This window comes from Oceanospirillum beijerinckii DSM 7166 (assembly GCF_000422425.1).
Classification (GTDB): domain Bacteria; phylum Pseudomonadota; class Gammaproteobacteria; order Pseudomonadales; family Halomonadaceae; genus Oceanospirillum; species Oceanospirillum beijerinckii.
In genome coordinates, this window is record NZ_AULT01000022.1 from 57,672 (window position 1) to 104,794 (window position 47,123).

Annotated in this window: 38 protein-coding genes (1 of these 38 only partly in view); 21 read left to right on the plus strand and 17 right to left on the minus strand. The window is 47.9% G+C overall.

Annotation, left to right across the window (positions count from 1 at the left end; genetic code table 11):
* Nucleotides 1-237 carry the 5' portion of a MaoC family dehydratase gene (locus tag H579_RS0107695; protein WP_028300195.1) on the minus strand. Its footprint begins 198 nt before the window's first position, so the window shows 237 of its 435 coding nt (coding positions 1-237); its start codon is at nucleotides 235-237; the stop codon falls past the left edge of the window.
* Nucleotides 238-421: 184 nt separating this feature from the next.
* On the opposite strand from H579_RS0107695, the gene H579_RS0107700 reads away from it, so the two are divergent.
* Nucleotides 422-1,813 carry a malonyl-CoA decarboxylase gene (locus tag H579_RS0107700; RefSeq protein WP_028300196.1) on the plus strand — a complete coding sequence of 464 codons (1,392 nt, stop codon included), beginning with the start codon at nucleotides 422-424 and terminating at the stop codon, nucleotides 1,811-1,813.
* 163 nt (nucleotides 1,814-1,976) lie between these two features.
* Here the strand turns inward: H579_RS0107700 and H579_RS0107705 are convergent, their stop codons facing one another.
* Nucleotides 1,977-2,906, minus strand: a complete 930-nt coding sequence (locus H579_RS0107705) for a LysR family transcriptional regulator (protein ID WP_028300197.1) — start codon at nucleotides 2,904-2,906, stop codon at nucleotides 1,977-1,979.
* Between the two features lie 205 nt (nucleotides 2,907-3,111).
* Between H579_RS0107705 and H579_RS27740 the strand changes: the two genes are divergently transcribed.
* A complete protein-coding gene (locus H579_RS27740) occupies nucleotides 3,112-3,564 on the plus strand; it encodes an acyl-CoA thioesterase (RefSeq protein WP_051227418.1) in 453 nt (150 codons plus the stop codon).
* A 117-nt stretch (nucleotides 3,565-3,681) separates the two neighbouring features.
* On the plus strand, nucleotides 3,682-4,140 hold the full coding sequence (locus tag H579_RS0107715) for a MaoC family dehydratase (RefSeq protein ID WP_028300198.1): 459 nt from the start codon (nucleotides 3,682-3,684) through the stop codon (nucleotides 4,138-4,140).
* Nucleotides 4,141-4,457: 317 nt separating this feature from the next.
* On the opposite strand, the gene H579_RS0107720 is transcribed toward H579_RS0107715, so the two are convergent.
* Complete coding sequence (locus H579_RS0107720; RefSeq protein WP_342662781.1) at nucleotides 4,458-6,278, minus strand: ABC transporter ATP-binding protein; 1,821 nt, start codon at nucleotides 6,276-6,278, stop codon at nucleotides 4,458-4,460.
* 178 nt (nucleotides 6,279-6,456) lie between these two features.
* Here H579_RS0107720 and plsB point away from each other — a divergent pair, with 178 nt between their 5' ends.
* A complete protein-coding gene (gene plsB / locus H579_RS24740) occupies nucleotides 6,457-9,105 on the plus strand; it encodes a glycerol-3-phosphate 1-O-acyltransferase PlsB (RefSeq protein ID WP_051227419.1) in 2,649 nt (882 codons plus the stop codon).
* 96 nt (nucleotides 9,106-9,201) lie between these two features.
* The gene (gvpU, locus tag H579_RS0107730; RefSeq protein WP_028300200.1) at nucleotides 9,202-9,660 is read left to right on the plus strand and encodes a gas vesicle accessory protein GvpU; all 459 of its coding nucleotides are present in this window, start codon (nucleotides 9,202-9,204) and stop codon (nucleotides 9,658-9,660) included.
* A gap of 127 nt (nucleotides 9,661-9,787) precedes the next feature.
* On the opposite strand, the gene H579_RS0107735 is transcribed toward gvpU, so the two are convergent.
* The 9 genes from H579_RS0107735 to H579_RS0107775 form a co-directional block, all read right to left on the minus strand.
* Nucleotides 9,788-10,606, minus strand: coding sequence for a class I SAM-dependent methyltransferase (locus tag H579_RS0107735; protein WP_028300201.1), 819 nt, complete (start codon nucleotides 10,604-10,606; stop codon nucleotides 9,788-9,790).
* 3 nt (nucleotides 10,607-10,609) lie between these two features.
* A complete protein-coding gene (locus tag H579_RS0107740) occupies nucleotides 10,610-11,407 on the minus strand; it encodes an undecaprenyl-diphosphate phosphatase (protein WP_028300202.1) in 798 nt (265 codons plus the stop codon).
* A 210-nt stretch (nucleotides 11,408-11,617) separates the two neighbouring features.
* A complete protein-coding gene (tsaB, locus tag H579_RS24745; protein ID WP_245583229.1) occupies nucleotides 11,618-12,391 on the minus strand; it encodes a tRNA (adenosine(37)-N6)-threonylcarbamoyltransferase complex dimerization subunit type 1 TsaB in 774 nt (257 codons plus the stop codon).
* A gap of 44 nt (nucleotides 12,392-12,435) precedes the next feature.
* Nucleotides 12,436-13,428 carry an alpha-L-glutamate ligase-like protein gene (locus H579_RS0107750; protein WP_245583230.1) on the minus strand — a complete coding sequence of 331 codons (993 nt, stop codon included), beginning with the start codon at nucleotides 13,426-13,428 and terminating at the stop codon, nucleotides 12,436-12,438.
* Complete coding sequence (locus H579_RS0107755) at nucleotides 13,425-14,939, minus strand: inactive transglutaminase family protein (RefSeq protein WP_028300204.1); 1,515 nt, start codon at nucleotides 14,937-14,939, stop codon at nucleotides 13,425-13,427. The genes H579_RS0107750 and H579_RS0107755 overlap by 4 nt, the downstream gene beginning before the upstream one ends.
* Nucleotides 14,939-15,751 carry an ATP-dependent zinc protease family protein gene (locus H579_RS24750; RefSeq protein WP_051227420.1) on the minus strand — a complete coding sequence of 271 codons (813 nt, stop codon included), beginning with the start codon at nucleotides 15,749-15,751 and terminating at the stop codon, nucleotides 14,939-14,941. Before H579_RS24750 ends, H579_RS0107755 begins: the two co-directional genes overlap by 1 nt.
* A 355-nt stretch (nucleotides 15,752-16,106) precedes the next feature.
* On the minus strand, nucleotides 16,107-17,744 hold the full coding sequence (locus H579_RS0107765) for a methyl-accepting chemotaxis protein (protein ID WP_036565690.1): 1,638 nt from the start codon (nucleotides 17,742-17,744) through the stop codon (nucleotides 16,107-16,109).
* 210 nt (nucleotides 17,745-17,954) lie between these two features.
* On the minus strand, nucleotides 17,955-18,113 hold the full coding sequence (locus H579_RS29075) for a hypothetical protein (RefSeq protein WP_157834572.1): 159 nt from the start codon (nucleotides 18,111-18,113) through the stop codon (nucleotides 17,955-17,957).
* On the minus strand, nucleotides 18,103-18,657 hold the full coding sequence (locus H579_RS0107775; protein WP_157834573.1) for a hypothetical protein: 555 nt from the start codon (nucleotides 18,655-18,657) through the stop codon (nucleotides 18,103-18,105). Before H579_RS0107775 ends, H579_RS29075 begins: the two co-directional genes overlap by 11 nt.
* A 734-nt stretch (nucleotides 18,658-19,391) precedes the next feature.
* Between H579_RS0107775 and H579_RS0107780 the strand changes: the two genes are divergently transcribed.
* From H579_RS0107780 to H579_RS27745, 14 genes are all read left to right on the plus strand, one after another.
* Complete coding sequence (locus tag H579_RS0107780) at nucleotides 19,392-21,344, plus strand: TonB-dependent receptor domain-containing protein (protein WP_028300207.1); 1,953 nt, start codon at nucleotides 19,392-19,394, stop codon at nucleotides 21,342-21,344.
* A gap of 463 nt (nucleotides 21,345-21,807) precedes the next feature.
* Nucleotides 21,808-22,446, plus strand: a complete 639-nt coding sequence (locus tag H579_RS0107790; RefSeq protein ID WP_028300208.1) for a hypothetical protein — start codon at nucleotides 21,808-21,810, stop codon at nucleotides 22,444-22,446.
* A gap of 11 nt (nucleotides 22,447-22,457) precedes the next feature.
* Nucleotides 22,458-24,938 (plus strand): PAS domain-containing hybrid sensor histidine kinase/response regulator, encoded by a 2,481-nt coding sequence (locus H579_RS24755; RefSeq protein WP_051227421.1) that lies wholly within the window; start codon nucleotides 22,458-22,460, stop codon nucleotides 24,936-24,938.
* A 191-nt stretch (nucleotides 24,939-25,129) separates the two neighbouring features.
* Nucleotides 25,130-25,768 carry a PepSY-associated TM helix domain-containing protein gene (locus H579_RS0107800; protein WP_051227422.1) on the plus strand — a complete coding sequence of 213 codons (639 nt, stop codon included), beginning with the start codon at nucleotides 25,130-25,132 and terminating at the stop codon, nucleotides 25,766-25,768.
* Nucleotides 25,768-26,385: a DUF2271 domain-containing protein gene (locus tag H579_RS24760; RefSeq protein ID WP_102049304.1), complete on the plus strand. Its 618-nt coding sequence runs from the start codon at nucleotides 25,768-25,770 to the stop codon at nucleotides 26,383-26,385. Before H579_RS0107800 ends, H579_RS24760 begins: the two co-directional genes overlap by 1 nt.
* A gap of 114 nt (nucleotides 26,386-26,499) precedes the next feature.
* On the plus strand, nucleotides 26,500-27,357 hold the full coding sequence (locus H579_RS0107810) for a DUF4198 domain-containing protein (protein ID WP_051227423.1): 858 nt from the start codon (nucleotides 26,500-26,502) through the stop codon (nucleotides 27,355-27,357).
* Nucleotides 27,358-27,456: 99 nt separating this feature from the next.
* Nucleotides 27,457-27,753 carry a hypothetical protein gene (locus tag H579_RS0107815; protein WP_036565738.1) on the plus strand — a complete coding sequence of 99 codons (297 nt, stop codon included), beginning with the start codon at nucleotides 27,457-27,459 and terminating at the stop codon, nucleotides 27,751-27,753.
* Nucleotides 27,754-27,755: 2 nt separating this feature from the next.
* Nucleotides 27,756-28,283 carry a DUF6162 family protein gene (locus H579_RS0107820; RefSeq protein ID WP_028300213.1) on the plus strand — a complete coding sequence of 176 codons (528 nt, stop codon included), beginning with the start codon at nucleotides 27,756-27,758 and terminating at the stop codon, nucleotides 28,281-28,283.
* Between the two features lie 116 nt (nucleotides 28,284-28,399).
* Nucleotides 28,400-29,335, plus strand: coding sequence for a metal ABC transporter solute-binding protein, Zn/Mn family (locus H579_RS0107825; protein ID WP_028300214.1), 936 nt, complete (start codon nucleotides 28,400-28,402; stop codon nucleotides 29,333-29,335).
* Between the two features lie 3 nt (nucleotides 29,336-29,338).
* Nucleotides 29,339-30,157 carry a metal ABC transporter ATP-binding protein gene (locus tag H579_RS24765; protein WP_051227424.1) on the plus strand — a complete coding sequence of 273 codons (819 nt, stop codon included), beginning with the start codon at nucleotides 29,339-29,341 and terminating at the stop codon, nucleotides 30,155-30,157.
* Nucleotides 30,154-31,056, plus strand: coding sequence for a metal ABC transporter permease (locus tag H579_RS0107835; protein ID WP_051227425.1), 903 nt, complete (start codon nucleotides 30,154-30,156; stop codon nucleotides 31,054-31,056). Before H579_RS24765 ends, H579_RS0107835 begins: the two co-directional genes overlap by 4 nt.
* A gap of 32 nt (nucleotides 31,057-31,088) precedes the next feature.
* Nucleotides 31,089-31,829: a TroA family protein gene (locus H579_RS0107840; protein WP_028300216.1), complete on the plus strand. Its 741-nt coding sequence runs from the start codon at nucleotides 31,089-31,091 to the stop codon at nucleotides 31,827-31,829.
* A gap of 11 nt (nucleotides 31,830-31,840) precedes the next feature.
* Complete coding sequence (locus tag H579_RS29080) at nucleotides 31,841-32,032, plus strand: hypothetical protein (RefSeq protein ID WP_157834574.1); 192 nt, start codon at nucleotides 31,841-31,843, stop codon at nucleotides 32,030-32,032.
* A 144-nt stretch (nucleotides 32,033-32,176) separates the two neighbouring features.
* Nucleotides 32,177-33,385 carry a hybrid sensor histidine kinase/response regulator gene (locus H579_RS27745; protein ID WP_051227426.1) on the plus strand — a complete coding sequence of 403 codons (1,209 nt, stop codon included), beginning with the start codon at nucleotides 32,177-32,179 and terminating at the stop codon, nucleotides 33,383-33,385.
* 137 nt (nucleotides 33,386-33,522) lie between these two features.
* Here the strand turns inward: H579_RS27745 and H579_RS0107850 are convergent, their stop codons facing one another.
* From H579_RS0107850 to H579_RS27750, 5 genes are all read right to left on the minus strand, one after another.
* The gene (locus H579_RS0107850; RefSeq protein WP_036565694.1) at nucleotides 33,523-34,419 is read right to left on the minus strand and encodes a PhzF family phenazine biosynthesis protein; all 897 of its coding nucleotides are present in this window, start codon (nucleotides 34,417-34,419) and stop codon (nucleotides 33,523-33,525) included.
* 165 nt (nucleotides 34,420-34,584) lie between these two features.
* Nucleotides 34,585-35,325, minus strand: a complete 741-nt coding sequence (locus H579_RS29085) for a type 2 periplasmic-binding domain-containing protein (RefSeq protein ID WP_157834575.1) — start codon at nucleotides 35,323-35,325, stop codon at nucleotides 34,585-34,587.
* Nucleotides 35,326-35,404: 79 nt separating this feature from the next.
* The gene (locus H579_RS24775) at nucleotides 35,405-35,845 is read right to left on the minus strand and encodes a response regulator (protein ID WP_051227427.1); all 441 of its coding nucleotides are present in this window, start codon (nucleotides 35,843-35,845) and stop codon (nucleotides 35,405-35,407) included.
* A 95-nt stretch (nucleotides 35,846-35,940) separates the two neighbouring features.
* Nucleotides 35,941-36,987: an HD-GYP domain-containing protein gene (locus tag H579_RS0107865; protein ID WP_028300219.1), complete on the minus strand. Its 1,047-nt coding sequence runs from the start codon at nucleotides 36,985-36,987 to the stop codon at nucleotides 35,941-35,943.
* Between the two features lies 1 nt (nucleotide 36,988).
* On the minus strand, nucleotides 36,989-40,594 hold the full coding sequence (locus H579_RS27750) for a hybrid sensor histidine kinase/response regulator (RefSeq protein ID WP_084624017.1): 3,606 nt from the start codon (nucleotides 40,592-40,594) through the stop codon (nucleotides 36,989-36,991).
* Nucleotides 40,595-40,957: 363 nt separating this feature from the next.
* Here H579_RS27750 and H579_RS27755 point away from each other — a divergent pair, with 363 nt between their 5' ends.
* Together H579_RS27755 and H579_RS0107880 are read left to right on the plus strand one after the other, a co-directional pair.
* The gene (locus H579_RS27755) at nucleotides 40,958-45,748 is read left to right on the plus strand and encodes a response regulator (RefSeq protein WP_028300220.1); all 4,791 of its coding nucleotides are present in this window, start codon (nucleotides 40,958-40,960) and stop codon (nucleotides 45,746-45,748) included.
* 11 nt (nucleotides 45,749-45,759) lie between these two features.
* Nucleotides 45,760-46,929 carry a response regulator gene (locus H579_RS0107880; protein WP_028300221.1) on the plus strand — a complete coding sequence of 390 codons (1,170 nt, stop codon included), beginning with the start codon at nucleotides 45,760-45,762 and terminating at the stop codon, nucleotides 46,927-46,929.
* Nucleotides 46,930-47,123 lie beyond the last annotated feature (194 nt).

A 47,123-nucleotide genomic window follows, 5' to 3' on the forward strand; every position in this document is an offset into this window, starting at 1 on the left:
AGGCCCTGAAAGCCTTGTACCCAGCACCGCTGAGATCAAACCAGCACTGAACATACCGTGGACAATTCTCTGCTCGAACATGGTCTGTTCAGCGTACTCAGCATTGATATGAACAGGGTTATCATCACCTGTAATACCCGCAAAAAGCACCACATCAGCCTCGGTAATCGTCTTGGCATAGCTGGCCTTCATACCCTCCTTAAGATCTTCCAGATATAGACCATGCAGTTCAGTCATCATCTCTTGTGACATTGTCTTCTCCTGACATTTTTGTTGATAGAAACAATAGTATTTGCCAAAGACTACACACAAACCCTCTTAAAACCAAGTATAAACCCTTGGTTTTTTAAAAAAGGTTTGCTAACCTGCACAGCAACAAAGGGTTGAACTCCTGTACTCAAAGCGCTGAATGAGGTGAAACATGCAGGCAAAAGAAAGCAGCATCCTGGAAAAAACCATTCTCAAACTTCTGCCTCTTTGGCGTGACTCGAACGAGGGGCGCCGATCCCGGGATCAACTGGAATTGTCAGAGGATTTAACCGCAGCGGATGAACAGGTGCTTAAACAGTGGATCGATGCCTGCCTGTCGGATGAAGGTGGCGAGGTTGCCGCGCGGGCAAAAGCAGCGGCCTTAGGTAATGGCTTTCTGTCGCTCAGTGATAAAGGCCGTATGCGTTTTTTAAAGCTGCTATCGGAGCATTATGGCACCAATGAGCAACAGCTCAGTGAACTGATTCAACAGTGGCAGACCACCTCAGGCAATGAACGAAACCAGCTTGAAAGCTCATTAAGAGCGGCACTTGAGCCCGTACGGATGAAGTTACTGACTCAATTCAGTGAATTACCACAGGGAGTAAAGTTTCTCGTGGATATGCGAGCCGAACTGTTGGCACTAAAAAAAGACGCCCCTGAACTCACACCTTTGGAGCAGGATCTAAAGCGTCTGCTAACTTCCTGGTTTGATATTGGCTTATTGCAGTTAGAGCAAATCACCTGGCATTCCAGTGCCGAAATACTGGAAAAACTGATCGCCTATGAGGCCGTACACGCCATTCGTAGCTGGGATGACCTGAAGAACCGATTGGATTCGGATCGAAGATGTTTTGCTTTTTTCCACCCGAGCATGCCCAACGAACCTCTGATTTTTGTTGAAGTAGCCTTGGTCAACGGTCTGTCCGATAACGTGCAGCATCTATTGGATATCTCCGCACCGGTAGAGGATATCAAACAAGCAGACACGGCTATTTTTTACTCTATTTCCAATGCTCAGAAGGGGCTGGCGGGTATTAGCTTTGGCAACTTTCTGATTAAGCGCGTAGTAAAGCTGCTACAAGCCGAGTTTCCTCAGCTCCAACAGTTTTCCACGCTATCTCCTATCCCAGGCTTATGTCGCTGGATACAAAAAGATCCTGATCTCTTGGCTGAGCTGAGCTGGCTGGAAAAGCTACAAAGCCAACAAATCAGTGATGCCCAGATCACTCCGGCACAAAAAGAACAGCTCATGACCATTGCAGCCTATTACCTCTCATCTGTCAGACAGCAAAACAAACATGGCAGGGCCGGTAGTGCTAAAGATCCTGTCGCTCACTTTCACCTGAGTAATGGTGCCCAGCTGGAGCGCCTGAACTGGATGGCGGATAGCTCTGTTAACGGCTTAAAGCAATCCGGCGGACTGATGGTGAACTATCTCTACAAACTGGAAAAGATCGAAAGTAACAGTCGCAAATACAGTGAGCAGGGCACGATCAACATATCCGGCAAAGTGCGCAAGCTGTTAAAAGCCCCGGCGCTGAAGCTCAAAGAAGCCAGCTAGTCCAGTAAAGAGCAACTCAAATTTCTCTATCGGAAGGGTATCCCCCTATAGCGTAGACTCGGCATTAGCGTAGGCTCGGCATCTCTTTTTGAACGGGGATCGATCACGTCTGCCATTCCCGTTGTATGACTGGCTTATCGTCAGATCACTTGATCTGCACATTTCACTCACTCTGTATTATCCGTTTAGGGTGGCTGTAAATCGTTTGGTAAACAAAACCCCGAAACCATTTATGCAGCGGATCGTGGTGCATACGGGCGTGCCAAAACATAGAGATATCAATAGCAGGGATCTGAAAGGGTGCGTCCAGCACTGAAAAACGGTCCAGATCCACATAGCGGCGAATAAAGTTTGCCGGTAGTAAAATCATAAAGTCGGTTCTGGCGATAATTTCCAGGGCCGCAAAGAAGTGAGGCACCCGTACGGCAATCTTCCGAGCCATACCTTGCTTTGCTAATAGCTCGTCAATATCACTATTGCCGCTGCCGGTAGGACTGATCATGGCATGATCCTGCTGAAGGTAATCCTCCAACGAAATGTAGTGTTCATGAGGATGTCCACGACGTACCAGCACCTGAAAGTGGTCATGGGCAACCACACGCTGGAAGATATCTGCAGGAGGCTCAGTCGCCCCACCAATAATCAGGTCGACTTTGTTATCTTCCAGCTCCGTTAACAGATTAGAACGCCAGTCCAGGGCTGAGAGTTGCACATTGGGTGCCGCTTTATTCAACAAAGGCACCAGACGGGGAAGAATACTATGGCTGCCGTAGTCTGTTGTTGCCAGGCGTATACTGCCTTGATAAGTAGCGGGGTCAAAGGCATCTGGAATCAACAGTTCACTGACACCTTCCAATAACTTATTTAGCTGTGGCTGCAGCCGTTCTGCTTTTGTTGTCAGGGCAAGGTGTTTGCCGGACTTTACCAATAATGGGTCATCAAACATCTGGCGTAGTTTTGCCAGAGTACGGCTCACCGCCGATTGGGTCAGGTTGAGTTTTTCTGCAGTCTGGGTGACATGCTTTTCTTCTAACAGTACCTGTAGTGTCACCAAGGCATTGAGATCAAATTTTCTTAAGGTCTTGATATTCATCCGTTACCCCAAATATCAGTAGATGGCTATCAGTCCTGCTTCCACGATGCCGTATAGTACGCTTACAAAGTTAATGATTAATAATCATGACAGTCATTTCAACAATGAATTTAACTTATGCGTAAAAAGAGTCAACAATAGTTTCAATTCTGGTTCCACTGCATTTGAAAGCCAGATTGTTGTTTGAAGAATATCGGAGAAAACCATGTCTCAGAATGGTGATGCACTGTATCAGAAAGAGTTTGAAGTTCGTTGGTCCGATTGCGATGCCAACCAACATATGCGCCACAGTGCTTATGCCGATCTATGTGCACACACCAGGGTCGGTTTTATGAATCAGATCGGCATGACTGCCGAATGGTTAAAAGAGCAGGGGTTAGGCCCTGTTCTATTTAAAGAAGAAACCGAGTATTTCCGTGAGCTGTTTATGGGTGAGCAGGTCACAGTAACACTGGAGCCTGGAGAGCCCACCGGTTCACAGAAGTCCATCCAGGTTGTTAATAAGGTCTATCGTCAAAACGGTGAGATTGCCGCTGTACATAAAGCAGTTTTTGGTTGGTTTGATAGCGAAAAGCGCAAAGTAGTCGAACTGCCCGAGCGTATCCGTCAAGTCTGTCTGCTGGAGTTTCAGGCCTTGCCGTCCGGTAATGATACTTAAGCATTCAGAACACAGGGCTGAAGAGTGTCCGAAGTAGTGACAGTATCTGAGGCCAGCATTAAGCGGCAGGAACAGCAGCCAAGATATAACATCAGACATGCCTGACAGGAGAGATAAGTGGAGCGATATTTAGATGATTTTATTCAGGGCGAGGTAATCACAGGCCCTGGATTCACACTGAGTGAAGGTCAGGTTCTGGATTTTGCCCTGACCTATGATCCGCAACCGTTTCATATTGATGCCCAGGCCGCAGCTGAAAGCCCCTATGGCGGGGTTATCGCCAGTGGTTTTCAGACACTGTCGCTGTGTTTTCGTATGATCATACAGTCTGGAGTGTTTAAAGCGGTCAGTATGGGGGGCCCGGGTATTGATGAATTGCGCTTTTTAGCACCGGTTCGCCCTGGAGACACGATCACACCAAGTGCGGAAATTATTGAGGTAAAACCTTCCCGCTCTAAGCCGGATCGTGGTGTACTGCGCATTCAGTTCAGAGGTTATAACCAACACAGAGATGAAGTGATCAGTTTTATTGTCATTATGATAGGACGCCGACGTCCAGAGCAGAGTGAGAAATAACCATGATTTCTCTTCCCATACAGGGAATGGCACATCAAAAGCTTTTAGCGATGGACAACAGCTATTCAGGCAATCAGTGAAATTAAGCTTTGCATAGAACCGATTTGGGTGACATAGCCCGGCAATTGCTGTCATTCGACCCTGTTCATTTTTGAACAGGGGTTTTTTTCGTCATTTGATTGTTAAAAATGACGGTGATATTCATTAACAGGTTTATTGCATCACCTACCTTTCAGCCAGTTCCTGGGAAGTCGATAATCCTGTTTCAGATGCCCTATGATGGCCTCAATCGCTTTTTAGCTTTTGTTTTGAGTCTGCTAGTGGGTTTGATGCTCACCATAAAGTTTGTGATAAATGCCACCTTGCTCAAGCAGCTCATCATGACTGCCCTGCTCCATAATACAGCCATCATCAAACACATAAACCTTATCGGCTTGTTTCACCGCACTCAGTCGATGCGCAATAATCAGTGTTGTGAGCCCCTGCAGGAACTGCTCCAAAGCACGATGCAGTTTCGCCTCGGTCTCTGTATCCAGAGCTGATGTGGCCTCATCCAGGATCACCACCTTAGGTTCTGCCAATATCATACGAGCAATAGCCAAACGTTGACGCTGACCACCGGATAAACGTAAACCTTTCTGCCCCACCAGAGTAGCTAACTGCTCATCCAGCTCTTCAACAAAGTCTTTTAGCTGAGCAATCTCCAACGCTTGCCAAAGCTGTTCATCATCAAAGGTTAGCCCCAAAGTCAGATTATCTCTGATCGAACCATTAAACAGGGCTGGATGCTGCAGTACTGTTGCGACAGAATCACGTACCTGTTGTAAACCGATCTGCTCTATCGGTACTCCACTAAAACTGATCTGCCCCTGTTCCATGGGATAGAGACCCAAAATCGCCTGAACCACGGTAGATTTACCACCGCCACCGGCACCTACCAAAGCCACTTTTTCGCCAGGCTGCACCGTTAGACTCACGCCTTTAAGTACCGCTTCATTATCACCATAGCGAAGATGAAGATCTTTAATCTCAATACTGGCGGTCTCGGCAGCTGCGAAAGGATTAGTCTGGCACGGATAAACCGGCTCCTGTTGCAGGGATAACAGGTTATTTAACCGCCCCGTTGCCGCCTTGGCCGCAAACCAGGAGTATTGAATTCCCAACACTTCCTGTACTGGCCCCATCATAAACCACAGGTAGCCAAATACCGCCAGCATCTGTCCCACGGTCAGATCAGAGAACAGCACCATAAGCATCGCCAGAGCGCGAAACAGATCAAAACCGAATAGAAATACCAGAAAACTTAAACGACTGGTGGCATCGCTTTTCCACTCAAAATTAGCGGAATGATCTTTAACCGCCTCTGCTTTACCCACCAAACGCTGAATATAATGACCTTCCCGGTTACTGGTTCTTAGCTGCTGGATCACGTCAAGCGTTTCTGATAGTGCCAATTGGAAGGCTTCAAAAGCCGAGTTCTGGCTTTTCTTCAGTTGCTTGACATGTTTGCCCAAGCGCATGGTGACCCAGATCACCAGAGGATTAAGCAGCAAAATAAACAGCGCCATCTGCCAGTGCATCCACAATAGAATGACAGCTGCACCTATCAACGATAATACTGCCACAATAAAACGACTGACCGATGAGCTGATAAAGCGGTCAATCGTATCAACATCCGTCACAAGATGAGACGCCACCGCACCGCTACCGAGCGTTTCATACTCCGCCATAGAGATACGCTGTAAATGCTGCAGTAAACGTCGGCGCAACATAAACACCACATCTTTTGAGATCAGGGTAAATTCCCGGGTTTGCCAGACGTTTAACACCAAAGCGACCAGACGCATCGCAATCGTGGCAACCAACACCAGAGAGATATACAACACAGGACCGTGCCAATCACTGGGAAATAACCCATTGGACCAAGCGATCAGCTGCCCCGGCTGATCCAGTAAAACTTCATCGACCAACAAAGGAATCAATAGGGGCACAGGCACACTGACCACCGTTGCAATAATCGCGATCAGATTGGCCAGGATCAGCTCTTTTTTATGCTGCTTCACCACCTGCCATAAACTGGCAGGGCTGATCTCCGCCATTTCACGTTCAGCTTTATCCGGTAAGGGTTGGTATTTCAAAAGTGATCTCCGTAACGCCGAAATAATTCGGTATAGGCAGCCTCTGCACACCATAGATGAGAGAAGCCTTTAACTCTTTTAACACGTATACTAACGGGCTTAATGACATTGTAATGACCAGGCGGTTTTGCCTGCTCTAGCCGGCTCTTCAGTAAAAATATTCAGGAAGCTATACGAGATGATGCGCCCAGCCAGTTCTGTTGAATCTGATAATACATTACTCAACCGACTGCAAAATGTTGCCTTACGTGCCTTACAAGCACTATTGATACTATTTATCCGCATTCGTTTCCACGGCAAACAACCCGACGGTTTTCAACTGGATATTGCTAAGCCGACAAGCAGCAGTCAATCTGCAGAGCCCCCCCAAGCCTCAACCCGTATTTGCTATGTGCTATCCAGCAAAAGCCTGACTGAGCGTCTGCTGCTGTCCTACATCAGTCGTAAGTTTACTCTACCTCATTCTGAACAACCCCTCATCTTTACAAATGATCAGACGGGCCACGACGCTTACTATGAGAGCGCCAGCTATCTCGCCCTGCATCGTGGTTATTATCGCCAGCTTGGACTATTGGGTTCATCCGGCTTACCCCTGCATTCACTCTCACCACGTCTCGTTAGAATTATGGCGCACCTGCTTGATCATCCTGAGCAGGATGTCCAACTGGTTCCCGTATCGATCTTCCTGGGCCGCTCTCCTGGAAAAAGTCAAAACAAACGTAACCTTTTTAATGACCAGCGAGGCTGGCTGCGCCAGGCAATAAAACGGTTCAGTGATATCGTCTTCCATGGTCGTCATACACTGGTCCATTTTGCTGAACCCGTTTCCCTTCAGGAACTGATTAGCACCAGCGAACAAGTCACGTTAAATCAACACTGCCGCAAAGCGGCTCGTCTGTTACGGGTACACTTTCGCCAGATACGCCAAGGCATTCTTGGACCAGAGTTAACCGAACGTAAGCAACTGATCCATCAACTGGTTGACAGTGATGCAGTACGTTTGGCTATTCATCAGGCCGTCGAACAGAAGCAACTGAGTAAACATAAAGCTCAGGCCAATGCCCTGCGTTATGCTGATGAGATTGTGGCTAATGTTTCCTTTAGTACACAAAAGCTGTTTGATGTTTTGCTGAGCTGGCTGTGGAACCGCCTGTATGACGGTGTTGATATCCATAATATTGAGCAGGTGCAGGAAACCGCTAAACACAGTACGCTTGTTTATGTCCCTTGCCATCGCAGCCATATGGACTATCTACTGCTCTCTTATGCGTTATTCCATAACGGTCTGACACCCCCACATGTCGCGGCTGGTATTAATCTGAATATGCCATTGGTGGGCTCGCTATTGCGTCGCGGCGGTGCTTTTTTCCTGCGCAGAAGCTTTAAAGATAACCCGCTATACGCTGCGGTATTTTCCGAATACCTGGCCTATCTGCTCAATAAGGGTTACGCCACGGAATATTTTGTCGAGGGTGGTCGCAGTCGTACCGGTCGTACGTTAACCCCCAAACCAGGCATGATCTCCATGACCATTCGCGGCTATCTGCGCAACCCTCATCGCCAGATTAAACTGGTGCCTGTGTATATCGGTTATGAGAAAGTCGTTGAAGCGGGCACCTATCTGGGCGAGTTGCGCGGTAAAGAGAAAAAAGGTGAACCTCTGTTTGATCTGCTGCGTTCGCTAAAAACCCTGAAACAGCACTTCGGCAAGGTCAGCCTGTCATTTGGCCAGCCTATTGATCTGACCAATAGCCTCAATCATCATGTGCCAGGGTGGCGTGATTCTACGACAGGGCCGCGCCCTGAATGGTTACCGGAAGCCGTCCACCAAGTGGCTCAACAAGTCGCGGTTGGCATTAACCAAGCGGCTACCCTGAACGGTGCCAATCTAAGTGCACTGGCTCTGCTAACCTCAAGCCGCCTCACTCTGGAAGAAAGCACACTGCTGGAGTTTTTACAGCTTTGTCGCCAGCTGCATAATGACAATGTCGGATCGTCTCAAACGACCGCACAGCCGCCAGGCTCTTTGCCTTTATCAGCACCTTTATGTCAACAAGATGCAACTCAGCTGCTGGCAGAAGCAGAAAAGCTGCAATTGGTCACCCGTTTACCCCACAGCTATGGTGATCTGTTGCAACTGAATGATACCCAGGCTGTGCTGATGACCTGGTATCGCAACAATGTGTTGCATCTGTTTGCCCTGCCATCTCTGATCGCCTTCTGCTTTAACCAGCAACGGCAACTCAATAAAGTGACCCTGATAGAGCAGGTCAATCGTTTATACCCTTTGGTGCAGAAAGAGCTGTTCCTGCCCTGGCCAATGGAGCAACTACCTGCAGAGATTGAACGCCTGTGCCAATGGCTAATGGCGCAAAAACTCATACAAGTATCCGCAGACAACGACGAGCAACTTGAAATAAATGAGAATGATCAAGGCAAGCAAACTCTGTTAAAGATGTTAGCCAAACCCATTCAACCAACTCTGGAACGAGGCTATCTGATCATTGCTCTCTTACTGCACCATGACTCAGGGTATTTTGATCAACAACAACTGGAGCAGGAAAGTCAGATACTGGCTCAACGCCTTTCGATTCTGCATGGCCTGAATGCACCAGAGTATTTCCACAAACCTTTGTTCCAGCAACTGACTCAGGTTCTACTCTCTCTCGGTTACCTCTCTCTGAGCCAAGACAACAAAATCTGTTTCAACTCTCAACTTCTCAGTTTAGCGAATAAATGCCGCGATCTATTTGACCCCGCCATTCGACACAGTATTCAGCAGCTGACAGACAAAAAAAGAGAAGAAATCCACAAAACTATCGAATAACCCTATGATTACGATATTTTTTTTCACAAAAGCTGTGTTAGGATCAAGCCTACATATTCTTTTACTACAGAGCAGGGTTTATTCAGGAGAATTCTGATGAGCAACTCAACGGATCAAATGATTGCAACGAACAAAGACTGGTTTCTGGAAAGCCTGGTCACCACAGTAAACAACACAGGCCTTGAGATCGGTATCACCCTGCAAATGGATGGTTTCTTAGTATCTGGCTTCCTGGTAAACGGCGGCAAATACTTCGAAGGTTTCTCTGATGAATTCATCTCAGAAACAGCGGCCCATTTTGGTGACAATGAAGCACTGAGCACCATTCAGCAGGCTTTTAATACTTATGCAGGCATGTATGCACCCAAAGAGGGTGAAGAAGCGGCTGCCGATAAAGCCAATTATATCCACCTGCAGGATGCCCGTTTCTTTAACAATACCGGCGCCCCTATCCCAAATAACCGTGGTATGTGGTGGCGTGGTCGTCTGTCTGAGGTTAACGGCTTTATCCTGGGCACACTGAATGCCCAGAGCCCGGAAGAAGAACAAGAATAACCTCTTGTTCATGGCCGATAAAAAAGGAGCACTCAGTGCTCCTTTTTTATTGCCTGGATAAGCCTAAATACCATTATTCAGACACCAAATCACTGATGCTTTACACCCTGTCTAAGCTCCCCCTAAATCAGCCCTCTCCCAGACGCTTTTTAGTATAGATATCATAACGACTGGATTTGCCTTCCAGTACATAACTTGGCTCAGGGCCAGCAATAATTGGAGCTTTCCGCGGACGCTTAACTACCACACGATGAGTCGCGATCTCCAACGCTTTTGCCAGTAGCTGATCATCATCGGTATCCATCCCCACCAATTGATGAAAGAGCTTCATCTCTTTTTTGATCTCAGCACTTTTTTCCCGTGCCGGAAACATGGGGTCAACATAGACAACTTGAGGGTTAAAGCCCGTTTCCTCAACTACCCTGGCCAGATTCTCAATGGAGTTGCCCGGCTCCAGACGCATATGCTGGGTCACCTCAACCGCATCAGAATCCTCTGCGGCCCGATCCAGACCATCCTGTAATAGTGCTGCAACCACAGGATGGCGTTCCAGCAGTAACATCTCACAGCCTAATCCAGCCAACACAAAGGCATCCCCACCCAAACCGGCCGTCACATCAACAACAGAAGGTTTAACGCCTGATTTCATGCCGACCGCTTTAGCGATCATCTGCCCTTTACCACCACCAAACTGGCGTCGATGGGCAGACTTACCGGAAACAAAGTTAACCTGAATCGGCTTAGGGGCTTTTTTTCCGGTTTCACCCAGGCTCAGGCCATTTGAGCCCACGATCAAAACTAAGTCTCCAGTCGTCCGAGGAAGCTCGGAGCAGAGTTTCAGATCAAGATGCTCAGGTAAACATCCTTTTAGTTGCTCAAACCAGAACTCTTGCAGGGATTGGTAGTCAGCGCTTTCCGCCCACAACCAAAGAGGTATTGTTGTCATCAGTTACACCACAAACACAATCAGTGCGATACCTAATACCATACGGTACAGTACAAACGGCAACATGCCGACCCGATCCAATAAACGCAAAAAAAGATGAATACAGGCCAGCGCCGAGACAAAAGCAATAACACCACCAACCAATGTATGGCTAATTTGAGCCTCAGAGCCCACCTGATAGAGTTCCACAGTCTTTAGCAGGCCTGCAGCCAGAATTAAAGGAATGGATAACAGAAAGCTAAAACGAGCGGCTGCTTGTCGGGTCAGCCCCAGCAGCAAACCCGCTGTAATCGTAATACCTGAACGTGAAGTTCCTGGTATCAAAGCCAGCGCCTGAGCCAAACCGATCCATACGGCATCACGCATTCCCATTTCACCCTCACCACGGCTCTGTCGACCAGCTTTATCACTCCACCATAGCAATACACCAAATACCAGCGTCGTAATCGCAATAACCAGTGCAGACCTCAGGTGCAGTTCAATCAGATCCCCTAACAGGATACCGGCCAGGCCTGCAGGAATCGTTGCTACGATAACGGCCCAGGCCATATAGCTTGCCTGACTATGCTGCCGTAGGAAAACACTACGGCACCAGGCCAGAATCATCTGACGCAGATCTTGCTGGAAATAGAGCATTACAGCCATCAAAGTACCGACATGCACAGCTACATCAAAGGCTAACCCCTGATCCTGCCAGCCAAACACAATTGAAGGTAAAATCAGATGAGCTGAGCTGGAGATCGGCAAAAACTCCGTCAGCCCCTGAATCAACGCCAGAAAAGTAACCTGCAACCAATCCATTCTGTTCCCCTGATCATCATCGAAGATGAACTATCAATGATGACTATTATCAATCCACTGCCCAGACAATCATGTTGAAAAACATGGCAGCCGTGCCGAAAAACTGAGAAGAAACCATAAATGTTGTCAAAAAAACGTGAAGCCCCTATATCTCTCAGACCTGCCACATGATGTCTGACAACATCTCTCCCCTGCCTGGAATAAAGGTCGTTAAGTATTACCCTGCTCAGACTTACCGTGTGGACCTTCACCCTTTTTAAACGCCACGTTATCACGCAGATAAACCGGGATCGCCTCTTCTGCGGCCACACGAACACCCTGCAGCCAGTACAGCTCTGCCAAACGGGCAATATCTCCGGCTCGCGGCAACAGATCAGCGTTAGTCTGCTGCAATTGGCTTTGAATAATCGGTGAGAATTGATCAAACAGCTGCCAACCGGACCCCACGCCAACCCAGTCCGCATCCTGCAACTCTTTGGGTAAATGTTGCAGATCCACTCGATCCGGCGCGCACACCGCAGGCTCAGACAGACAGGTAAAACCATCGCCGTTCCAGTGATAAGCCGCCCAGTACACCTCACCCATACGAGCATCCAGCGCAGAAACGATATGACGGGAATAGGTCTCACGGTATTGGGTAAAAGCCATGGTTTCCAGCGTGGTCACAGGTACAACGGGCAGGTCAGCACCAAACGCCAGGCCCTGAACTACACCGGTCGCAATACGCAAGCCAGTAAAAGAGCCTGGGCCATTTGCAAAAGCAATTGCATCCAGCTGTTTTAACGACACACCGGCATTGGCCAGTATCTCCTGCACCATAGGTAGCAGCAGCTGAGTGTGTTTACGAGGAAGCAGTCTGAAATCTTCGACCACTTCATCATTCAGTTTTAAAGCCACGGAACAGGCTTCAGTGGAAGTATCCAGAGACAGGATGCGCGCCATAATCGCTAGTACCCAATAATTAAAAGAGCTGATTATACGCATGTCGTCAGCAGGAAGAAATCATCCTGTCAGGAACAGAAAGACCTTTAGAAACAAGCCTCGCGCAGAAAGTGCTGCTGACTGAAAGAGACCCGCTCCTGAAGAGAGAGCACGGTGAGCTGTCCTGAGTCCAACTGTTGCTCGATATATTTTAAACGGGGTAGCAGACCGCAGGCATTGGCGATCTGAATCGCTAAGCCGGGACGGGCATTCAGTTCCAGAATCATAGGTCCCCGTGTTTTATCCAACACAATATCGGTCCCGACATAACCCAGCCGGGTCATCTCCCAGGCACTGGAGGCCAGTTGCAATAACTCTGTCCAGTTATCCACCTGTAAAGTGCTTAAATCCGCTTGAGTATCGGGGTGATGCCGAATGGGATGGTCAAACTGTACAGCATTAACGGCACGGCCTGATGCAATATCCAACCCAACCCCAACGGCACCCTGGTGCAGATTGGCTTTGCCATCTGAAGCCGCTGTCGAACAGCGCATCATCGCCATCACAGGAAAGCCATGAAAAACCACCACGCGGATATCAGGCACCCCTTCGTAACTGAATTTCAGCAGACGGTCATCAAACTCAATCAGGCTCTCAATCAACGCCACATCGTTTTTGCCACCCAGAGAAAACAACCCCGCCAGAATATTACTGACATGGCGTTCAAGATCAGCACTGGAGACTTCAGCCCCGGACGGCTTGAAAAAACGCCCGTCATCCTGATGGGTAATCACCATAATGCCCTTGCCGCCTGAACCCTGAGCGGGCTTAATCACAAAACCAGACGCCCGAGGTATCAGCTTCTTTAACTGGCGCACTTCAGCCTGATTGTGAATCACTCCAATCAATTCAGGTACCTTGGCCCCGGCCTGAAGAGCAATCTGCTTTGTTTTTAGCTTATTATCCACCAGGGGGTAGAGCCTGCGATCATTATAACGACCGATATAACTGTGATTGCGCTGATTCATACCCAGCACGCCCTTTTGGGAGAGCTTTGAGGGCATTCGCAACCACTGCAACCAGTTGGCTTGTAACATCATCGCACCTCCGCCAGAGGGCGAAAGCGGCGCAGTTCCGTTAAGCGATAACCGGTGTAGTTCCCCAGGAGTAAAATAATCGCCAGAATCACTAACTGCAGCCCGACAAAATTAAAGGTCAAATGCGACACCAGTTCATGGGTCATCGCCAGATAGACCAGTACAGCCGTCAGTAGGGAGCCACCGCCCTGAACCAACACCTCTTTCGGGCCTTCTTCCTCCCATAGCACCGACATACGTTCAATGGTCCAGGACAAGATAATCATCGGGAAGAAGGTAATGCTTAAACCTTCAACCAAACCTACACGATACGCGATCACCGCCAATACTGAGATCATCAGTATCACCGCAATAATGACTGCCGATATCCTAGCCACCAGCAGCAGATTCAAGTGCGACAGATAGCTGCGAATCAACAAGCCCGTGCCCACAATCACCAGAAAGCCGACAATGCCAGTGAGCAGCTGCGTTTGCACAAAAGCCACCGCAATCAGCACCGGCATAAAGGTGCCCGAAGTTTTTATGCCCACGATAATGCGCAGAAACACCACAATCAGCGCGCCTACCGGTATCAGCATGATGGTTTTAAACATCGCCTGCTCTTCTACCGGCAGGCTGTGTATTGAGAAGTTAAGCAGATCTTCAGCCTGCACCTTTTCCCAGGTCGCCTGACTGGCGGGAATATCCTGCTCCAGCATTGAGAAAGAAATATCAGAGTGACGTCCACCCACCACATCCAGTAACGCCTGATAACTTTTCCCCCAAACCAGGAGTCTGTTATTCTGCCCGGCTTTACCGGTCACAGGGTCAAAGAGTAACCAGCGCCCGGTCTGCTCGGACCAAAGCTCAACCATAGGAGTCATGGACTGTCGTCGACGGCCGTCTTTTAATGCCAGTACGGGTACCACCCTGGCTGTCACGCCCTGCATCGCCAGCAGCGCGACCAAAGCCTGTTCACGTCGGATAGAATTGAGCAACAAAGCCGCATTCTGATTACTTTGATCATTAAACTGCATCACCAAAGCGCGGGCCAGAGTGACGGTATCCGCTGAGCGGCGATGGGCTTCTTCCAGTAAGGCGAGGGCCGCCGTTTGTCGCTGAGGCTCAAAGACCACAGGCTGTAACGGCGCATCAGGTGGGAGAGTATTAATTGCGGCCTGAGGATCTACCAGGAAACGGGCCTTATAGTAGATCAACTGCTCTTCACTGGCGCTGCGTATACTCCATTGCGCTGACCGTTCACCATCCTCCTCAACCATGGCAAAACCATAACCCTGGGAAGCGGTTGATTCATCGATCAATGTAAAACCAGCCTGAGTATCCGGGGCCTGCATCACCACATTGACCGGATCACCCTGAGCTATAAACTTAATACGCGCCTCAACAACCCACTGCTCGCGGGTTTCTTCGGGTGTCCAGGGCACACTATACACATCATGTCGGTAAATGCTGAGTCCAATTCCCACAACCAATAGCAGTAAAATCAGCAGATAAAATGGAATCCGGCGCGTCATCAGTTCATGTCTCCAGAATGATTCGTAGAGAGCTTTTGAGAGTGCTTTTGAGAGAGCTCAGCCGAACTGTCCACTGCCGGTTTTGCGCTATTGCGCTTAGCGCTGTTTTCGGTGCGTGCTTTACCCTGAATATAAGATCGTCCCACATCAATCAGCGCAATATCTTTGAAAAACTCGCGGCCCATCAACAACGGATAACGCATGTTGCGCCGGTCTGAGAGTGTAAACTCAACCTTCTGCCTTAACTTACCCACCTGAATCCACAGCTCAACAACAGCTCGCTTCTCGGGGGTTTCAGAGGAAGCTTGCTGGATCTGAGCCCAACGTAATATCGGCGCCTCCACAGTAAAGGACTGCTTGCGGGTCGTTAAATCAAAACGAATCCACTTCTCGCCATTGCGCTCAAATTGCACTTGATTAACAGCACTAATGGAAGAAGTCGTCGCTCCGGTGTCGATACGAGCTTTAAGGTGTTGATCTATGTTATCGATCCAAACCCATTCCCGACTGCCCAGAATCACCTTATCACGGTCCTGACTCAGCTTTTCTGCCACCATGGACCGAGGCATTTCTTCAGCCTGAGCCATAAGTTGAGTCTGTTGCAGCTGGGTTAACTGACTCAGCACTTCAGCATTATGCTTTTGTACTTTAGCGATCTGACGCTGCAGTTTCTCCAACTCCAGACGCAGGGCATGGGTTTCCTCCTTATTCTGGCGTACAGAAAGCATCAGAGGCTCGACATGAGTCGTTAAATCAGAGCGAAACTGCCTGAGTTCAGTTAATGTTTCCTGCTGATGACGTACCTGGGACATACATCCGGCAAGCCATAGAGAGGTCAGTAAAATAATCCACCGGCTAATCAAAAAAGCCACCTTGATTGTCTATCTGCTGAAAAAGCCGTCATTTTAGCTGGAGAGATAGCGAGTAAACATATTTAAATGTTAAGAAATGCAGTATTTTTTTAATCAAAACAATTGGTTATAGATATATAAAAATAGTTCTTTTGCTTTATTTACAGAAATATCCTGCTTAAACAAGGTGTTAACAGAAAGAAGAAGGAACAGAAAGAAGGGGAAATAGAATGAGCACAGAAGCTTCACCAGCCAGGCCAGTGAAGCTATCAAGGGATTTATATCGTACTCAATAGACTCAACAGGTCTTTTAGCCTTAAACCCTGAACTGACAAACCAGACCGTGCAGACTATCCGACTGCTGCGCCAGTTCGTGGCTGGCTTGGTTCACCTGCTCCGTTGCCGAAGCCGAACCGTTGGATATATCGACAATATTGACAACGCTTTGATTGATCTCTTCCGCTACAATCGACTGCTGTTCAGCGGCACTGGCGATCATATCATTCATTTCACGGATCGCTTCAACCGCTGTCATGATGCTTTCCATCGCCTGGCCCGCGGCCGTCGCTTTCAGCTCTGTTTCCTCAGTAAAGGCCAGACTGGAGGCCATCACATCCACCACTTGCTGGGCAGCCCCTTGCAGGGTTTCCACCACCTGCTGAATCTCATCGGTACTCTCCTGTGTACGCTGGGCCAGCCCTCTCACCTCATCGGCCACAACCGCAAAACCTCGTCCATGCTCACCGGCACGGGCCGCTTCAATCGCAGCGTTTAGCGCTAACAGATTCGTTTGCTCTGCCACTGAGCGAATCACATCCAGTACCGAGCCAATATTCTCACTGTCGCTGCGCAGCTGCTGGATAACATCGGAAGAGCTGCGAATATGGCCGGTCAAACTATGAATGGCACTGATGGCTGTCTGAGCCTGATTCTTACCTTCAATCGCCTGTTGATCCGCACGGTTGGCCGCCTGAGCGGCTTCTCCGGCACTCTGTGCCACCTGATGCACAGTAGCAGACATCTCATGAATCGCACTGGCAACCTGATCGGTTTCCTTCGCCTGATGCTCAATGGTTCGACTGCTTTCTTTGGTAATTGATGACAGCTCTTCTGCGGCGGCGGAAACCGCCTCTGAAGCCTGCCCGGCTTTGATAATCACTAAATGAATGCGATTAACAAAGGTATTAAACGCCTGCGTTAACTCACTGATTTCATCTTTACCATTCACATCCAGTCGAGCAGTTAGATCGCCCTCTCCCTGACTGATCGACTGCATCGCCTGTACTGTTGCCCGCAGAGGCTGAGTAATACTGCGCGCCAGCAACCAAACAACCACAGCCATTACCATCATCAGAGCCGCAGATATCAGAATAATCTTTTGTGCCTGTTGCCAGTAAACCGCTTCGATATCATCAATATAGACCCCCGTTGCAATCGACCAGCCCCACTTTTTATACGCCAGAATATAGGCCATCTTAGGGACGTGCTGTGAATTACCCGGGCGGGTCCAGTAGTAACGGGAAGCGCTTTCCCCTTTCTGGGCCAGATCCTGTGTCATATTGCCCAAAAAGTAAGTGCCCTGAATATCCTGAGTGCCCGCAGCATTCTGTCCCACCAGAGAGGCTTTGAATGGGTGCATCAGATAGTTTCCCTGCAGGTCCATCAACCAGAAATAATCATCCAGGCCAAACCTCAGATCCGCAACACGTTTCAATGCCCGTTGCTGAGCCTCTTCCAGTGACAACTCTCCAACCTGAACCTGCTGATTCAGACTATCAAACAGCGAGGCCACAGACAGTGTCAGGTTTCTTAATTCAGCCACTTTCTGCTGCTCCATATTTTGTCGCTCCTGTTGCAACAAAATCACAATAAGCAGCGCCATACTGGCCACTGATAATAGAAGAATAAACCCGATACGCTGCTGAATACGAAATCTACGAAAAACGTGTTGCATATAGCCCTCATTAGTTAGCTAATTCACTTATGACTCCCTGGGCGATTAGCATTATTGTGGGGGCCCTGGGGTAAGAGGCCCTGATAATCAAGGCCTTACTCGATGGCGGGCTATTTAATAGATTTATTTGACCTACATCAATTAAATATTTCTTATATTATGTTTTGAAATGTAACTTCTGTAATGAATTGAAAGACTGCCATAAGAAATTTAAGACCAATGTAGAATTGGCCACTGCTTTTCCTGTGCAATCTGGGCCAAGCTCGCTTCCGGCGAAACCACAAAAGCCTCATCCGCCCATTGCAACAAGGGCAGATCATTGGCCGAATCAGAATAGTGGCCGCTAATATCAAGCGGCCTAAGTTTCATGCTCCAGCATTTTAAAGTCTTCACGCACCTGATCCATACCCCATTCGTTATTCAGGATATCAATAAACTCTTTCAGCACATGTTTATCTGCAGCCAATAAGAAGCTTTTAGTAAAGCGGATATCAGAGCTCTCTAACCACTTATTTTTTACTAATACCCAGAGATAATGCATCGCCTCTCGTGCGACACTTGTACGAATACATCCCAGAGTTGCAGGCTGACAGTTATAGAACTCACACTTCTTCAGTGACATCTCTATATATTCCCGCCAGTAGGTTCTGAATTTCAGACTATTTTTGGCATTTTTCTCACACACGTCGGCCAGCTGTTTCAATGCCTGAGGGCACCCCTGTCGACCAATTTCAGCTAAGCAGCCTTCATAGTCAGTCAACTCAATTTTAGGAACTTTTGCGTTAATGTTAGGGATAGTCACTCTTTGCAAAGACTCGCAAAGAATCATTTCCTGAAAAAAATCCGGTTTCGAATGAGTATTCAGGCCTTCTTCGCCAGTAATGCGCTGAATAACCTCAGTAGCCTCATTCACACTTAAGACATAGACTAGCTTACGATCTAAAACATGGCACTCGACATTAGAAAGCTTATGTTTGATCTGATGGATGACTAAGGTCGGGTTTCTCACTAATACGACATATTCTAATTCAAAACTCGAATCAAGCTTATTGTTTAGGCGTCTGATAGCTGATTGAGGTCGATATTCAGTACTGTGAAGAGCGATAGAACCGGGTGCTTTGCGGCAGGATAAAATGCAAATGTAGCCTGTACTCATGGCAGTGTGACCCTTGATCAAGTCAAAAATACCGTGCATTTTCTGGTAAATGCCCTGTGCCGTATCCCTACGAATACTCTTCCATTAGTTTGTTATTTTGCCTGGTGAGCAGCGGTAGAATGAAGCAACACATAAGCTCTCAGACATGCCTTACAACGTCATCTTTTTCATAATCCATCCCTAAAGTTAGCAGATGGATACTCCTTATGTTGTCGCGTTAACATAAAAACACACAAAAATATCAAAGTCTGATAACAACACCAGGTTTTGAGTTAGCCTGAGGGATAGCGTCCTTATTTCTTAGTACATTAGAATCCAGCAAAAAGCCTGGTTACTAGACAGCCCCGTCAAATTCCTCTCTTGCCGGGTGAACATACCTGTCGTGCGGCACCAATAGACAAACGTAAAGAGTGTAAATTTCTTTCCCTCAAATGAGAGTTATTCGCAAAATAAACACCGCCATTGAGAATCATTATCAGCAAGGTGTATTAATGAACAACAAGCCGTCACTTAAAAAACTTCCTCTTGTCATTGCAATTGGATTAGCCAGCTCCAGCGCCTGGGCCGAAAAACAGGATATCGCCAACAACACAACTGAAGTTTGGGCTACGCAAGTCTCCAGCACCTCCACTTTCCTGGGTGATGATGATATCGAGCTAAAACAAGCGGACCATTTAAGTGACCTGCTGCGCAGCCTGCCAGGCGTTGAAGTGGGCGGTACTCACTCTGTTAACCAGAAAATAACCATTCGAGGCCTGGATGATACCGACCTGGATATCACTATTGATGGCGTCAGCCAGAACGCCTATATGTATCACCATGCCGGTAATATTCTGATTAACCCGGATATCCTAAAAGCGGCTGATATTCAGGTGGGCGCTAACTCTGTGCTGACAGGAGCACTCGGCGGCGGTGTGGCTTTTGAAACGAAAGATGCCAAGGATCTGCTGGCACCGGGTGATCACTTTGGTGGTCGTATTCAAGGTCATGTGGCGTCTAATAAATATGCGGGCTACTCTCTGACCAGTTACGGCCGTGTCGGCAGCAATATCGATCTGTTGGCTTATATCTATCAGGTTGATCGAGATAACCCTGAAGATGGCAAAGGCCGTGAAAACCTGGGTAGTGACGGAGAGATCACTAACGGCTTGTTTAAAGTAGGCTTCGATATTGATAATAGCAATCGCCTGGAGTTCAGCTACGATCAGTACAATGATGAAGGTGACTACCCTTATCGTCCTGATATGGGTGTGGCGACTAATGTCGCGATTACCGGTGACAAACTGTATCCAACCACTTATGACCGTAAAACCTTTCGTGTAGGTTATGAGTTAGATAAAGGTGATGATCTCTTCCTGAGTGCATCCGTGTACCATAATGATCTGGAACTGGAGCGTAAGGAAAATGCCGATGAATATCAGATAAAGGCAGGTACTACCATCAATACAGGTGCCAAACTTCTGGCTGAAAGCCTGTTGGATATGGCTGGTTATAGCCACAATCTGCGCTACGGTGCCGAAATTAATAAGCAAGAAACTGAGATGAAAAAAGATGGCGCAGACAAAGGCGGTGAAGATGCCACCAGTATTGCGCTGTACCTGGAGGATGAGATTGCCATCACTGATAGCTTCCGCTTCATACCGGGTATTCGTCACAATCACTATGATCTGAATGCCACTGCTCGCGATAACACCTATAGCAAAACCACTTGGAGTGTCGCGACGGAAGTAGATGTCACCGATGAACTGACATTCCATTTATCCAATACCACCCTTTTCCAGGGACCCAATCTGGAAGAGGCTTTTTACGCGGATAGTGTTAACGAAGTCAATACGAACCTTAAACCAGAAACCGGGACTAATACTGAAATTGGTTTGCGTTATAAAACCAATCACCTGGCAGGCCTGGATCAGCTGAAAGTCGGCTTTACTGCCTTTAACAGTGATATCGAAGATCGCATCGCCTGGCAACGTGCCAACAACACCTGGGTAAACGTTGATCAGGTTACGTTGCGCGGCTTCGAAGCCAGTGTAAAAGCGGACAAAGGTGACCTGGGAGTACTGTTAGCTTACTCCAAGAGCAACAGTGAAGAGGAAGCAACAGGTATGCCTTTTGCTGATGAAGCTGGTGACAGCATTAGCTTAACGGTAGATTACACGTTACCAGCGCTTAATCTGGAACTGGAGTGGGACAGCCAGGTCGTACTGAAAGAAGAGAATTACGATAAGTCCGGCTATGACGTGCATAGTATCTCTGCACGCTGGACACCGGACACAGTAAAAGGTCTTGCTATCACTGCGGGTATCGAAAACCTGTTTGATACCTACTACGTATCCCATGTTTCTCGTATTGGCGAAAGTAATCACCCTAGCTTTGGTCAGTTACTTCTGGATGATGCTGAGCCGGGCCGTAACTTTAAACTGACAGCGGCTTATAGCTTCTAAGTACCAGCACAGTACCAGCACAAAAAATTTTCGATATCCCTTTTCCTCTCCGACCACTGATCGGAGAGGAAGGAAATATTCTACGTACTAACCCAAACCAAGGTACTTTGATATAGATCTGATATTGATCTGAGCACCTTAATAACAGGCTTTAAGAGCCGAACAGAAATTTCATTTGAGTGCTTATTTTATACCTCTTAAAACAACACTTTCTATAATAATATCGCTTACTTCAATCGCATATGCTGATGCCAAGGCATCAGCTTTTTTTATTGCCTTTACTTTTAATCATCCAAATACCGACATAAAAGTATTTATGCCTCGATACCCTTATCCTTTTGAGACACAGCGTGGATAAGACAGAAATATTTTCTATACAGTATTGGCAAAAGCCCCCCGATGTCCTCATACTCAAACAACTCATGGTGTTCTTTGGTCATATAACCTTATGGGTTTCAGGTATATGCAGCGCAAGAAACAATCAGGCAAACACAAGTTGGCACACGCCGTATTGGCTGCAATCAGACTGATCTGTTTATTATTGATATTGCTGAGCTCATCACTGGCAAAAGCAACAGATTTTGGCTTTACCCCTGGTCATGTCTACGGTATTTGGCTGAACATCAATCAGGCACTCATCGCATTCTTACAGCACTCATCTTTGAACAGTGAACAAACCGCCTTAATTACCGCGCTGCAACCCGATGAATTTACAGGTAAACAACCCAAAGATGTTTATCAACAGGTTGAACAAGTAAAGCGACACTTAGAGTCTATATTTGAACGCCCTGCTATCTCTTACCGCCCCGCCTGGATTGATCATTACCATACCCTGCAAAATACCCACCCTGATAGCTCAATTCACCCCAGTAGCGTCTTTATTCTATCGTCTCAACTCCTGAGAGTACTGGTCGCTGAGTATATTAATGCCACCCAATCCCGGCAGCCGATCAGTGCGTTTTATATGGATAGAGAGATAAGCAATCAATCTCCTAGTGATGTGTTTGCCCAGGTTGACCTGTTTAAACGCCGCTTACTGCAATATCAGCAATTCCTCGCTAAGGAAAAGCACTCTGAACGTGTTTATTCAGAAGGCCAATAAGGATTAGAGCGATGTTTACCTCATTTCGTATCTCGACCTTTCGCTGGATTATCGCTTCCGGCTTGATGCTGGCTGTTCTGGCATCGGCCTTGCTTTCACACCAAACCACGGAAAGAATTGAGGCAATGGGCCGGGACTGGTCCCTCTATCAACAAACCAACGCTCAGAAGGTCTTAATTCTGGGACAAATTAAAACGGTAATTGGATTTGAAGGTGTTATCCATCACTTTAAGAACTATATCTTACGGGGTGAACGCCAGCGGGTATTAAACGTCCATCATAAACTGCTGGAGCTCAGAATTGCCCTGACCGCTTTTCGCAACCTGGGGCTATCGGAGCCAGAGCTGAAGGCGCTTCAGCAACTGGAAGGCGTAATCAACCAATATAAAGTCATGCTGGTTAAAGCAGAACAGCTGAAAAAAAGTGGCTATTCGCCACTGGAGATTGATCAACAGGTCAGAGTGGATAACCAACCCGCAAGCTCAGCGATTCAAATACTGGAACAGTATCTCTATAACACACAGAAGAACAGCTATCAGCAGCTACAGAACTCCATTACCAATTTAACCCGCTTCTCTTACCTGGTGGGCTCCTCTGCCATACTACTTTTGATACTTCTGGGAGTACTCTTTTTTGGTTTTACCAATCATCAGCTCATCGCACCACTCTCTCGCCTGATCCGTAATTTTGAAAGTATCTCCCCCGAAAGCCCAGGCCATCTCCGCTTAGAGATAGAACAAAAGAACCTGGATACCGAGCTGGGCAATTTAGTCAGTGTTGCCAATCGTTTTATCGACTCGGTTGATCAGCATCAACAGTATAGAGCCATTGCTGAAGCCAACCTCAGAGATCACGAACAGCAACTGCAAATCATATTGCAGCATGCTGCTGATGCGATTATTACCATTGATAATAGCGGTGCGTTAACCTCTTTTAATAACGCGGCCGAGAAGATGTTTGGTTATCAGAGCGAAGATGTGCTGGGAAAAAACGCCTCCATCCTGATGCCTGAACCTTATCGCAGTCAACACAATGAGTTTATTCAACACTTTCATCGCAGTGGCCAATCAAACATTATTGGTACCGGGCGGGATGTGGAAGCGCAACGTAAAGACGGTTCGATTATGCCGGTCCGCCTAGCTGTCAGCGTGATTGACAGTCATACCGCGCCTGGTTTTGCCGGCATTATCAGCGACCTGACCGAAAGTAAATATGTCGAGGAGCAACTCAAACAAGCCAAGGAAAGTGCAGAACGTGCCAAAGAAAGTGCAGAGCGAGCCAAAGAGCATGCGGAAAAAGCCAATCGGGCCAAATCAGAGTTTTTATCTTCGGTCAGCCACGAGCTACGCACCCCTCTCAATGCCATTCTGGGCTTTGCTCAGTTGCTGGATGCGGATGAGCCCCCCCTAAGCCAGGAGCAACGAAAATATGTACATCATATTTCAGAAGGCGGCGACCATCTGCTATCACTGATCAATGACATTCTTGATCTTGCCAAGGTAGAAGCAGGCAAGATGAGCTTTAACTACAAAAAAGTGGATACTGAGTTATTGCTCAGTGAATGCATTAATCTTTGCCGTATTATGGTCGCAGAAAAGAAAATCACGATCATTGACCAGATGGATTCCAATCTGCCCCACCTATATACCGACCCCTTGAGAGCCAAACAGATCCTGCTCAACCTCTTATCCAATGCCGTAAAATATAATCGTGATCACGGTGAGATTGATATCACCACCAGTGTTCAAAGCCACTCAATATTACGTATTAGTGTTAGGGATACAGGTATCGGCATCCCTGAAACCTTACTGGAGCAACTGTTTCAGCCCTTTAATCGTTTGCAGCAGGAAAACAGCGATATCGAAGGCACCGGTATCGGCCTGGCTATCACACAGAAGATGGTGCTGGAGATGGGTGGGAATATTGGTGTTCATAGTGTACAAGGTGAAGGCAGTACTTTCTGGATCGATCTTCCCACTGCCAATGCCGAGGCGCAAAATACACTCAACGACGATTTAACAGCCACTCGCATAGCAGATCACACAGCGGCTCACACAGTAGCTCGCACAGCGGGTCCAGAAGCAGACAACCGTGGGACCTCCCCGCTCCACCATGGCCGCACACTACTTTATATCGAAGATAGCACAGCCAATATCACATTGATGGAAAAGATGATTCACCCCCGCTCAGATCTGCATCTTCATATCGCAGGTACTGCCTACAACGGTATAGAAATGGCTGATGCCTTACAACCTGATCTTATTATTCTGGATATTAATTTGCCAGACATTAACGGCTTTGACGCCGCAGCCTACCTCAAAGAGAATCCGGGCACGAAGCAGATACCGATTATCGCACTGTCGGCTAATACCCTGTCAGACGCCGTTGAAAGCGGCGAAAATACCGAGCTGTTTGAGCGCTATATTACCAAACCTTTAGAAGCGTCATCTCTGCTTCAAACCATTGATCAAGCCTTGTCGAAAACCACTTAACAAGCCTCTTTTCGCCATTATCACCACAGATAAATCGCTCTGACGGAGCGATATCCCTGCGCTGTATGTAAAAAATGTAAATTGCATTTCCCCAACCGGCTGACAGCACCATAATTTTAAAATAAAAATGATTATCAAGACCACTCGATAATTAACCGCAATTTCATACACCACTGTGATAAGACTGACCCGTGCTGGACAAATTAGCTTACCTGTTTCCACCTAAACTGATCCGAACACTTCATCTGTACAGTTCCATGCTGATGCTGGTCGTGATGCTGTTTTTTACTGTGACCGGTATCACGCTGAATCATCAGGATTGGTTTTCTGACGATCAAGCCAGTGAGCTGTATGAAACCGATCTCCCCGAACCACTACTGCGCCAACTGGCCGTGAATGGGGCACAGTCCGGCGAGGAACAGAGCGATGCCTGGATCATTGCAGCGCCGCTGATCCAGTGGTTACGTCAAGAGCATGGTATTCGCGGTCAGGCGATCAATCTGGACTGGGACCCGGAAGAGCGCTTTTTAGTGATTGATACCAAGCGTCCTGGCGGTTATAGCCTGGCGGAGTTTGACCTGGCGACAGGACGACTGACACTGGAGCGCAAGAACGCTGGCACTATCGCTATTTTGAACGATCTGCATAAAGGGCGTCATAGCGGTGCGATCTGGCAGGCTTTTATCGATTTCTCCGCCCTGGTCATGTTGCTGTTTACCCTGACCGGCTTCTGGCTGCTGCTACCTCAGAAAAAACGCCGCGCCCGTTTGTTTGGTGTCTGTGGTCTGGGCACAGGTTTATCTCTTCTTTTGTACTGGAGCGCACTTTAATGCCTTCTTATCGAAACATTTTGCAAGCATTCACGTTGTCATTTAAACCCGGGCAATTAAAAACCTCATTGGGCCAATCCTCTCAGCCGCTACTGGCTGCATTAGTGCTACTCAGTGTCCTTGCAGTGATGCCCGCTCATCAAGTGCACGCGACCCCAAATGCAACCGGTCACATAGAAACAGACATCAATAACGTGGAAATAGAGTTCACGTTACCTGTCATTGAAACAGGCCAGTACCAACGCCCCTATGTGGCCGCTTGGGTCGAAGACAGTAAAGGCAAGGCCGTCAAAACCCTGACGGTTTGGCATGAAGATAAAAAATGGCTGAAGGATCTGCGTCGCTGGTGGCGAAAAACCGGACGTTATCAGGAGGAAAATCTGGATGCAGTTACAGGCGCAACCAAAGCCCCCGGTCGTTTCACTCTGAGCTGGGACGGTAAAGATTACCAGGGGAACCCCGTAAAAGCAGGCCAGTACCAACTGTGCTTTGAAGCTTCCCGCGAACACGGTGACCGCTCCCTGTTAAAGCAAAAATTCAACCTACCCGGTCAAGGCAAAACGTATCGGATCAAAGCGGGGTCAGAGTTGGGCCCGGTTGAGATCAAGGTGTTGTAGCTGAGATCAAGGTGTTGTAGCTGAGATTAAGCTGTGTAACAGCGTCAGTTTTTATCGAATCCAATTTCGGGCATTCACCCATCACTATTTAGCCCACGACTATAAGGAAAAAGTATGTCATCCGCTCAACCTCATTCATTGGCCCGTCTGGGTAAACGCTTTGCGAAAAAGATCGGCCTGACGGCTGCACTGACACTGTCTGCCGCAGGTACTGCTCTAGCCCATCCACTCTGGTTATTGCCGCATGAGTTTAATCTGTCAGGCGAAGAGAGCGAGTGGGTTACAGTGGATGCATCCGCCTCGCATACCGTATTTAATTACGACAAGGGTGTGGGTCTGGACAATGTCAGCATTATCGCACCGGACGGTAGCAAGCAGCGTATCGGTAGCTATTTCAAAGGCCATCGTCGCAGTGTATTTGATCTGGAAATTGATCAGACAGGCACCTGGAAACTGGCCGGTGCCCGACCGCCGGTATTCTTCACTCACTATGTCGCAGGCAAGCGCAATGCAGAAAAGCGCCTGTTTGCTGATAAACAGGAAGCTCAAGCCAAGCTGCCAAAAGATGCCCGTGATGTGGTCACCAAGCAATATATGGTGTCCAGCATCAGCTATATCACCTGGCAAGCACCAACCAATACGGTACTAAAGCTGAAAAACAAGGGTCTGGAATTGGTAGGTCCCACTCACCCTAACGATGTGGTCCGCGGTGAAGAAGCAGAATTCCAACTGTTCCTGGACGGTAAACCTCAAGCCAACGTTGAGATTGAGCTAACCCCTCACGGCACCAAGTACCGCGATGACCGCAAAATGCAGAAGCTGAAAACCGATACTAACGGCATGGTGAAATTCACACCGGATCTGGCAGGCCCCTGGTATCTATCGGCCTACATCGAGCTGAACTCCAACAGCCCACGGGCCGACAAAATCGGCCACCTGCTGTATATGACTTTTGAAAGCCAGCTGCCTTAAACCGGGTGATAAGCAATGAATTCAGTGCTCACAACATTAACCCGCTCGACCAAAGCCTTCACCCTTACCGCTCTCTGCCGGGGCCATAGGATGAAGATTATGCCCTTGCTGCTTGGGTATTGTGCGCTGTTCGCCAGTACGGGTGCCAATGCACACTACCCGTTAATGACCTGCAGCACTCAAGACACCGCCGTCTCTTGTGAAGCCGGCTTCAGCGATGGCAGCCCCGCCACAAACAAAAAAGTACAGGTATTGGATTATAACGATCAAGTCCTGCTGCAACTTAAAACGGATCAACGCTCACAGGTGATCTTTCAACGCCCCTCAGGGGAGTTTTACATTCGCTTTGATGCGGGCCATGAAACCCCGGTTGAAATTGATTACGACGAGTTGTAAGGATGCAAAGCACACAAGTCTCAGCTTCCGATGGTATTAAACAAACCATCGCACCGTTAGATGGCCGTCGGGAGACCCGCTGGTGCCTGCTTACTTTAGGCATCATCCTGCTGCTGGGGGCGTTAGGCATTCGTATGAATCAAGCCCCCGTACCGGAAAGACGGCAGCATTTATCCCTGTCAGTAGAGGATAAGGCGATGTTGCTTAGCCTAAGCAATGCCATTACCGAGATCCGTTTTTTACAACAAGCGGATGGGGATTGGCCCAGTATTAAGTCTCTGAACGAACAACAAATCCCCCCCTTCGATCAGCTGAAAGCCAATACTGAGCGCCAATCCATTTATCAATGGAGTACACCCCAAGCCGGTTGTTATCTGGCGCTCAGTCAACAGGCAGCACTGAGCAGCTTTATGCTGCTGATTCCAGAATCAGAGCAAGTCGCTGGCGAGATCTATAGCCACAGCGGCCCAGCGGCTGATTCTCCTTGTCATACCGGCAGCCCATGGCAACTGCAAAGCAAAGAGTTTTAATGATGAAATCAGTGATTGTGTCGCTAAGTAAGCGGCTCATAAGCCAAAAGAGTAGAAGAAACCGCGCCGTAAAGTACAGCCCGTTGAAACACAAGACCGCCAGGAACATCACCTCAGTGCCAGGTGCTAGGTTTAAAACGGTCCTGTTGAGCATAGCCGCGTTACTGTTGAGCTTATCGGTCTCTGCCACGCCATTAAAGGCACCTTTGAAGGTGGGTATCACCCTTCATCCTTACTACAGCTATGTTGCTAACATCATTGGCGAACGTGCTGAGATCGTGCCCTTAGTGGGTGAGGGCTTTAATCCCCATAGCTATGAGCTACAACCGGCGGATCTAAAGCGCCTGCTGACGATGGACGCTTTAGTCCTAAACGGTATCGGTCACGATGAGTTTGCCACCCACGCGGTGGAAAAGTTAATGCACAGCCAGCCCGAGCTAAAAGAAAAGCTCACGCTGATTTATGCCAATAAAGACGTCCCCTTGTTAGCGGCAACCAACACTCTGAATGCCTGGAATCCACATACGTTTGTCTCCATTGATGCCACCATTCGTCAGGTGTACACCATTGCAAAATCTCTGGGTCAACTGGACCCGGATAATGCGAAATACTTCCAGAGCAATGCGATCAAATACGCCCGTAAGCTGCGTGGACTGAAAAACCGTTATCTGCGTCAGCTACTCAACACCGACTTGAGCCATATCCGTATCGCCAGTACCCATAACGCCTATGGCTATTTTCTACAGGAATTTGGTATTGCCATTGATACGGTGATTGAACCGGCTCATGGTGTGGAGCCCAGCGCCAGCCAGCTGCAACAGACGATCGACCGCATAAAAGCCGCTAACGTTAATCTGCTGTTCACCGAGCTGGATATGGATAACCGTTACGTCAGTACTATCGAACACGCAACCGGTATTCGCCTGTTCCACTTCTCTCATATGACCTACGGCTCCTACGACCCGGATAAGGTCTATAACGAGATGGAACAAAACCTGAAAACCCTGAGTCAGGCGCTGCTCAAGGCCCATCAGAAAACAGATAAGGGCTAGCGTATGGGACCCGCGATTACACTCAAGCAATTTAGTTTGACCATCGGCGATAATACGCTGCTTAAGCCCTTTGATCTGACATTGGCAGCGGGCAAGCTGCATCTACTGACCGGCCCTAATGGTGCCGGTAAATCCTCTCTGCTTAAATCAATTCTGGGCCTGATGCCCCATAGCGGTGAAGTCACACTGCATTGGCCATCTGTCCCCGAAGAAAAAGAGACACACGCAGGCCTGATCATACCCGCTTATATTCCGCAATTGGCCACTTTCGACGCCACACTACCGATGACGATTGAGGACTATCTTTATGCCAGCACACAAAGTCGGGCTTTTTTTCGCAAAAAAACACCGGCACAACAGCTGCAACTGAATCAACTGATGCAGCAGGTGGGCCTGGCGGATAAAGCACAGCGTAAACTAGGGCAACTCTCCGGTGGTGAGCGCCAACGTCTTTTATTTGCCCGAGCCCTCGCACAGAACAGCTCATTCTGGCTACTGGATGAGCCTATGACTGGATTGGATCAGCAGGCACAACAACAGATCGAGAGCATGATTCTGCGGCTGAAAAAACACGGCTGCACCCTGATTATGGTCCATCACGATCATGACTTTGTACGTCGGCATGCCGATAACGTAGTGGTGATCAATGGCGGCCTGGAGGCCTGGGGCAGCCCTGAAAAAATCTACGGATTGCCCCGGATCACGGTTGATCTCAGCGCACCCGCCTATTCAACTGTTGAGCCTCCTGCAACAACAAGAGCTGCCTCAGTTCAACAACCAATATCACAACAGTTCACAGCAGCTGAAGGGGCGGCCTTATGATTGATCTTCTGCATCAACAGGTCAGCGCTCTGGTTGATCAGGGCTGGCTACCGGATATGTTCCAATACCCCTTTGTCACCTATGCGCTGATTGCTGCACTGCTCACCGGCCCTTTACTCGGTGCTCTGGGAACTCTGGTCGTGGTAAAACGACTGGCGTTCTTCTCCGAAGCAGTGGGTCACGGCGCATTGACCGGTATCGCCATTGGTATTCTGCTAGGTGAACCGGCTACTCAACCGATTGCAGGTCTGTTTAGCTTCTGTCTCAGTTTTGCGCTGTTACTACACTGGGTCAAAAGTCGTACCCAGGTGCCTTACGATGCTCTAGTGGGTGTATTTCTCGCCTTTGCTATCGCCCTGGGTGCAGCACTGTTGCTCTATGTGGCTAAAAAGGTCAACGTGCATATTCTGGAAAACGTGCTGTTTGGCTCCATCCTCACAGTCACCCCAACCGACTTGCTGATTCTGGCGGTGATTACTTTCACCAGCCTGCTACTGGCTCTGCGTTATGCGAATCAGGCACTAATGGCAGCCCTGCAACCGGAAATGGCCAGAGTGCAAGGTGTTGGTGGCAGACGGGTTAATGTGACTTTGCTGGATTATGCCTTTGTCTTGCTGATCGCCTTAATTACCGTGGCTGCGGTAAAAATTATCGGCGCGGTACTGGTGGGCGCTCTACTGCTGATACCGGCCACAACCGCCCGCCTGATCAGCAAAGATCTCAAGCAGTTTTTCAGCCTGACCCTGCTGATCTCAACCAGTTGCTGTGTGGCTGGTGTGGTCCTGCCTATGGCTTTGGAGTTGCCGATTCCTTCTGGAGCAGCCATCGTGCTGCTGGCCAGCGGCTTGTTCCTGAGCATCGTACTGCTGAATCAGTTAAAGCTTTTAAAAACCGCGTAAAAATGACTCACCGCTTAATGAGACGAGACACTATGTTGCGATATAAAACACGCCTGAATAATGATCGGTTGAGCCAGAAAACATTAGCTATAACGGCACTGCTATTAAGCGCTTTTCTCGGCTGGAGCCCATCAGTTTTTGCTCAACAGAGTCACTCTGCACAAGAGAAGAGTCCACGAGTAGCAACCACTCTTCCGGTAATTCATCTGATCACCCAGTCTCTACTGACCAACACACCTGTGACCGTGGATTATCTGCCAGCCAAACGCTATCCCGTCTCCCGGCTGTCTTATTGGATAAACCAGAAACTGCCTCAGCAAATCAACCAACTACCACACTATGCTGCCTCTATAACAGTCGCCTCAGTCTGGCCACAGCACAACGTTTACCCTCAGCTGAGGCAACAGAATATTCGTATCGTTCCTGTGGATGCTGCTATGCAGTTAAAGCCTCAAGGGGCAAAAGTCAGTCTCACCGCCAGACAAGGTACAGAGCAGGATTATTTCTGGTTAGCCCCGGATAACCTGAAAGTAATGAATCGGATTATTGCAGAAGATCTTAGTCTGTTATGGCCAGACTACAGTTCACAGATTCGCCGTAATGAGCACGATAACGATCAGAGTATTAGCCGCTTTCAGCTGGCTTTAGATGACACGCTATGGCAGCAGGAATGGGAGGGGTTATGCAGCACACAGGAAGAGCTGAAGCCGTTACTGCTATCCCTTAGCCTGCCGGTGTTAGCTGTGCCAGATGACTCAACTATACAACTATAGATAGCCCAACCATGGATAGCCCAGCAGTAAACGGTATGCGCTGCCTCTGGGTAACCGATGAGAAGCCAAAGACAGTACCCTCGGCAGAAACCCCATCTATATCACCGCAATGGACGCTCAATAGTCTGAAGCGTTATTACGATAAAGATCTAAACGGATGGCTACAGCATAATCTGGAGCAACTCAACCAGCTCAGCAACTAAAACCTTTTCTGGCTCCTCGACGTCAGGTATCCCACCTTGTACCGGGTACAGATATTGCAGCTATTGTCTCACGAGGCTATTAACCGACAATGTTTGCCGCTCAGACTGCACCAGTGTGTGCTTTAGAAAGTTACCGGGACCATTATGAAACAGGAAACTGCCATTATACTGCTGGTCAGTAAGCAGATCTCCATGCGCAAAGTGATTCGAAGCCATCTGTACCGCCGGGGTTTTATCCATATCCTTGAGGCTAGAGATGGCCGGGAGGCTCAAACCCTGCTCTTGCAAAACCCGATCAATTGCATTATCAGCGACTGGGAAATGCAGGATATTACAGGCATTGATCTACTGCTACAGGTACGCTCTGATCCCGAGCTGCAAAATATGCTCTTTATGCTGGTAACGGCAGAAACCAAGCGCGACAATATCGAAAAAGCGATTCTGGCTGGCGTCGATGACCTACTGATTCAACCCTTTACACCGGCCAAACTGTGTGAAAAAGTGCTGCGCCTGATCCAGAAAAACCGCCATATCCCGAGAGAAATGCAGATCCATATGGCGGGTTCCACCAAGAGTGATTTAACCTCTCCGATACTGCAATCGTTATTGGATGAGGGAATGACCTTTGATCAGGAGCAGAGTGAGCAGGAAACTGTCGAAGAGATCCATATCGCTAACAGCCAACTGATTGCAGAAAATACCTACCTGAAAGCCGAGCTGGACCGTCTTAGCGCGCTTGATCTGAAAAGCCCTTTAACTGAACTGCTATCTCTGAATCAAAGCCTGTTACAACAGCGTTCCCTATCGGCAGAGGTCAAACAGCAGTTAAAACAGATAGATCATCTCAGCCATCATCTTCTGGCCCGGGTAGATGGTTCGCTAAACTTATGGAAGATGGAAACGGACCAGTATGAGTTACAACCCGAGTCTTTTGATCTGATTGCGGTGGCTGAGCAGGTGATTAATGCCGAACGCCCTAACGCTAAAAACAAATCGATCACCATCGCCTTGGATGGGCCTCATAAATGCCACTGCTACGGCGAAGCACTCTTATGCCGAACGCTATTAGGTAATCTTGTACGCCTGGCTGTCGATGCTTCACCGAAGAAAGACACCGTACTGATCAAGGTTCATGCCGATGAATACCTGCATATCACGATTCATCATATGGGGCTGACCTCAATTGAGCAGCAAAACCAGTTTTTTAATAAATACTCTTTACCCAATAACCCGACAGTCTCAGAGGCCTACGCTGCACGAATTATCAGTATTATTCAAGGAGGCGATATTAAGGTCGTTAGCAAGGTGAACGAAGGTAGTCAGTTTATATTGCGGCTACCGAAAGGGGCTTAAGCTTTTTCAGTTCTAACTACGACCTTGCCTTATAACCTGGCCTTTACTCTGACCGTTGAAGCAACGGGTCAAACAGGTGACAGATTCCAGTCTGCTTATTAGCACCGTTATCCAACCTATTATCCCCCAAGAAGCGGTTAAAGTAGCAAATAACCTTCACCCACGATGACAGCTTGTCCCGCAACCGTCACCTTGGTGACCCCAGACTGACCACATAAGCCTTCACCGATCGTAATACCCAGCTCAATCTGGCTCGGCCTCCCTATCTGAACACCTTGCTCAATATAGAAATGATAATGACCGGATTCCAAACTCTGCGCCAGATAGCCGGATACCGCAGCCGCCGCACTGCCCGTTGCCGCATCCTCAACCAGGTTCACTTCCTGGCATATCATACGGGCATAGAGGTGATTATCGTCACGGCTGAACAGATAAAACGCGGGCCAATCACTATCCGCATAGAACAGCTCTTTCAGACTGGCCTGAATCTGCACCGCATCCACTGCGGCTTTATCTGTTAACTCAATCAAAGTAAAAGGTGCGCCACAGTCACCCACCATCGCTGCGGAAAAGATTTTTTCCTGCTCAATATTCAGTAACCGTGCTGCCTGAGCTTTATTTAATGCCGAACGCTTTAACGAAGGTAAAACAGCGGTCGTAAACTCCGCTTTGGCAACCGGGAGACTGCGGTCAACCGTGACGGGGACCGGGCCAACCTGCTCTATCAACGTCCAGTGACTACATGCTTCATCACCGTCCTGATGATTCAGGTGGGCCAGACAAATCGCAGTTCCTATAGTCGGATGCCCGGCAAAAGGCATCTCATCAGACGTAGTAAAGATGCGTACACGGGGTTTATCGCTATCATGGCCTGCTGTCACAAACGTGGTTTCAGACAGATTCATCTCGTTGGCAATTTTCTGCATCTGCTCATCACTCAGCCCCTCTGCCTGAGTAAACACCGCTAACTGGTTGCCACCAAACATCTGATCGGTAAACACATCTAACAGAGTATAAGGGTAAACTTTACGCATAATCCTAATCCAACCAAATAGAGTCTCTTGCGAAACCTGAAACGCAAATACTGCAGACCAACACAACGACCAACATCATAGGTCAATAAAGTAAAGAACCAGCACCAGAAACACCTATCCTGTGCTCTATACAAAGAGAGCTCAGCTTCAGGACCAATCAGTAATTTAACGATGACCTTGTATGATTTGCTGCAATAGCCTGATTCTGGCCTGATTATCTTGCTGGTTACGTAACGCCAGAACCAAGGGAAGCTGCTCAAGAACAGCGACCAGTTCAATATTACCCAGCTGCTCCTGATTAAGTTGATAGTGCATCACTTTCGGGTCTGTCAAGGCGACGGGGTGTCGCCCCATGGATAATTTACGAATTAAAGCACGCTCCGTTTCAGCCCAAACCACATGCTCTGGATAACGGGAGATGATAGCGGTAATTTGTACAGGATAAGCGTACGTTTTAACCAGGCCTACTCGATAATCCCGAAACAGATTATCCAGCGAAGAAAAATGCACGTCAGAGCCAGATTGTTTAACCAGCGCTAACTGGGAATAGTCAATGGCTTTCGAACTGATAAAGCCCTCTTTCACTTCCGCAGGCCAGGCAGGGTAATAACCGATATAGTCTTTACCCTCAGCAACCATTTGTGCTCTGCGCCAGGGATAGAAATCAACCTCCAATCGGATATCATGAGGTTGAAGTAAAGCCCTAAGTGCCTGAATTGATGTCCCCTGCTCATGGAGGCGCTCACCCGCGTAAGGCTCCCAGTTTAATGACGCGACACGCCAAACCTCTTCTGACCACACGGGCCTTGAGGTCAGGATCAAAAACGCAAAAGTGCTGAGCAAAAACCTGAAAGAGAGTAACTTAGGGAGGGACAGCCGTTCGGAACCACAATACGCTTTGAGCATCTACATCACCTCCCCGGAAAGAGTATCGAGGTCAGGCCTTTACATACTAATCAATATTGCTTCACACCATAGCATGTCATTATCGATTTAAATTGGCCTCATCAATAATCGCTTTTAAGCGCTCATTTTCCTGTTCCAGTTGCTTCTGACGAAGCAGAATTCTTTCAATACTGCCGATTTTTGAGCGCAACAGATTCTGGTTAATCGGCTTAAACAGATAGTCATAGCCACCAATATCCAGACCTTTATAGAAATACTCCTCCGTTGCCGCTGCGGATAAAAACAAAATAGGCACCCAGTGGTCAGGTTCACGGTTTAAAATCAGCTCTGCTGCCTCAAAACCATCCATAACGCCCATCATCACATCCATCAGGATCAGGTCAGGTTTCTCGCTATCGTAGAGCTCTACAGCCTCCAGACCATTACGGGCAACCAATACCTCATGCCCCATCCTTTTCAGCACCAGCTGCAATAGCTTTAAGTTGGCCTCTGTATCGTCTACAGCCAATACTTTTAACATTTAACCCCGTACCCTCTCTTCTCGATTGCTTTTTCTCAGTTGGTCTATTCTCAGTTTATCTCTTCTACGTTCCAGAGTGCACTACTGGAATAGACCTATTCTGTATCAGAAAGACGTTCCATAACCTCTAACATCTGCGGTAACACCTTCATAAAAGCGTCAATGACCTGAGGATCAAAGTGACGACCTTTTTCCTCCTCAAATAAGCCTAGCACCCTTTCCAATGGCCAAGGCTTCTTATAAGGACGCACACTGACCAGCGCATCAAATACATCTGCTGCTGCGGCAATACGCGCCACCAGAGGAATCTCAACCCCTTGCAAACCATGAGGGTAACCACTGCCATCCCACTTTTCATGATGATACAGCGCAACCTGTTGTGCAATCACCAGTAATTCTGAATCCGGCGCTCCTAAAATTCTGGCACCGATCTCGGGGTGACCCTGAATAATCTTATACTCTTCAGGCGTCAATTTACCGGGCTTACACAGGATATCATCCGGTATACCCAACTTACCAATATCATGCATGGGGGCAGCGGCGGCTAATGTTTCAGCATCCTGCTCATTAAACCCCATTTCCAGAGCAATAAGGCGGGCATATTCCGCCATTCTCTGCACGTGCAGGCCCGTCTCATTGTCCTTGTATTCCGCAGCTAAACCCAAGCGTCGGATAAGCTCTTTCCGGGATTGCTCCAGCTCCTGAGTACGGGCTTTTACTTCATCAGACAGAGCCCTGTGTTGTTGCGACAGAGCCAAATGCGTCTTCACTCGCGCTAACACGATGGGGGGACTAATCGGTTTGGTGATATAATCCACAGCTCCCAGCAATAACCCCTTCTCTTCGTCGAGAGCATCAGTCATTGCACTGATAAAGATCACCGGCACATCTTTGGTTCTGGGATCCGCTTTCAGTTGACGGCAGACCTCATAACCATCAATCCCAGGCATCATGATGTCCAGCAGAATCAAATCCGGCACAGTGCCGGAAAAAACCCGATTTAATGCCTGCTCACCGTCCTTAGCCACAACGGTTTTATAAAAAGGCTTTAACAGCCCCACCAGAATAGAGATATTTAGGGGCGTATCATCCACAATCAATACAGTGGCTTTTTCTGTCGTGCCAGACTGTACTTGGGTCATCTTATAATCCTTGTCTTAAATCACTCAGCAGATGCAGCGCTTTATCAAATTCAAACCCTTCAAGATGATCCATCAGCTCGGCAGCTTGATTCATCAGGGCGTCATCCAATTGGCACAACTCTAACAGATCCGGCGCTATATCTAACACTTCCGCATCACCTTCTTCCAGCAAAACCTGCATTTGATCCAATAGCACCAGAATCTGATCAACAGGCAACTCAGCAGAGGAGATCGGCTGTAACGCATTTCTGAAAGCCTGATCCCGCTCTTCCAGCGTTTCAGGTGTCGCCGATTCTGGTATCGCATGCTTGGTCATGCAATCCATCACATTATGAATCACCTGACTTAAACTATTGTGCAGCGGCTCAAGTCCTGAAGGCTGAATCAATTGATGCCCCAGCATCGCTTTCTCCAGTGCATCAGCTTCCTTAGCAACCTGGGTCATACCTAGGGTTGCAGAAGAGCCTTTCAATGTGTGTAACCAGCGTTTCAGCGTTTCCCAGTCTGCTTGTTTAGCCATCATTTCAGCCGGAGCCGTGCCCTGTTGATAATCCTCAATAAACTGCTTCATTAACCGCTGCAACAGCTTTGAATTACCCGCAGTGGAACGCAGTGCCTGATTGAGATCAACCCCCTCGATATAACAGGGCATACCGGATGCTTCGCTCTCTACAGCAATCTCAGTCTGGATCTCTCCAAGCACCGCTCTTGGCTCAATCCATTGAATCAAAACTTCTTTTAAACGCTCAGGATCAATCGGTTTGGAGATATGGTCTGACATACCTGCCGCCAGGCAACGCTGAACATCCTCCTGCATCGCATGAGCGGTCATAGCGATAATAGGAGGCTGCTTCGCTAACCGCATCTGGAGGATCTGCGCCGTAGCCGCCATACCATCCAGTTTTGGCATCTGAATATCCATCATCACCAGATCAAACTGCTCAGCCTGCACCGCTTTGACCGCATCTTCGCCGTTATCAACCAGCGTGATATCCATTGCAAAAGGAGCCATCAGCCCCTGGATCACCTCCTGGTTGATACCGTTATCCTCAGCGATCAACACTCTGGCACCCGCACGGGAAGTGATATCATCCATCTGGTAACGTGCCAAACCAACAGACAGCCCTGATCGAACCTGAATGCTCTTACGCTTGACAAGGGCTTCCTGAATGCTATCAATCAGATGAGAGCCTGACAGAGGCTTCAGCAACACACCGTCGACCAGTTGTTTATTCACCTGAGACTGCAACTCTTCCCCACCATGGGCCGTAATCAGAAGGATTACCGGCTGCTTTTTAAGTGCGGAGTTATTGCGTATCGACTGAGCCACCTGAAGGCCATCCATGACAGGCATTTGCCAGTCAACCAGAACAACATCAAACTCCGCTTCATCTTCCAGGGCGGTATTCACCAGATTATTAAGCCCATCTGGAGCACTCAGTTCTCCGACCGCATTCACTTCCGCCGCCTGCAAAATACTCAATGTTGACTCAAGGGCAACGGGGTCATCCTCGATATAAAGTACCCGAATCGATCTTAAATCTACGCTATCCGCTTCTGGCGTATGATGCCGTTGGCAACGAATGGTGAAGAAGAAGTCACTGCCCTCGCCAGGCTCGGAGTAAACACCGATCTGCCCTCCCATTAATTCAACCAGCTGCTTACTGATCGCTAAGCCCAGTCCCGTGCCACCATACTGACGGGTGGTCGAAACATCTGCCTGGGAAAAAGACTGAAACAGTTTTTTCTGCGCCTCTTCCGTCATACCAATCCCGGTATCTTTGACAGAGAAACGTAATTCAACCTCTTCCTGCCCGTTAGCCCCACCTTTGCCTGATTGATCAGAGAGGTTGTTTAACTCAAGTCGAGAGACACTGATCTTGACCTCCCCTTGCCTGGTAAATTTGATAGCATTATTAACCAGATTCAGTAAGACCTGCCCCAGACGCAGTGGGTCACCTTCCAGAGACAAAGGCACATCATCTGAGTAATCAAATACAACGGATAACTTCTTCTCCGCAGCTTTTACATCCGTAACAGCGGCCAGATTATTGAGCACATTATCCAGACGGAATGCCGTTTTCTCGATATCCAGCTTGCCCGCTTCAATTTTTGAGAAATCCAGAATATCGTTAATGATTCCAAGCAGGTTCTGCGCCGCCCCCTGAATTTTCTCAATATAATTTCTTGTCTTAGCATCCGGGCTGTTTTGTAACGCCAGATGGCTCATGCCGATAACCGCATTCATTGGTGTACGGATTTCATGGCTCATATTGGCCAGGAAACTGCTTTTCGCCTTACTGGCCTCCTCCGCTCGCTCTTTCTCTTCCATTAGAGCAGCTTCCACCTGCTTCTGGTGAGTAATATCCGTTCGAATCGAGATAATGGAATCCAGCTTTTGGAATTTGTTAAAAACCGGCATCACCGTGGCATGCACCCAATAATGCTGACCCGATTTAGTCTTGTTGCACACATCACCATGCCATACGTCATTCTTCAGCACCGAACTCCAAAGAGATTTAAAAAAGGATCTCGGATGCAAACCGGAATTCACCATGCGATGGGTATGTCCTATTAACTCCTGTTCGCTGTAGCCGCTGACCTCAACAAATTTCTTGTTCACATAAGTGATAACGCCATGCTTATCGGTCATGCTGACAATGGCGTGCTCATCCAAAGCACTCTTAAAGCCTTCTAACTGAGCATTGGCTCGCTCCAGCTTATTCCTGGCTTTTCTTAAATACCAACCAACAAAAGCGACTATGGCTAACAGAATAACCACGAGCTGAACCAACAGGGTCAGGTAGCGACTTTTTTCTCTATAGCGTTCATCAACCCGGTACTCAAAGTCATGCTCAAACTGTTCAAACGCATAATAAACCGGCAGTGTCATCAATTCGCTGACGGCACTATGAATCGCATTCACCGCCGAACGCACTTCACTCTCATAAGCAAAGATAGGCTGAAAAATATCGGACACTGTTGGCTTTTGGGTAATCAGAGGATCAACACGAACACTGTCCATATAGGAGTAAAGCTCCATCGCCGCATCCCCATCAGGTAAGGCGATATAACGTAGTGTATAAAGGAAGATATCCGCCAGAATCAATTCGTACTCATGACGCTCATGCAACGATAGCTCACTGGCTCTCAACTGACTTTTTGCCTGCTTAAACGTGTCATGAGACATAGCCAATAAGATTGAATAGCGACTGGAATCTGAAGCGATCCTTTGCACCAGAGTATGAAAATCTTCATGCCGCTGCTGATAGGCTTTCCATAACGCCAGCGTTTCTTTGGAACCTGTTTCAAACGAGACAAGCATCTCATCCAGCTGCCTTTCACTGGCATAGTATTGTGTTAAGCGCTCCAGCAAGCTCTCACTGGGATCATTACGATAACCTGAAGCCAACAAAGCGGACTCACGGCGAATACCACTCATCAGCTCTCGGTGTTGATGCAGTGCATCTTTGGTTTCCAGCAACTGCACCGCGGACTGAGACTGTACTGCCAGTAAAATCAGAGGAATTAAAAGAAAAGAGGCCAGCATGCTGATCCAAAGCACGCTATCAGGTAATCTCAGTCTTATCTTATCCAGAGTACTCATCAATAGTTATCAACATTATCTGTGGGGAAAATAGTGCGGATATTAACTTAAAGCTTCTGTATTAGGTATAGATCATAGGTTACATATCGTTGCTGTACGTCATAACACTGTTGTCACACATGCTTCAAAGCAACAGTCACTCAACCGCCTCATTGCCGGCTTGTTCTTAAGCCCGGCCTCAGACCATATAGCTTAAGCCCACAAAAATCTTAAGCCAACAAAAATAAGGTTAAACACGCATCCAGGTCTATATTAGTAAGGGTATATATGCTCTTCAGCCTATTGTTTGACGATAGTGGTATACAACACATGATTTTGTCACAGACCACTAAAACAGCTCTACGAGTCTAAGGAGTCGGCATTATGATTCAAGCAACGTCCCTGCTGGGCAAACTGTCTTTAAGATCAAGAATGGTCTGGACCTTTTCTTTTATGCTACTGATGGGCACTGCGTTTACAGGATTGATTTTTTGGCAGCAGCATCAGGGGCATCTGCTACATAATCAGACGGAAAGTTGCTATCTATCCTTATCTCTGACTGAAAGTTTACGTATCGACCTGTCACAGGCCGACCTATACAGCTTGAAGATTATTACCCTTCAGGACCCACTGGACCGGAAGCATTTTACCCGGGAGTTGCAACAAGCCACCCAGCGTATTCAGAACACCCTATCTGCCGATCTGCAATGCCATACACACTCAGCCCGTCAAATCAAAAATACCCTTGCACAACAGTACAGTCTTTATATGCAGCAGATGGCCCAGTTTATCGCCTTGGCAAATCAGGAGCGCATAGGAGAAGCCCGACAGATCCTGACACGACCTTTGGGCATCCAAATGAACCACCGGCAAGTTTCGGAGTTAGCCGACCAATTGCGGGAGCAGCTGAAGACAAGCAGCGAGCAACTACGTTCTCTGGCCAAAGATACCAGCCAGCGCGCCGAAGTAACGATCCTAATAGTATTTTCCAGCCTGGTGATCATCGGTGCCATACTGGCAAAAATCACTATAAATACAGTTCGCCACCCCATCAAATCGATTCGGGTTATCCTGCAATCCCTCATGACCAAGGAAGCGGTGCCCTCTTCGCTTACTGAAGCAAAATACCCCGATGAAGTAGAGCAAGTGTTGGCCGTTACCCGGGAACTCAGCCATGAACTGAAACAGGTGGAAACACAGCGCTGGATTAAAACCAATATCTCCGAAATCAGTGCCGAACTGCAGCAGATCAGGGAAGCTCAGGAGCTATCGCAATGTTTCCTGACCCGTATCGCCCCTCTGATTCATCTTGGTCAAGGAGTATTCTATCGTTTTGATAGCAACCAAGAGCAACTCTTACTTTTAGGAGGTTACGCCTTTAGAGAAAGAAAGCATCTTCAGCAAACATTAGCCATTGGCGAAGGCCTGATCGGCCAGTGCGCTTTGGAAGGTGAGCCGATTATCCTCACTAATCCCCCCGATGACTATATCAAAATCCGCTCAGGCCTGGGTGAAGCGTCTCCCACTCAAATTGCAGTCTTCCCAGTGATACACAATCATCGCCTTCATGCCGTTATTGAACTGGCCAGTTTCGTGCCCTTTGGCAGCACAGAGCAAACACTGATCGAAGGCTTGCTGCCTATTTTAGCCATGAATCTTGAGATTATTGAGCGCAGCGATAAAACCCAACAGTTACTGGATGAGAGTCGGGAGCAAGCCGAGAAGATGCAGCGTCAGACCGCCCGGCTGGAGGAGCAAACCCTGGAGATGGAAGCCCAGCAGAAAGAGATTAAGCAGGCTGAAGAAAGAAGCCGACTGATCCTGCGCTCGGTCAAAAACGGTGTCGTTGGCCTGGATACCAAAGGCGACATTACTTTTGCAAACCCATCAGCCTATGAGTCTCTGGGGTACGACGAGGCCGAATTTGTCGGTCAGCACTTCCAATCTCTGGTGCATTATGCCGATGTTAAAGGTCATAAACTCACAGCAGAAAGCAGCCTGATTCATCAAACCACACAGGATGGCATCGCCCGAAACAGCGATGAAGAGGTACTTTGGAGCAGAGATGGTCAGGCCATCCCTGTTGAATACTCCACTATGCCAATACTGAGAGGGGATAACTTACTCGGTGCTGTGGTGACCTACAGAGATATCACTGAGCGCAAACAGGCTCAGGAGGCACTGCATAAAGCCGCCGCAGAACAGAGAGCTATTCTGGAGTCTGCAACCATGGCCATCGTCCTGCTGAAGGATAGAGTCGTACAACAAGCCAATAATAAACTGGCAGAGTTGTTTGACCGCCCGATGGAAGAACTGATGGGTAAAAGCACCCGCCAATGGTATCCCGATGAGGAAACATTCGAGCAGATCGGGACCTATGCCTACGGCGAATTGATGAAGGGTAAAGTACATCAGCAGGAAGTGCAGATGGTTAAAGCCGACGGCACACCGTTTTGGTGCCACCTGAGCGGCAAGATGCGTGATGCTTCAGATATATCAAAAGGCACTGTTTGGATGCTGGAGGATATTACCGACCGTAAAGAGTCCGAAGAGAAAATTAATGCCTATTTCGAAAACTCCAGTGATGGCTTAATGGTTCTGTCTCCTGAGCACGGCTTGATCCATGCCAATCACAGGGCCGCAGAGATCTTTGAGTTTGAGGATACAGACAGTCTCTTAAACTATAGGGCAGCAGACCTGTCACCGGAGAAGCAACCAGATGGACGTATATCTGCTGAAGCAGCCAAGAAAGAGATTCAGGCTGCACTCGCTGCTGGAAAAACCCATCAATTTGACTGGCTGCACCTCAGCGCCAAAGGCAAAGAGATTCCCTGTGAAATATCATTGGTACCTATTACATTAAAAAGTAAACCGGCATTGATTGTCAGTGTACGTGATATCACAGAACGTAAAGCTGCTGAGCAGGAAATGTTAAGAGCAAAAGAACTGGCTGAAGAAGCCACTCAGGCGAAGAGTGATTTTCTGGCCAATATGAGCCATGAGATACGCACACCTATGAATGCCATTATCGGCATGTCACATCTGGCTCTGCAAACCGAACTGGCCCCCCGTCAACGTAACTATATTGAAAAAGTCCATCGCGCTGGTGAGAACCTATTGGGCATTATCAATGAGATCCTCGACTTCTCAAAAATTGAAGCGGGCAAAATGACCCTGGAAAGCACAGAGTTCCATCTGGAAGAAGTGATGGACAACCTGGCCAGCTTAATGGCAATAAAAACAGAAGAAAAAGGTCTGGAGCTGCTATTTGATACTCCGGCTGACGTACCTACAGCACTGATTGGTGATCCCTTAAAGCTGGGCCAGATTCTGACAAATCTGGCCAATAATGCCGTCAAATTTACTGAAACCGGAGAAGTGGTGATCTGCGCACATGCTGAAAGCGTAGAGAAAGATAGCGCTATACTGCACTTTGCTGTTAAAGATAGCGGTATTGGTATGACCGAAGAACAACTGAATAAGCTATTTAAAAGTTTCAGTCAGGCTGATGCCTCCACTACTCGGAAATATGGCGGCACAGGACTGGGTTTAGTTATCTCAAAAAACCTGGTCGAAATGATGGACGGCAGAATCTGGGTCGAAAGCGAATACGGTAAGGGCACGGTCTTTCACTTTACCGCCCGGTTTGGTGTCCAGCAGAATCCAGCTCCAAAACGCATGTTTCATGCCGATGAATTGGTGGGCCGGCAAGTGTTGGTTATTGATGATAACGCTGCTGCCAGAGAGATTATTGCTAATCTGATTGAGGGTTTTGGTATGAAAGCCCATACCGTCAGAAGTGGCAAAGAGGCCGAAGCACGGCTAATCAGCAACGAAAGGGAAAGCTTCGATCTATTATTAATTGATTGGAAAATGCCTCAACAAGACGGCGTATCAACACTCGAATCCTTGATCAATCATCAACCCGCTCTGAAATGTCCACCTGCAATTATGATTACTGGATATAGTCGGGATGAGGCCGTTGTTGCTGCCAAAGAGAAGGGAATTCACTTTGCTTCAGTGATCACAAAACCAGTCACGGCCTCAGGATTATTAGAAGCCATTGGACAGGCTCTGAATATCGGTATTTTATCCCACGCACCCAGCCATATTGAAAAACCTACCCCCGCGACAGAGAGCCTGAAAGGTGCGCGGGTTCTCTTGGCTGAAGATAATCCCATGAATCAGGAACTGGCCATAGAGTTACTGCAACAAGTAGGGATCGAGGTCTCTATCGCCAATAACGGACAGGAAGCCGTTGATCAGCTGAAGAATGACACTTGCTATGATCTTATTCTGATGGATTGCCAGATGCCTGTCATGGATGGCTACCAGGCGACAGCACTGATTAGAGATATGCCTGAAGCGATGCATCTACCCATCATCGCCATGACTGCAAATGCCATGACAGGAGATAAAGAGAAAGTACTGGACGCAGGCATGAATGATCACCTGGCCAAACCAATTAACATTGATGTCATGTATGACACTTTAGCCCGCTGGATCAGCCCCGAAAAGGCAGAAACAAAACAGCTTGTTGATGAGGATGAGCTTAAGCAGGAATACCAGGCACTTTGCGATATAGCCAAACTTGATCTGCAGGCGGGTCTCGCAGCAACAAAAAACAATTGCTCCCTCTATCGACGTCTTCTCGTGATGTTCCATAAAAACCAAAAGCACTTTGCCCAGGAGTTCGAGCAAGCCTGTAGCAACAGTGATAACGAATCCGCTACCCGTTTGGCACACACCTTAAAGTCAACCTCTGGCACTATTGGTGCAGCAGAGTTGCAACAGCTGGCCGATGCCTTGGAACAAGCCTGTCTGAGCCATGGCTTTGACAGTGATGTCGTCAGGGAGATATTTCCACAGGTAACGGATGAATTGGGTAGGCTAATAAGAACACTGGAAAACCAGTTTCTAATTCAAACTCATATACATCATATTGAGAATAAATCAGATAAAGAACAGACATCATCAGAGATAACCACTATCTTGCAACAACTAAGAAGCACGTTGGCAGACAGTGATGCCGAAGCGGCAGAACACCTGCTCCAACTCCAACAAGCGTTACCTCAGGAGAAAGTTCAGTGGTGCAGGTCATTATCCAAAGCCGTTGATGAGTATGAATTTGAACAAGCGCTGAACCTGCTCACAGAACTTGAACAACGTCTTTAAAGGAGTATCAAATGATTACGGGAAACAACTGGCTTGAAAAGCCTATTATTCTGGTGGTTGATGACACTCCAGATAACCTGTCACTGATGGCAGGCTTACTCAAAGATCGTTACAAAGTAAAAGTCAGTAATAATGGCTTTAAAGCATTGGATATTGCCAGATCAATGACACCACCGGACTTGATCCTACTAGACATCATGATGCCTGAAATGGATGGCTATGAGGTTTGCCAACAACTCAAAGCCGATCCTAAAACAGCTGGTATCCCAGTCATTTTTCTTACGGCCAAAACAGAGGTATCTGACGAAACCAAAGGGCTGAATCTGGGGGCAGTGGATTATTTAACCAAACCCGTCAATCCCGATATTCTGCTTGCACGGGTTAAAAACCATCTGCAGCTCAAAGCTCAAACTGACTTTCTGAATGATAAAAACGCCTTTTTGGAACAGGAAGTCAGAAGAAGAACGCAAGAGGTGACTATGGTCCAGGATGTCACCATCATGGCGATGGCCTCACTTGCAGAGACCCGTGATTCAGATACGGGCAATCATATCCGACGGACACAATACTATGTCCGGGCTTTAGCTGAGAAGCTCAGGGATGAACCTGAATACACCGAGCTACTGACCGATCAATACATCGACACTTTATTCAAATCAGCACCATTACATGATATCGGGAAAGTCGGCATACCAGACCGTATCTTACTGAAGCCAGGACGCTTCGAGGGTGATGAGTTCGAAATTATGAAGCGACACACAACATTGGGTCGTGATGCCATTCAGCATGCAGAAGATCAGCTGGGCATAGAAGTGGAGTTTTTGAAAACAGCTAAAGAGATTGCCTATTATCACCAGGAAAAATGGGACGGGTCCGGGTACCCCGAAGGCTTATCTGGCACAGATATTCCTCTTTCTGCCAGACTGATGGCGATAGCCGATGTTTACGACGCACTTATCTGCCGCCGAGTTTATAAAGATCCTATGCCTCATGAGAAAGCCATCCGAATTATACAAGAAGGCCGTGGCAACCACTTTGACCCTGTGATAGTTGACCACTTCATGGAAATTCTGGATACATTACAAGCTATTGCGGCCCGCTTTGCCGACTCTGATCAGGAATTAGAAAAGAAAAAAGCTCACCTGGAGCTATTTAAAAACATGGTGACGGAGAATACTTAGACAATACTGTGAATTGTCGGCTCATACTATTCTATCTCTGTTGGGTGTTTCTTTAGTTTTTCATTTTGTATATTTTCCCCATACGAAAAACCCTGACTATTGCTGATCAGGGTTTGCTGTCTTTTCTAAAAAGACTAAACAAGCGCTTGACGATGTCCTACTCTCACATGGGGAGACCCCACACTACCATCGGC

Excerpts from the sequence above, each read along its gene's own strand:
- H579_RS0107700 (WP_028300196.1), top strand. The coding sequence starts at position 422 with ATGCAGGCAAAAGAAAGCAGCATCCTGGAAAAAACCATTCTCAAACTT.
- H579_RS0107705 (WP_028300197.1), bottom strand. The coding sequence starts at position 2,906 with ATGAATATCAAGACCTTAAGAAAATTTGATCTCAATGCCTTGGTGACA.
- H579_RS27740 (WP_051227418.1), top strand. The coding sequence starts at position 3,112 with ATGTCTCAGAATGGTGATGCACTGTATCAGAAAGAGTTTGAAGTTCGT.
- plsB (WP_051227419.1), top strand. The coding sequence starts at position 6,457 with ATGATGCGCCCAGCCAGTTCTGTTGAATCTGATAATACATTACTCAAC.
- gvpU (WP_028300200.1), top strand. The coding sequence starts at position 9,202 with ATGAGCAACTCAACGGATCAAATGATTGCAACGAACAAAGACTGGTTT.
- H579_RS0107735 (WP_028300201.1), bottom strand. The coding sequence starts at position 10,606 with ATGACAACAATACCTCTTTGGTTGTGGGCGGAAAGCGCTGACTACCAA.
- H579_RS0107740 (WP_028300202.1), bottom strand. The coding sequence starts at position 11,407 with ATGGATTGGTTGCAGGTTACTTTTCTGGCGTTGATTCAGGGGCTGACG.
- tsaB (WP_245583229.1), bottom strand. The coding sequence starts at position 12,391 with ATGCGTATAATCAGCTCTTTTAATTATTGGGTACTAGCGATTATGGCG.
- H579_RS0107750 (WP_245583230.1), bottom strand. The coding sequence starts at position 13,428 with ATGATGTTACAAGCCAACTGGTTGCAGTGGTTGCGAATGCCCTCAAAG.
- H579_RS0107755 (WP_028300204.1), bottom strand. The coding sequence starts at position 14,939 with ATGACGCGCCGGATTCCATTTTATCTGCTGATTTTACTGCTATTGGTT.
- H579_RS24750 (WP_051227420.1), bottom strand. The coding sequence starts at position 15,751 with ATGTCCCAGGTACGTCATCAGCAGGAAACATTAACTGAACTCAGGCAG.
- H579_RS0107765 (WP_036565690.1), bottom strand. The coding sequence starts at position 17,744 with ATGCAACACGTTTTTCGTAGATTTCGTATTCAGCAGCGTATCGGGTTT.
- H579_RS29075 (WP_157834572.1), bottom strand. The coding sequence starts at position 18,113 with ATGAAACTTAGGCCGCTTGATATTAGCGGCCACTATTCTGATTCGGCC.
- H579_RS0107780 (WP_028300207.1), top strand. The coding sequence starts at position 19,392 with ATGAACAACAAGCCGTCACTTAAAAAACTTCCTCTTGTCATTGCAATT.
- H579_RS0107790 (WP_028300208.1), top strand. The coding sequence starts at position 21,808 with ATGCAGCGCAAGAAACAATCAGGCAAACACAAGTTGGCACACGCCGTA.
- H579_RS24755 (WP_051227421.1), top strand. The coding sequence starts at position 22,458 with ATGTTTACCTCATTTCGTATCTCGACCTTTCGCTGGATTATCGCTTCC.
- H579_RS24760 (WP_102049304.1), top strand. The coding sequence starts at position 25,768 with ATGCCTTCTTATCGAAACATTTTGCAAGCATTCACGTTGTCATTTAAA.
- H579_RS0107810 (WP_051227423.1), top strand. The coding sequence starts at position 26,500 with ATGTCATCCGCTCAACCTCATTCATTGGCCCGTCTGGGTAAACGCTTT.
- H579_RS0107815 (WP_036565738.1), top strand. The coding sequence starts at position 27,457 with ATGCCCTTGCTGCTTGGGTATTGTGCGCTGTTCGCCAGTACGGGTGCC.
- H579_RS0107820 (WP_028300213.1), top strand. The coding sequence starts at position 27,756 with ATGCAAAGCACACAAGTCTCAGCTTCCGATGGTATTAAACAAACCATC.
- H579_RS24765 (WP_051227424.1), top strand. The coding sequence starts at position 29,339 with ATGGGACCCGCGATTACACTCAAGCAATTTAGTTTGACCATCGGCGAT.
- H579_RS0107835 (WP_051227425.1), top strand. The coding sequence starts at position 30,154 with ATGATTGATCTTCTGCATCAACAGGTCAGCGCTCTGGTTGATCAGGGC.
- H579_RS0107840 (WP_028300216.1), top strand. The coding sequence starts at position 31,089 with ATGTTGCGATATAAAACACGCCTGAATAATGATCGGTTGAGCCAGAAA.
- H579_RS29080 (WP_157834574.1), top strand. The coding sequence starts at position 31,841 with ATGGATAGCCCAGCAGTAAACGGTATGCGCTGCCTCTGGGTAACCGAT.
- H579_RS27745 (WP_051227426.1), top strand. The coding sequence starts at position 32,177 with ATGAAACAGGAAACTGCCATTATACTGCTGGTCAGTAAGCAGATCTCC.
- H579_RS0107850 (WP_036565694.1), bottom strand. The coding sequence starts at position 34,419 with ATGCGTAAAGTTTACCCTTATACTCTGTTAGATGTGTTTACCGATCAG.
- H579_RS29085 (WP_157834575.1), bottom strand. The coding sequence starts at position 35,325 with ATGCTCAAAGCGTATTGTGGTTCCGAACGGCTGTCCCTCCCTAAGTTA.
- H579_RS24775 (WP_051227427.1), bottom strand. The coding sequence starts at position 35,845 with ATGTTAAAAGTATTGGCTGTAGACGATACAGAGGCCAACTTAAAGCTA.
- H579_RS0107865 (WP_028300219.1), bottom strand. The coding sequence starts at position 36,987 with ATGACCCAAGTACAGTCTGGCACGACAGAAAAAGCCACTGTATTGATT.
- H579_RS27750 (WP_084624017.1), bottom strand. The coding sequence starts at position 40,594 with ATGAGTACTCTGGATAAGATAAGACTGAGATTACCTGATAGCGTGCTT.
- H579_RS27755 (WP_028300220.1), top strand. The coding sequence starts at position 40,958 with ATGATTCAAGCAACGTCCCTGCTGGGCAAACTGTCTTTAAGATCAAGA.
- H579_RS0107880 (WP_028300221.1), top strand. The coding sequence starts at position 45,760 with ATGATTACGGGAAACAACTGGCTTGAAAAGCCTATTATTCTGGTGGTT.